Below are 54289 nucleotides of genomic sequence, written 5' to 3'. Positions count from 1 at the left end.
GGGGCCCCCGGCTCACCCGCGAGGACGATTAGCCGTTCGCGGCGCTCGCGGTCAAGCTCACTGGGGAGCACATGCCGGTTGGTGAGCACGGCGCGGCCGTCCTCGAGGATGAAACCGGTGCCGCGGAAATCCACTCGCGGCGCTCGTGAGGGCTGATAAGTACCCACGCCGACCACGGAGGGTGTGAGCTGCTCGATGGTATCGGCCAGTTGCGCCGTCTGGCCCGGTGTGGCGAACAGCGTTGCAGTCAGCAGGAATACCGCTGCCCAGACCGTGCTGCGCGCCCAGCGCCGGGCAGCGGAGAAGCCTTTATTGATGTTCATGGCGTGTCCCTCGATGACTCCGCGCGACCGACCCAGCGCAGCTTCACTAAGCGTAGTTGCCTGATGCGCCGCCGGCGCCAGGAGGCCTGCTATCTTGAAGTAGTTCCCGCTCTGTTCCCCAACTCCATCGTTGAGGTCGCCCGCCGTGAACAAACTGACTGGACTGCGTCTCGGCCTCCTCTTCGGGGACCCGCGTCTGCCCTACGCCTACGGCCCCTACGGACGGATCGGCCCCGAGGAGCTGGCGGCGGCGGAGGAGGCCAAGCGAGTGCTGGCGGCCCTGCCCGGAGTGAGCCTGCGCGTTTTCGATGACCACGAGCGGCTGATCGATGATCTGCGTGATCATACGCCGGAACTGGCGGTGAACTTCTGCGACAACGGTTACCGCAACCGCCTGGAACTCGAGGCCAGCATCCCGGCACTGCTGGAGATGCTCGCCATCCCCTACACCGGGACCACGGCTACGGCCATGGGGCTGGGGCGGGACAAGGGGGCGGTGCGCGCCCTAGCCGCCGGACTGGGGGTGGCTGTGCCCGAGGAGTGGCTCATCGATCTGCGCGACCCGTGCCCGGTGGTGCCGCAGCGCTACCCGGTGCTGATCAAGCCGAACGACAGCTGCGGCAGCATCGGCATGGAGCCCGATTGCGTGGTGCGGGACGCCCGTCAGGCGCGGGCCTATCTGGGTCGTCTGGCTGGATCTGGGGTGGTCTGGGCGCTGGCCCAGGAGTTCCTCCCCGGGGCGGAGTACACGGTAGGGCTGGTCGGCAACCCGGCCACCGGGCTGTCGGTCCTGCCGCCGCTGGTCGTCGACTATTCGGCGCTGCCCCCGGAACTGCCGCCGATCCTCTCCTACGGCTCCAAGACCGACCCCGAATCCGCCTACTACCGGTCGCTGCGCTTTGCCCCGGCGCAACTCGACGAGGCGAAACGGGTCGGGCTCGAGCAGGCCGCGCGGCAGCTGTTCGCGCGGCTGGGGGCGCGGGACTATGCGCGGGTGGATTTCCGTGAGGATGCCCAGGGCATGCCGCGGCTACTCGATTTCAACAACCACCCCGCCTGGGGGCCGGAGGGGAAACTGGCGATGATGGCCGGATATGCCGGCTTCACCTACGCCGAACTCCTCGGGCAGATCGTCCAGGCCGCTGTGGAGCGCTACGCCTCCGGGGGGCGGCCGCTTGGTAGCCCGGTCTAGAGCAGCTGGCGCGGGATCCACTCGTCGTAGTCGCGGTGGAAGATGCGTGCCCCGTTCTCGAAGACCTCTAGCTCGGCGCTGACCCGGAAGTGTTCGGCGGTAGCATTCATGCGGGTCTGGCAGGTCACCCGCACGTCCCATTCCTCGCGGTGTAGGCGGGCATCGAGGTCGATCAGGGCCTGGGCCGACAGGGGATCGGTCTCGTTGATGCGGAAGGTGCGCCGGATGGTGTGGCCGACGGTGAGATCGATCTCCTCGAGCCGCGCCAGGGCAGCACCCTCCAGATCGGCGGCGTCGCCGAAGGTGCTGTAGATCGTCTCGTTGGTGGTCAGATCGTGCGCTACCGTGCGGTGCGGATCGACCCACTCGAGTGCCGTGGGTTCGGCGCCGGGGCCGCGCTCAGGCGGTGCGAAGGGGGCCAGGGATCGATCCAGGGCGCTGGGCGGGCGTTCCGGGAGCTCGAGGGTGCTGGCCCCGGTATGGACCGTCAGGGCCACGGGCTCGGGCGACGGCCAGATCAAGGGCCAGTAGGTGGTGGAGATGCTGAGCCGCAGGGTGTGGCCGGCCGGGAAGGCGTAGGCGATGTCGTTCAGGGTGATCCGCACCCGGTATCGCTCGCCGGGCTCGAGCGGTCGCGGCTGCTCGTGGCCGTCGCGATGGCAGAGGTTCAGCGCCCCGTAGCTTACTCGGGATGAGGTGCCGTCCGGGGCGACGTCATTGAGCCGAATCACCGCCATCGCCACCGGGCGGTCCACGGACAAGACCAGGTCTACCCGGGGCGCACCAAGGATCTCCAGCCGCCGGGGGAGCGGGTCCGAGTCGAAGACCAGGGACTTGCCGTCATCCTCGCGTTGATCCAGAGGGCCCTCGCCCTCGGCCCCGTAGCCGTAGAACTCGCCGCCCTTGAGCCCGGTGGTCTGCGGCGAGCGCACGCGCACCGCGTCCTCGGGATCGTCCGGCGTCTCACCCAGAGCGCCGACGTTCAGGTGCCACCGGTGGGCCTGGATGCGCGGCGAGGGCCATTCGGTCTCGGCCACCCAGCGTCCCGGCCGGTACTCCAGGTAGGGCGAGGGCGGCACCCACTCCTCCAGCCAGACCCGGAGCATGGGCTCGTCCATGATCCCCGTCTCGATGCCCTTGAGCCAGTGATCCCACCAGCGCACGGCCTCCTGGAACATGCCGATCCGTGGCCCGGGCACCGCGGCATGGGGGAAAGCGTGGGGCCAGGGGCCGATCAACCCTTTGCGCGGTGCGCTCAGGCCGGCCATCAGCCGAGGGATGGCGTTGACATAGCCATCCGACCAGCCGCCCACCGCGTAGACGGCGCATTCGATGGCAGCGTAGTCCTCGCAGACCGAGCCGTGGCGCCAGTAGTCGTCGCGATGGGGGTGCTGGAGCCAGACCGCCGGGAACAGGCGCAGGCTGTCGAGTCGCTGCTGCCACTGTTCGCGCCAGTCGGCGCCGGCGATGGCCGGGTCCGGCGGCCAGGCCGCCAAGCTGAAGAAACTCGAGCCCCAGGTCAGGTTCTCGTTAAGCAGGCAGCCGCCCTTGTAGTGCGCGTCATCGGCGTAGCGGTCGTCGGTGGAGCACATGGTGAGGATCGCGCGCAGGCCGGGTGGGCGCCGGGCGGCGACCTGCAGGGCGTTGAACCCCCCCCAGGAGAGGCCCATCATGCCGATGCTGCCATCGCACCATGGCTGTTCTCGGATCCAGGCGATGGCGTCCACCGCATCGTCCTGTTCCTGCTCCAGGTACTCGTCGAGCAGCACCCCCTCGGAATCACCGGTCCCGCGCAGATCCAACCGGATGGAGGCGTAGCCGTGGCCGGCGAAGTAGTGGTGCAGCGGCTCGTCGCGCAGACGGGTGAAGTCGCGCTTGCGGTAGGGCATGTACTCGAGCACCGCGGGGACCGGGGAGCGCTCCGCGTCCTCGGGCAACCACACCCGCGCCGCCAGGCGGACCCCGTCGCGCATCGGGATCCAAAGGTTCTCGATGACTCGGATGTTCTGCGGGAACGCCTCGACGATGCGCATGGTTCAGTCGTGGCCCCGGTTGTGCCCGGCGAAAGCCGGTTCCATCCGCCCCGCTGCCGGACGCAGGCCATCCAGGCCTGCCTCAAGCAACCGTTCGGTGGTGCGCACCAGGGTTCGCGCCACCCGGCAGGTGGTCTCGAGGGAGACGGATTCATTGGGTGCGTGGGCCTGGTCGATGTCCCCGGGGCCGTAGATGACGGTCGGCACCCCGGCCAGGCGAACCCAGCCGGACATGTCGCAGCCGTAGGGGGCGGCACTGATCCGCGGCTCCTGGCGGAACTCGTCGCCGGCGCACTCGGCCAGGGTGCGTACCAGCGGGTGGTCGGCGTCGGTCTCGGCCGAGCCGAACCCCGAGGCCAGACGCCGAATCTCCGGCGGGTTGCGGGATAGCCAGGGGTCGTCGTGGATCGCCTCGGCGATGGCGTGGCGAAACCGGGCCTCGGCCTCGTCGATGGTCATGCCCAGGGGGACCCCGACGCGGACCTGGGCCTCCAGCGAGTCCATCACCGAGGACGACCACAGCCCGCCGCGGATGACCCCGACACTGGTGGCGTAGGGCAGCGGGTGGACGGTCATCAGCGGGTGCTGCTCGGCGGCGTTCAGGGCCTGCTCGTCGGCCCGCATGGCCTGGTACAGGGTGATGAAGTGATCCAGGGCGCTCTCGCCTTGCAGGCGTTTGCTGGCGTGGGCCGATTTGCCGGGTACGCGGATGCGCAGGGACATGGCCCCGGCGTGGGCGATGACCAACTCCGGGATGCCGTGCTGCACCGTCGGTTCGGGGATGATGCAGGCATCGGCGCGCCAATTGCCGCGGATGGCCGCCAGCGTGCCGAGCCCGCTGTCCTCTTCAGCCGGGACCGCGGCGAAGATCACCCGCCCCGGGAAGTTGCGCCCCCCTTCGGCGAAGGCCTCGAAGGCGGCCAGTGCGGCCACGAGGCCGGCTTTCATATCCGACGCGCCGCAGCCGAAGACCCGGTCGCCCCGGGTGACCCCGGAGAAGGGCTCGTCCTGCCAAAGGCCGTAGTCGCCTGGCGGTACCACATCCACATGCCCGGTGAGCAGCACGCTGGGACCGGGCTGATCGCCCCGGACCACGCCTACCACCACCGGCGCCCAGGCCCGCTCGACCTCGTGGCCGGGGTAGCGGGGGTCGCGCTGCAGTGAGGCGATGCCATCGTTCCAGTAGTCGATCTCAGCGTCGTACTGTTGCAGCCAGTTGGCGATGCGAGCGACCGCCCCATCCTCCTCGCCAGTGATCGAGGGGATGCGGATCAGGGAGACCAGTCGCTCGTGGATGCGCGCTTCGTCGAGGTAGGCGGTACGGCGGACCATGCGTGCTCCGCGGTTTCGGGGGCTACCATGGAGTATATGCACCTGAGACCGACCTTACCCGACGATCTTGCTTTCGTGCGCACCGTGGAGGGCGCCACGGAGAACGCCGCATTCGTCGAGCAGTGGACCGTGGCCGAGCACCAGGCCTGCATCCACGCCCCGGGCTGCGCGCACTGGATCCTGGAGGCCGGGCGGCCGCGGCGGGCGGTTGGGTATGCCATCCTGCAAGACGTGGATCACCCCGACGGCGTAGTGATGCTGCGCCGGATTGCCATTGCTGGTAAGGGCCGCGGTTACGGCCGCCGGGCGGTGCGGGCCTTGATTACGCACGTCTTCGCCGAGCTGGGGGCGCAGCGCCTGTGGCTCAGTGTGCTGCGCAGCAATCGCCGGGCGCTGCGCCTGTACCGCGACCTGGGGTTCGTCGATGACCCGCAGGCCGTGCCGGCTCCCGGCTCGCGCATCCTGATCCTGGAGCGCCCGGCGGCCCGTCAGTAGTTGGTTTCTAAAGGCTCCGAGAAGCGAAAATCGAGCTGCTCCATGATGGACCGGAACTTGTCGTGGAGGTGCTGTTCGTCCTCGCCGCCGATGAACAGCTCGGCGATCTCGTAGCTGTAGCTGTCCTGCCCGCGCAGCTCGGAGAGCTGCGTCCCCTCGGCGACCTGGATGTGGATGGACAACTCCGGGTGGGTGCGTTGCAGGGCGCGGATCTGCTCGGCATCGGGCACCCGCAGCACGCGGGCGTCCCCGTAGACCCGCGGCATGAACTTGGCCGCCATCGGGAAGCGACCCTCCGGCCGCGGGAATCGCGGGCGTCGGCCCAGGCTGATGTCGATAGCCACCTCATGGTGGGAGGTGCCGGTGGCGATCTCGAAGATCGGACAGTGGGACTTGGAGATCCGTGGATTGACCTCGAGCAGCCAGATCTTGTCCACGTCTTCGTCCCAGAAGAACTCCATGTTGAAGGGCGTTTGGTCGAGTCCGATGTGTTCGAGCAGCCGCCGGGCGTATCCCTTCATGCGCTCTTGGACGGGGACGGGGAGGCTGGAGGGGTACTGGTAGCTGATGAAGCTGACCTGGTTCGAGCCGCGCAGGGAGTCGAGGATGGCGTAGGTCACCACCTCGCCGTTGAAGACGTACCCCTCCAGGGTGCAGAGCCGGCCCTGGATGATCCCCTCGGCCAGGGCTGTGGCTCCACTCCCGGTGCCCGGCAGACGCTCCGGGTGATCAACGCGCTCGGTGAAGGCCCGGAACGGCTCAGAGAAGACCGGGATCCCCCGGGCGATCGCGTCGATGGCTGCGCGGAACTGGTCGTCATCCTCGACACGGAAGCCGAGCATCGACGAGAAGGCCACGGCCGGCTTGAGCCAGAACGGGTAGGGCAGTTTGAGGGTGGCCAAGGGGTCCTCGGCATACGGGTCGATGCCCTGAAACGCCGGCGTGCACTCCGGGACGGCTGCCTCGCAGGCCAGCCGATTCCAGTACTTGTTCTCGCAGAGCAGGATGCTCTCCAGGGACGGGGTGGGTAGTCCGTACTCGCGGCGCAGCACGGGGAGCAGCGAGGTGGTCGGGAAGTCCCAGTGGCCGATGATCGCATCCACCCGCGGGGCCTGCGCCAGGGTCTGGCGGGCCTCGTCGAGGATGGCCGGGATGTCGTAGCGCTCGGGGAGGATGATGGTGTCGTAGTCGATCAGCGGGTGAAAGGCGTACTGGTCGCTGTCGCGTACGGTCTTGAGCTGTTGGAGGTGAAAGTAGCCCAACCCGATGACGAAGATCTGCTTGCGATCGTCCATGGTTCCCTCGAACGGGCGCGCCCTACTGCACGGTTGCCTACGAGGGAGCGTAGTCCAGGTGGACGGAGTTGCAGTGCTCAGCCGTCGCCGGTGGCCTCGATGCGCTCGAGCCGGGTGCGCTGGGCGTGGCGTTCGCTGCGGCGATCGACGGTACGCACGGGCAGGCCGGCCCAGCCCTCCGCCATGTACCAGCGCACCGCCCGTTGCTGGCCCGGCTGCTGGCGGGTGAGACGCACCGTGCGAAAGGTGCCCGGGTGTGCGCGCACGGTCTGCCGGCCCTCCACCCGGAAAACGACCTCTTCCACCTCACCCTGCTCATCGACCACCTGGTGGCTGATCTGCGTATGGCGCGTCCCCTCCAGGGCCTCTTCCATGACCTGCCAGCGGTGGGTCAGCGGGTCGAGTGCATCCGGGGGCACGGCGATCTCGCCCGCCTCGACAGCGGCCTCGTCATCGGTGAAGCGCGCCGCCAGGGTGACCTCCTCCTCCGCGTCCTCGAAGGCGGTCTCGGGGTCATACGCCTCGTCGGTCTGGAAGACGGTCGCGGTGCGGACCTCGTAGGTCTCTGGGCGGGCGACATCGCCCTCGAGGGTGCCCTCGCTGATCTCCCGGGTGCGGCGGATGCGCCGATCCCCCGGGTGGTCGGCCTGGGCCGGGTGCTGGCGGTGTTCGCGGATGCGCTCCAGGCGGAAGGTGTCGTCCGCTTCGAAGTCCCAGGTCAGGGTTTCGTAGCCGCGCCACTGCCCACCGTCCTGGATCCAGTAGCGCGCGCTCCCGCTCTCGGGCAGTTCACCGGCGGCGGCGATGGTGGAGCCGAAGCCGACCAGTACGGCGGCTGTAACACCGAGGCGGTGAGGTAACCGGGCGGGCTTGATAGCAAGCATGGGCTGCGTCGTGTCGGTTTGCCTGTCCCTGTTGTCGGCAGGTGGAGGGTGGGGATGAGGGTGCGAGTTGACGCCGGGATCAGGAGTGCGCACAGTCAGTCGGGATGTTGCACCGCGGCGCGCGGGTGCGCGCGACGCCAATAGAGGGGTAGGCATGAAGATCCTGGTCACAGCCAAGCGGGTGATCGATTCCACCGTCCGGGTGCGTGTGCGCCCAGACGGCTCCGGCGTGGACACGGCCAACGCCAAGATGGCTATGAATCCGTTCGACGAGACGGCGGTCGAGCAGGCGGTCCGGTTCCGGGAAGCGGGTGCGGCCAGCGAGGTGCTGGCGGTCACGCTGGGGGATGCGGGCAGCGAGGAGGTGTTGCGCACTGCCCTGGCCTTCGGCGCCGACCGCGCGCTGCGGGTGGAGAGCGACAACCCCTTGGAGCCCCTGGCGGTCAGCCGGGCGCTGGCGGGGCTGGTCGAGCGTGAGCAGCCCGATCTGGTGCTCATGGGCAAGCAGGCCATCGACGACGACAGCAACCAGGTGGGGCAGATGCTGGCGCAGCACCTGGGCTGGGGGCAGGCCACCTTCGCTTGCGCCATCCACCCCGAGGGTGAGGAGTTGCAGGTGACCCGCGAAGTCGACGGCGGGCGGCGCACCGTCGCGGTGCGGCTGCCGGCGGTGGTGACCACCGAGCTGGATCTCAATCAGCCGCGCTACATCAAGCTGCCGAACATCATGAAGGCCAAGAAGAAGCCGATTGACCGGATATCGCTCGACGACCTGGGAGTGGACGGGGCCTCGCGCTTGGAGTTGCTCGGGGTCGAGGAGCCGCCGCCGCGGGCAGCGGGTGAGCGCGTGGCGAGTGTGGCCGAGCTGGTCGACCGCCTCAAGAACGACGCACAGGTGATCTGAGATGGGTGTGCTGGTCTTTGCGGAGCACGACGGTGCCGGTGTCACCGAGGCGACACGGCGGGCGATCACTGCCGCTGCCAACCTGGGGGCGCCGGTGGATGTGGTGGTGACCGGCGGCGAGGATGCGGCCGGGGTCGCCGACTCGCTGGCTATCCAGGGGGTCGGCCGGGTCTGGCTGTGCCTCGGGGCGGCCTGTGCCGATCAGCTCGCCGAGCCGGTTTCGGGGCAGCTCGCGAACCTGGTGCGTGACGAGGGCTACCAGGCGCTGGTGGCGGCCACCAGTACCCAGTCCCGGGACCTGTTGCCCCGTGTGGCGGCGGCGCTGGATGTGCAGATGCTTTCGGACGTCGTCGCTATCGAGGACGCCGAGACATTCGTCCGGCCGATCCACGGGGGCAGTGTGCTGGCGCGGATGCGCTGCCGGGAGCCGGTCCGTGTGCTCACGGTGCGGGCCACCCGGTTCGATCGGTCGGAGGCCGGTGATCCGCCGGCCGTAGAGCGTCTCGAAGCGCCAACGGAGCCAGGACCGACGCGCCTGCTCGAGGAACACGGCTCGGCCTCGGACCGTCCCGAGCTAACCTCCGCTCGCGTGGTGGTGGCCGGCGGCCGTGGCGTGGCCGATATCGGCATCGAGGCGCTGGAGGCACTGGCCGATCAGCTCGGTGCCGCCATCGGGGCCTCACGGGGGGCTGTGGAGGCCGGCCTGCTGCCCAATGAGGCGCAGGTCGGGTTGACCGCCAAGGTGGTGGCGCCGCAGCTGTACATCGCCGCTGGGATCTCCGGGGCGATCTACCACGTCTCCGGGATGAAGGATAGCGGTGTGATCGTGGCGATCAATCACGACCCGGAGGCCCCCATCTTCGAGGTGGCCGACTACGGGCTGGTCGCCGATCTGCGGGAAGCGTTACCCGCGCTGCGCGAGGCGCTGGAGCAGTCATGAGCATCTACCGTGCACCGACGCGCGATCTGCGCTTTGTCATCGAGGAACTGATCGGCCTGGAGCGCCTGTCCGGCCTGGAGGATCTGGAGGAGGTGACCCCGGATCTGCTCGAGGCGGTCCTCGAGGAGGCCGATCGGCTGGCCAGCGAGGTGTGGGCCCCGCTGAACCGTGTCGGCGACCGTCAGGGGTGCCGGATGGATGGGGGGAGCGTGCAGCTGCCCGAGGGCTTCACCGAGGCCTACCAGGCCTTCGTTGAGGGCGGCTGGAACGGTATCAACGCTCATCCGGACCACGGGGGTCAGGGGCTGCCGGAGCTGGTGGCCACGGCGACCCAGGAGATGTGGCATGGCGCCAACATGGCCTTGGCCCTGGCGCCCATGCTCTCGGCGGGGGCGACCGAGTTGCTCCACCGCCATGGCGACGAGACCCTGCGCGGGCTTTACCTCGACAAGCTGGTCAGTGGTGAGTGGAGCGGCACCATGGATCTCAGCGAGCCCCGGGCCGGGTCCGACCTGGGGCAGGTCCAGTGCCGTGCCGTGCCGGACGGGGAGGCCTACCGCCTCTACGGTCAAAAGATCTACATCACCTGGGGGGAGCACGAAGCCGCCGAGAACATCATCCACCTGGTGCTGGCCCGTACGCCGGACGCGCCCGAGGGCCATCGGGGGATCTCGCTGTTCCTGGTGCCCAAGTACCGGGTGGAGGCCGACGGCTCGCTCGGGGCGCGCAACGATGTGCACTGCACGGCGCTGGAGCACAAGCTCGGCATCCACGGCTCGCCGACCTGCACCATCAGCTACGGGGACGGCGAGGGGGCCGTCGGCTACCTAGTCGGCGAGCCGTGTCGCGGCCTCAACCACATGTTTACGATGATGAATGAGGCCCGCCACAAGGTCGGGGTGCAGAGCGTCGGGGTCTCGGAGCGCGCCTACCAGCAGGCGCTGGCGTTTGCCCGGGAGCGGATCCAGGGGCGCCGGCCCGGGGGCAAGGCGTCGGTGCCCATCCTTCACCACCCGGATGTGCGCCGCAGCCTCATGGCCATGCGGGCGCAGACCGAGGCCATGCGTGCGTTGGCCCTGCTGACCGCGGCGGAGATGGATGTCGCCGGTCACGGGGCGGACGAAACGAGCCGTCAGAGCGCTCAGCGCCGGGTGGATCTGTTCACTCCTTTGGTCAAGGCCGTGGCCAGCGAGCAAGCCGTGGAGATCACCTCTCTGGGCATCCAGGTCCACGGTGGCATGGGCTATGTGGAGGAGGTCGAGGCCCCGCAGTTGCTCCGGGACGTGCGGGTGGCGGCGATCTACGAGGGCACCAATGGGATCCAGGCCCAGGATTTCACCCTGCGCAAAGTGCTCAAGGACGGCGGCGAGACCCTGGAGTCGTTGCTCCGCGAGGCGGATGAGATCGTCGAGGCGCTGCGCCGTGAGGCCGAACTCGAGGCCTTGGCCGGCCCGCTGGACGATGCGCTGGCCACGCTACGCGAGAGCACGGCGCGGTTGCTGCGGGACGGACAAGACGATCCGTTGGTGCCCCTGACTGCGGCCACCCCCTACCTGATGCAGGCCGGTCTGGTGCTGGGCGGCTGGCTGATGGCGCGGGCGGCCGTGGTTGCGCAGGCCCGTATCCGGGAGGGAAGCGGTGACACCGGCTTCTATACCGGCAAGGTGCATACCGCGCGTTTCTATATGCGTCACATCCTGCCACGGCTCCACGGCTACACCCCGGCGATTCGGGGTGGCAGCGACGAGCTCGAGGCGATCGGCGACGGCGACTGGTGAGGAGGAAGCGGCTTGGAGCAGGAGGAACTCGAGCGCGAGACGCTGGCCTACGATGTTGTTGTCGTGGGCGCCGGTCCGGCCGGGTTGGCGGCGGCCCTGGAGCTGGCCCGCGGTACCGGTAACGGCCCGGCGCCTTCGGTCTGCGTTCTGGAGAAGGGGTCTGCGGTTGGCGCGCACCTCCTATCCGGTGCCGCCATCGATCCGCGCGGCCTGGATGAGCTGCTGCCCGACTGGGCGGAGCGCGGCGCGCCGCTGCGCCTGCGCGCCGCTGAGGACACCTTCCACTGCCTGACACCACGGTACGCGCTGAGACTGCCCACGCCACCGCAGATGGACAACCGCGGGAGCTACGTCGGCAGCCTCGGTGAGCTCGGGCAATGGCTGGCGGACCAGGCCGAAGCGGCCGGGGTGGAGATCTACCCCGGGTTTCCGGCCGCCGAGGTGCTCTACGACGCGCAAGGTGCGGTCTGCGGCGTGGCCACCCCGGATATGGGGCGCCAGCCGGACGGTACGCCGGGCCCGGGTTTTGAGCCGGGCGTGGAGGTGCGCGCGCGGCAGACGGTGTTTGCCGAGGGAGGGCACGGGTCACTGACCCAGCAGGTGATCGGGCGTTTCGACTTGCGCCGGGATGCGCAGCCGCAGACCTACGGCCTCGGTTTCAAAGAGATCTGGGAAGTTAGCCCCGAGCGGCATGTACCGGGGCGGGTCGCGCACACCATCGGCTGGCCCCTGGATCAGTTCACTTACGGCGGCAGTTTTCTCTACCACCTGGACGATCGGCGTGTGGCGATCGGGCTGGTGGTGGGGTTGGACTTCGAGAACCCTTATCTGTCGCCCTTCGGGGAGTTCCAGCGCTTCAAGACTCACCCGTCGATCCGGCCGCTGCTCGAAGGCGGTCGGCGCATCGGTTACGGGGCACGGGTGTTACCGGAGGGCGGCTGGCAGAGTCTGCCGCGGTTGAGCTTCCCCGGTGGGGTCCTGGCCGGTGATGCGGCAGGGTTCGTCAATGTACCGCGCATCAAGGGCATCCACACCGCGATCAAGTCTGGCATGCTCGCCGCCGAGGCGGTGCGCGCCGCCCTGGAGGCGGATCGGGTGCAGGCCGATGATCTCGATCGCCGGGTCGGCGACAGCTGGGTGAGCGACGAGCTCCGCGCCGTGCGCAATATCCGTCCGGCATTCCGCTGGGGGCTGCTGCCCGGGTTGGCTTATTCAGCCCTGGATACCTACCTCCTGCGGGGACGGGCGCCCTGGACGCTGGGGCACGAGCCGGATCACCAGGCCCTGCGGCCCGCCGCGCGGTCGAGGCGCAAGGAGTATCCCCGGCCCGACGGGCGGCTGACCTTCGATCGGACCGCCTCGGTGTTCTTCTCCGGTACCCATCACGAGGAGGGGCAGCCCTGCCACCTGGTGCTGCGTGACCCTGCGCTGGCGTTGCGCGTCAACTGGGCGGTCTACGCCGGGCCGGAGGTCCGCTACTGTCCGGCGGCCGTCTACGACTACGACACGGATGCGGCCGGCCAGCCGCGACTGCGTATCGATGCCATCAACTGCCTGCACTGCAAGGCGTGCGATATCAAGGACCCGCCCCAGAACATCCGCTGGGTGGTCCCGCAGGGCGGGGACGGACCGAACTACCAGGGGATGTGACACGGGGCGAGGGTCCTGGGTGCGCGACAGTCCGTGTGGATGGCGCCGGGGCCCTCTATACTCCTGAGGCTGAGGTTATCCGCGGGCGCCGGCCGGCGCCTGATCTCTCCCGCTCAGGATGCCCTCCATGACCAAAGACCCCAGTCCGTCGCGCCAGGATGAAGCGGCCCGGCTGTTGCGAGAGCGGGCCAGGAAGCGCATGGAGACCACCCCCGGAGCAGTCGACATCGATCGGACGCTGCCGGCCACCCCGGAGGCGTGGCGTGAGGAGTTGCTGCTGCTGCAGATTGAGCGCGATATCCAGGCCGAGGAGCTCCACCGCACCAGCGGCGAACTGGCGCGGGTCCGCGCCGGCTACCGCGATCTCTTCGAGCACGCCCCGGTGGCTTATCTGTTGCTGGATGAGGACGGAGTGATCCGTGATGCCAACCCCCCGGCCGCGGGACTGCTGGGAGCGACCTCGGCACCGGAACTCGAGGGGCAGGCGTTTGCCGAGTTTCTGGCCCCTTCGGCGCTCGAGCAGTGGGCCCGGTGTCGAGCGGCCCGGAATGCGGGCGGGGCGGCGCGGGCGGCGACCGAGCTGGGGCTTCATTGCGATCAGTGCCCCCTGCGCCGGCTTGTGCGTATGGAGTGCGTCACGGAGGTGGCGTGCACCGAAGGGGGTGGCGTCCACGGCCTGTTCGCTCTGATCGATTTGACCGAGCAACGTCAGGCTGAGGAGGATCGCGAGGCCCTGATCGATCTGGTCGAGGCGTCCCCGCAACTCCTCGCGGGGCGTCTGGGCGTCAAGCCGGTGGATGATGCGGAGGGCGAGCCGACGCCCTGAGCGGCCGCCGAGCCCCGGCTTGCTCGATTGCTACAAAAATCATCTGCGCACGGCGCGGCGGTGCTATTCCGGCCGCGTCCGAGCAGATAGACTGCGGGGTAGCTCGCCCGGGCGGTCCCACGAAGGCATGACGTCTGCCGGCCGCTCCGCAAGGCGGGCTGACCCATGATCCGCAACCGGAGCATCCCGTCGCATGAGTACTGAGAAGGACCCGACCAAGGGCTACGTCGCCATTCTGGGCTGGAGCATCAACTGCATCGATGCCCTCGACCGGTTCGACCGCCGTTACGTCATTGTCGCCCCGGAGTGGGCCGAGGAGTATGCCCGGGAGCACGGGATCCCCTTCATCGCCTGGGATTTCGAGCGACTCAATGATCGGTCCATCGAGATCGCCGAACGGCTGCGTGACGAAGGCGTGGATGTCGCCATCCCGCTGTTTGAGGAGACCGTCGAGTGGGCCGGTGCCATCAACGCCGTGCTCATGGGGGACCCGCGGCTGCACGGTCAGGCGGTGCTGTTCCGGGACAAGGCGCTGATGAAGCGCCGTGCTCAGCTCGGCGGGATCCGCGTCGGCATCTTCGAGGAGGCCCACGATCGCGACGACGTGATCCGCTTCCTCAAGCGCGTGAACCAGACCTTGCTCAAGCTCGACGGCGACCCCAACGACCCGATCCACCTCAAGGCCTTCGACAAGGCGGGTTGCCTCGGGCACCGCGTCATCCGCACGCCGGACGAGGTCGACCTGATCCCCGAGGAGGAGTTCCCGGTGCTCATGGAGAGCCACCTGGACGGCTGGGAGTTCGCCGTCGAGGCCTGGATCCACGACGGCAAGATCCGCTTCCTGAACATCTCCGAGTACGTCACCCTCGGCTACTCGGTCTTTGTTCCGGCCACCCCGGAGCTGGAGAGCTGGCGGGATCTGATCACCCACGAGATCGAGAAGCTGATCAAGACCTTCGACATCCGCTTCGGCTTTATCCATCCGGAGTACTTCGTGACCAGCGATGGGACGATGTACTTCGGCGAGGTGGCCTACCGCCCGCCGGGGTTCAAGGTCTTCGAGCTGCTCGAGCGCGCTTACGGGTTCAACGCCTACCAGGGGATGGTGCTGGCCTTCGATCCGAAGACCACGGAGGAGGAGATCACCGACTTCTTCCCCCGCGAGGTGGTGGATGCCAAGGGCTATGCGGGCTGCTTCGGCGTCTATCCGCGCCGTCGGGTGGTCAGCCGCCTGGAGATCCCGGAAGAGACCGAGCAGCATGAGTACTTCGAGTACCACGAGCTGACGCCGCCCCCGCAGGAGGTGGTCACCAAGCGCACCGCCTTCGGGACTCACTGGGGGTTGGTCTACTTCTTCGGGGACAATCCCCACCGGCTCCGGGATCTGCTCAAGCACCAGGAGGAGCTGGACTTCTACGTCTGACATCGCATCGGACCGGGGCGCCCCGCCGCTCGGGCGGGGGCGCCCCGGGCGGCTCGTGGGCGACGGTGCCGGGTTCCGGGGTCAGTGGATCGCTCGCCCGGCGGCCCAGCTGTTGCGTGCGAGCGCGATGACCTCGCTGATCTCCGCTTCCGGCACCGGCGGGTCCAGGGCCTCCTCCCGCGGGTCGTAGTGGAAGATGTAGAGCCGGGACAGGAACTGCTCGAAGGGCAGGGACGATTCCCCGTGGCGTTCGCCGTTACCCTCGGTGGAGACCATCACCCCGTTGCCCCAGTCCTGGGTGCTGTCGTTGTTCGGGTTGAAGAAGTAGACGCGGACCACGCCGTCCGGGTCCGTGGAGACGCGCTCGATGGTGATGGCGTGCCAGCCGACGAAGGCACCGCTGCTGTCGGTGACCGCCACCCCGGCGGGCTGGGGGTGGATCACCGGGTTGTTGCCGTTGTAGCCGGGGTGGTAGCAGCCGTAGAAACGGCTTGCGAAGCCGCGCAGATCGGGGAGGGCGCCGGTGGCGACATCGACGGCGATCGAGAACCCCCGCCCGACCCACCAGCCGTGGAATTCGGGGTTCACCCAGCGGTGGGGGTCCTCGCCGCGTCCGGCGCAGCGCCGCCCCATCTCGTGGTAGATGGCGTCCAAGTGAGGTACGGCCACCGCCGAGACCGGGTCGATATCCTCCAGGGGCGCCTCCGGGTAGCGGGCGAGCAGCTCCGCGGAGGAGAGGGCCTGGCCCTCGAAGTGGGCCACGACATCGTCGTCGCGGGCGGCCCAGGCGACAATCTGCAGCAGATAGTCGGGGTCGTTGCTCGACCACATGGACAGCGCCCTTGCCGATTGACACGTGGGGCTGTTGCCCTGACCCAGGCCGCGCGGCTGGCCGAGGACGCTGATCGCCCCGGCGAGCAGGAAGGCCTCCGGCGCGGCCGAGGCGCCGGGGATGCGATCGACCAGCCGCTGCCGGGCGGCGGCGCAGAGCGGTAGATGGATCTGGCGCCAGAGGGCCGGCGCTACTGGGCCGCTGTAGAGGATGCCGCGCTCGAGCAGGCCCGCCAGGCCGTAGACCGCCTGCGCGGTCTCGGACCAGATGGCACGGCGGATGAGCGTGTGCACCAGTTCCGGGTAGCATCCGAGCGCATCGATCCCGGTGCTGCTCAGGCCCAGCGCGCTGGGGAGGAGTTCGGGCGACTGCTCCAGCGCAAAGTGCAGGAAGACCGGGTGGTAGGGTGAAACCAGGCCGGTGTCGTGCATGGCGCGCCCCAGGCCGAGTGCCTCGTTGCGCAGGGAGGTCTCGTCCATGCTGGCCAGCCGCTCCTGGTAGACGGCCAGACCCGGGTCCTCCTGGCAGCCACGTGTCGGCCCGTAGAGCGCGCTGATCAGGCGCTCCGCGCCTCGGGCGCGGGCTGCTGGCACCCCGGGTTCATCGCTGTCCAGGTACACCGCCACGCTGGTGATCATCTCCTTGACGTGCCCGACGACCACCGGCCGCTGGGCGAGGATGCGCCAGATCTCGCCGATCAGCTCCTCGATGACCTCGCCGAAGCCGACCTGCTCGGCGATGAAGCGCTGGTGGCGCTGCACCATGGGCAGATTGCGGCCCAGATGCACCCGCTCGGACTCGCCGACCGGCCCGAAGATCAGCCGCAGATTCAGCGCCAGGACCCGTGCCAGGAACCGTCGGGCCGTGTCGGCGTCGAGCGTTGGATGACTGGCGGTGCCCTCGGCGATGGCCACCAGGCGCAGTTCGCTAAGGCACTCCAGGATCAGCGTCTGGTCCCGGGCGAGCTTCAGGGTGTTGGCGGCCAGGGTTGGCTGGAGTTGCTCGGGGTGTTCCCAGTCGCTGCCGGCGAATACGCCGGCCTCGGTCAGCGCCCCGATCCGCTGGTAGAGCGCCGGGACGCCGTCGGGGTGGGCGAGCAGGCGGCGGGTCGCCTCGAGAACCTGCGCAGCGTGAGTGAACTTGGCGAAGCTCGCAGTCCGGGCCAGGCGCTCGCAGGCGTCATCCACCCGTTGAGTCAGGCGCTCCAGCGCCTGCCCGGTGTCGTCGGGGGTATCATCCATGCGGGAATAGTGGACCGGCCGCCACGGTTTGTCCAACACCGTTTGGCCCGGGGTGAGGTCTCGGGCTAGCCCGGCCATGCGCGCCAGGCGTGGGCCGGGCCTAGGGCTGGCCTGCGATCAGTGCGCGATGCGCAGCTCCTCGCGGCTGCCGCCGTCCTGTTCCCACTCCTGGATCCAGCGCGGGGTGCGTCCACGGCCGGACCAGGTCTTGGCCGGGTCCCGCGGGTGGCGGTATTTGGCAGGGACACGGCGGCGAGGTTTTGTGGAGTGCCCATTGATGTCGCCGAGCGCCTCTTCGAGTTTGACGCCGTATTTCGCCGCTACCAGGCGGATCTCTTTTTCGGCCTGTACAACGCGGTTGCGATCCCGCTGCTCGCGTTCCCTGGCAATGCGTTTTTCGAGGGTGTCGAGTTCTTCGTCCGTGAACCCCTCCAGGTTGATGGCTTCAAGCTGTTTGCTGGTCATCGGGTATCGGCTCCTTACAAATGAGTGCCCGGGGGCTTTTCGGGTCCGTCCCTTGACCGGGTGCTTGAGTCCTGAGGCGTCGTTTCGTTGAGAGCGATTCAAGCCTGTAAATAAGATACCAGATCCTTTTCAGGAATCAATTCGTCGCTCTTCTTCGGATGGCATCCCTACCTTTTCCGTGTAAACCCGATGAGTCAAAATCGGATAAGCGCTGGCATCTGCCCCGTTGGTTTCGGGTTGGATCGCGCCGTTAAGAGGCGTAGGGTGGAATCGCCGATCCATACCGAAAATAATGAGGTGGCTGGCATGAGTGGAATCGACAAGAGTCGTCGCACGTTCCTCAAGGGCAGTGCCGTGGCGCTGGCGGCGCTGCCGCTATCAACCCTGCTGCATCAGCGCAGCGCCCGAGCGGAACCGAGGGCCGAGGATGGCCACGCCCACGACTACGTCAACGAGGCCGCGGACGCCTCGGGCCATCCGCGCTACGAGGAAGGGCAGCTTTGCGAGAACTGCGCCTTCTGGGGCGAGGCCGTCGAGGATGGTTGGGGGCGGTGCACCCACCCGGACTTTGACGAGGTGCTCGTCAAGGCGGAAGGCTGGTGCTCCGTCTACGCACCAGCCTCCTGATCCGGGGTCGCCGTCACGTGGGGGTAAGCCCGGCCACCGGCGGCTGCCACGCGCCCGCCCGGGAGGGTATGGCAGCCGCGCCGGGCGCCCCTGCGGCGATACGCAGGGGGCGGCGATGTGGCGAGGCGTGCTGACAACTGCGGCATAAAAAATGCCCGCGGTGCGGGCATTCAGGGAAGCGGGGGTATCGGGAATCTAGAGATTGGTGGAGGCGGCGGGAATCGAACCCGCGTCCGCAGGAGCTACACCGTCGGTCCTACATGCTTAGCCGATCTATTCTTTTTAACGGTTGAACGCCCGACCGGCAGGGCGGCTCAACCGCGAGCCCGTTGGGTTTCACGATGCCGGACCGGACCTATCCGGGCATCGCTATCCTGCGTCTATGACTGCTCGTCAGCCGGCACAGGCACCGACTGGGAGCAGCTGGCGGGTGTTACGCCGCCAGGGCGTAGTTGTCGTCGTTGGCAACTATCTTTAAGTACAGCCTGTTTTACGAGGTTGACTGTCACCTCGGCATGCACCTCGGGTTTCGCGACCTGCGTCGAAGCCATGTCGCCCCCGTTGCAACTGAGTAGACAGTGTACGGCTCGTGGAGTTCCCTCGGCAAGCGCGATTATCGCGCCGGCAGAGACCGGTCGACGGGCCGGCCCCCGCGCTAGCTGACCTTGTGCTTGAGCAGGCGCTCCCGCTGGCGCTGCCAGTCCTGCTCCTTCTTATCCGCCCGCTTGTCCTGCTTCTTCTTGCCCTTGGCTACACCGATCTCGATCTTGGCGCGCCCCTTCTTCCAGTAGAGCTTGAGCGGCACCACGGTGTAGCCTTCGCGGTCCACGGCGCCGATCAGACGGCTGATCTCGCGACGGTGGAGCAGCAGCTTGCGCGTGCGCGTCGGATCCGGCCGGACGTGGGTGGAGGCAGTGCTCAGCGGCGTGATGTTGCAGCCGATCAGCCAAGCCTCGCCGCGACGGACGAGGACGTGGCTTTCGGTGAGGTTCACGCGCTTGGCACGCAGCGATTTGACCTCCCAGCCCTCCAGCGCCAGCCCGGCCTCAAGGCGCTCCTCGATGAAGAAATCGAAGCCCGCCTTGCGGTTGACGGCGATGACGTTGCCTTCGGTCTTTTTGCTTTTTCCGGCTTTCTTGCTCACGGGGCGCATTGTATAGACGCCGGACCGCTGCGCAAAGCGCTGCGGCCGCCTGGTGGTTGGTGGTTGTCGGGGAGGACGCGGATCGTGACAATGGCCGGTCAAGGTCCGGAACGCTGGAGAACGGGAAGCCCCATGCCGAGTATCAGCCGCAGTGAGCTGGTCCCCTACACCGCCATCGAGATCTACGACCTGGTCAACGATGTCGCCCGCTACCCGGAGTTCATTCCGTGGTGCAAGGAGTGCGAGATCCTCGAGACCAGCGAGGACACCACCCGTGCCCGCATGACCTTTGCCAAGGGCGGCATGGAGAAGTCGTTCGTGACCGCGAATCGACACCAGCGCGGCAAGATGATCGATATCCGGCTCGTGGAGGGACCGTTCCAGCGCCTGGAGGGTTACTGGCGCTTTCGAGACCTGGGCGAGAGCGCCTCGAAGGTGACCCTGGACATGGAGTTCGAGTTCTCCAATCGGATCGTGGCCTACGCCTTCGGCAAGGTCTTTACCCAGGTGGCCAATACGCTGGTGGACAGTTTCGCCCGGCGGGCCCGCGAGGTCTACGGAGAGCGCGATGTCCTCTGACGGGGGATTGCAGATCGAGGTCGCCTACGCCCTACCGGAGCAGCAGACCGTGCTTCGGCTGGAACTGCCGGCTGGCAGTACGGTGGGGGACGCCCTGAACGCCTCGGGGCTCCTCGAGCGCCATCCGGAGATCAACCTGACGCAGCAGTCGGTGGGCGTGTTCGGGCAGATCGTCGGCCTCGATACCCCGCTGCACGATGGTGACCGGGTGGAGGTCTACCGGCCGCTGCAGGTCGATCCGAAGGAGGCCCGCAAGCGGCGGGCCGCTCGCAAGGCCTCCTAAATGGACGCAGGCTAGCGGGACGTCCAGTGATCCTCGATCTCGACGAGGGTGTCGTCGTCGAAGTGGAGCGTCAGCCGCTTGCGCGCCTGCTCGCTGCCGCTGCGCTCGTACAGGTAGTCCCAGCGATCATCCTCGAAGGCGTGCTCGAGCACCGGCGTGCCGAGCCGCTGCCGGACTTCGGCACGGCTCATGCCGACGGCGATCCGCTCGATGTCCTCTTCCTCAAGCAGGTTCCCCTGCTCGATCTCCAGCGGCTGGGCCAGCGGGAACTGACCGCCGCACCCGCTGGCGAATGAGGCGCCGAGAACGCATAATAAGAATAACTTGCATTTGGATGGTGTCATCATAGAGGAAATGGTAGCCTAATGACCGAATCGACGAACAGTAGGCGAGGGGAAGCTGTGGACGCTGGTGGCTTGCGCAAGGCAGGGCTGAAGGTCACGCTGCCGCGGATGAAGATCCTGGAGGTGCTGCAGCAGAGTCAGCAGCGCCACGTCTCCGCGGAGGAGGTCTACCGGGCCCTGCTGGATGCTGGGGAGGACATCGGGCTGGCCACGGTCTACCGGGTCCTGACCCAGTTCGAGACGGCGGATATTCTGGTCCGGCACAACTTCCAGGGCAGTCATTCCGTCTTCGAACTCAACGATACGGCGCATCACGATCACATCGTCTGCGTGGAGTGCGGTCGCGTGGAGGAGTTCGTGGACGACACCATCGAGCAGCGCCAGCGCGAGACGGCTCGGGACCACGCCTTCCGCATGACCGGGCACTCACTGGTACTCTACGGCGTTTGCGCCGATTGCGCCGGGGCCAGCGAAGAGGGCAGTTGACCCCTCCGCGCCTGTCATGCCCTTAGCCAGCGCCGCGGGCCAGCATACGCTGCGCCGCGGCACGCTCGTGATCGGTGATCTCCAGTCCTCCGAGCATGCGCGCGATCTCCTCGATTCGCTCGGCCTCCGCGAGGGGATCCACCTCGGTGCGTGTGCGTCCGTCGCCCTCGGACTTGCTGACACGAAAGTGGGCGCCGCCCTGGGCAGCCACCTGCGGGAGATGCGTCACGCACAGGACCTGGTAGCGCTGCCCGAGGGTGCGCAGCAGGCGCCCGACCACCTCGGCCACCGCGCCGCCGATGCCGGTGTCGGCCTCGTCGAACACCAGCGTCGGCACCCCGCTGGCGCGTTCGACCGTGGCTACTTGGATCGCCAGACCGATTCGGGAGAGCTCGCCGCCCGAGGCGACCTTGGCCAGGGGGCCGGCAGACTGGCCGGCGTTCGTGCGCACCAGCAGCTCGATACGGTCGAGGCCGTGACTGCTCGGAGTGGCCTCCGCCTCAAACTCGATCGCCGGGATGAGTTCAGCGCCGGCCATGCCCAGTTCCCCAAGCAATTGATGGACCTCGGTGGCCAGCTGGTCGGCGGCGTTCTGGCGCAGCCGGGACAGCCGCCGGGCGGCGTCCTGGTAGCGCTCCACGGCCGCCGCCCGGTTCTGACGTAGTGTCTCCAGGCGCTGCCCGGCGTTCTCCAGACGTTCGAGCTGGGCCTGCAGCGTCTCGAGGGTTTCCGGTAACTGCTCGACCTCGACACGATGCTTGCGGGCGAGATCCCGCAATTCGCTGATGCGCTGGTCGAGTTCGGCCAGGCGCTGCGGATCGATCTCGAGCCCGTCGGCAAAGTTGCGTAGGGTCTGGCAGCCCTCTTCCAGGTGTGCCAGGGCGTTCTGGAGCAGGTCGGCTGACTCGCCCAGGGCGGGGTCGATCTCCCGCCGCTCTTCCAGCTCACGGACCGCGCGGCCGATGAGCGCCTGAGCGGCGAGGTCATCGTCCGACAGGGCCTGGAGCTGGGTCTGGGCCAGCGCGATGAGGGATTCGGCGTGGGCCAGCCGCTGGTGCTCCGTCTCCAGCTCGTTCAGTCCGTCCCGGGAGGGGGCTGCGCTTTCAAGCTCTTCGACCTGATGCCGCAGCAGGGCGAGGCGATCCTCGTAGTCGTGGTCCCGGTCCTCGAGTTCGGCCAGCTCGCGGTCGATCTCGCGCAATTCGCGGAAGCGCTCGGTGACCGCACGACGTAGCTCGCCGGCCTCGGCGTAGGCGTCGAGGAGTTCGCGCTGAATGGCCGGGCGCAGCAGCGATTGGTGGGCGTGCTGGCCGTGGATGTCGACCAGCTGCTCGCCGAGTTCGCGGAGCACCTGCAGGGCCACCGGCGTGCCGTTGACGAACCCCCGCGAGCGCCCGTTGCTCTGGATAACCCGGCGGACGATGATCTCGTCATCCCCGTCGAGTTCGCGATCAGCCAGCCACTGAGTCACCTCGGGGCCGGGCGGGTCGAACACGGCGCTGACCTCCGCGCGCTCCGCCCCGGGGCGGATGATCTCGGACCGGGCGCGGTCGCCGAGGCAGAGGCCAAGGGCGTCGAGGAGGATGGACTTGCCGGCACCGGTTTCGCCGGTCAGCACATGCATGCCCGCGCCGAACTCCAGATCGAGCTGATCGACGATGGCGAAGTCGCGGATGTGGATCTCCCTGAGCACAGCGCTTCTCCCTATGCGCCGAAGGGTTCGATGTTGCACAGCGGCCCGCCCCAGCCGAGCTTGGCGCGGAGCAGGTTGAAGTAGCTGTAGCCCGGCGGATGGACCAGGCGGATCGGACTCGGGTGGGCCCGCACCACCAGCCGGCTGTCCTCCTGGAGGGTCAGGTCCCTCTGGCTGTCGCAGCTGACCCGGACGTGCTCGATGAACCGCGGGTGGACATCGATCTCGATCCGGCTGTCGCCATCGACCACGAGTGGCCGATTACTCAGCGTGTGCGGACAGACCGGCACTAGAACCATGGCGTGCAGGTTAGGGTGGGCGATGGGCCCGCCTCCGGCCATGGCGTAGGCCGTCGAGCCGGTCGGTGTGGCAATGATCAGTCCGTCGGAGCGGTGATCGCTGAGCGGCTCGCCGTCGATCCGCGTGACCAGTTCGATCATCCGCGCGGTGTTCCAGCGGTGCAGGACCACCTCGTTGATGGCCACGTCCTCGCGGAGCAGGGCGTCATCCTGGTTGGAGCGGATCTCGGCGCGCAGGATCAGCCGCTCGTCGACGACGTGCTGCCCGTCCAGGATCTGCGCGACCTCGTCCAGATGCTCGGGTGCGATGTCGACCAGGAACCCCAGCCGGCCGCGGTTGATGCCCATCAGGGCGACATCCCGCCGGCCGGCCACGGCCCGGGCGATGTGGATCAGGGTGCCGTCGCCCCCGATGGCGATGATCAGATCGCAGGCATCGAGCAGGGCTTCACGGGGCACGCGCTGCAGGTGGTGATCACCGGTCTCCGGCATGGACTGCTCATCGAGCAACGCCGTACAGCCGCGCGCTTCCAGCATGGGCAGCAAGCGCTCGACCAGCCCGGTGATGGCCGGATCGCCGGGTTTGCCGGTGATGCCGACGGTGGGGAAGGGCGGTGGTGGATGTACGTCCATGGTCGGGAACGGTATCACGTCGCCCAGGGGGCGCCAATTGGCGGTACCGGGTCGAGGGGTTGGCTGGTTGCACCGGGGCGGATATCCTTGGTCGCGGTCGGTAAAAGGGTAGACATGACGCTCAAGGAGCAGATGAAGACGGCGCAATCCAGGGTGCTGGTGGTTTGCTATTCGCAGACGGGGCAGCTGGATGGCGTATTAGCGAAACTGGTTGAGCCGCTGGAAGCGGATCCCGCGATCGAGGTGGAATGGCTCCGTCTGAATCCGCGCGAGCCGTATCCGTTCCCGTGGCCGTTTTTCCGTTTTCTGGAAGAGTTCCCGGAAGCGGTGCAGCTTGATCCGCCCGAGCTGGAGCCATTGAACCCGGCTCCGAAGCCGGGTTATGACTTGGTGATACTGGGGTACACGGTCTGGTTCCTGGCGCCAGCCCCCCCGGTTACGGCCTTCCTCCAGTCCCCCGAGGCCCGTTCCGTGCTGAAGGACACTCCGGTGGTCACGGTGACCGCCTGCCGGAACATGTGGATGACGGCCCACGAGACGGTGGGGGCCATGGTTCGGGAAGTGGGAGGGCGGCACTGTGATCACGCCGCCTTTACGGATGCGGGGTCGTCACTGGCATCGTTGATCACGACGCCCCGCTGGCTTCTGACCGGACGAAAGGAGGCCTGGCTGGGGCTTCCGCCGCCTGGCGTGAGCGAGTCGGACGTGGGGGAACGCGCGCCACGGCTTGGCCGGGCCCTGCGGCAGGCTCTGCTCGACGAGAGCCTGGATGGTCGCGCGGCGGTGCTGCATGGACTCGCTGCCGTGGAGGTCGACGAGGGCCTGGTGATGAGCGAACGAATCGGCCATCGCAGTTTCCGGATTTGGAGCCGGCTGCTGCGCCGGGCAGGCCCGCGCGGCTCCAGGGGTCGGCGCGCGGCTATTATGGTGTATTTGGTCTTCCTGCTTCTGATGATCGTGACTGTGGTCCCCTTGTCCCTTCTTATGCGCCGACTTTTGCGGCCCTTGATGGGGGCACGGCTTGAGGCGCTGCGGGCTTATCATGAACAGCCGTCGGGATCCGGGCGGCAGCGGATTGGGGAAGTCTGACGCGATGGCATACGACGCCTACATCAACGCGATGGGTGCATGCCTGCCCAACGCGCCCATCGACAACGAACAGATGGAGGGCGTGCTCGGCGCCCTCGGGCGTCAGTCTTCCCGCACGCGGCGAGTCGTACTGCGCAACAACGGCATCCGCCTGCGTCACTACGCGCTTGACCCCGAGACCGGTGAGCTGACCCACACCAACGCGCAGATGACCGCCCAGGCGGTCCGCGAAGCGGCGGTGCACAGTGGTGGGACCGACCGGGTCGAACTGCTCTCTTGCGGCACCAGCAGCCCGGATCAGTTGATGCCCAACCACGCTTCGATGGTGCACGGCGAACTCGGGGACGCGCCGCGGGAACTTGTAGCCACCGCAGGGATTTGCCTGGCGGGGGTGACGGCCCTGAAGCACGCCTGGCAGGCGGTGCGCGGAGGCGATGTGAAGGTGGCGGTTAGCACCGGGTCCGAACTGGCCTCGACCTTCATGCGCTCGCGCTATCTGCAGCCGGCGGGCGGCGAAAGAACGCCGGAAGAGGTCGAGGCGCACCCGGAACTGGCTTTCGAGGCGGAGTTCCTGCGCTGGATGCTCTCCGACGGGGCGGGCGCGGCTCTGCTTGAGCGGGAGCCATCCGGTCCGGGGCCGTCGCTGCGCATCGACTGGATCGAGACGTGCTCTTTCGCGCACGAACTGGATCCCTGTATGTACGCCGGAGCGGTCAAGGACAGCCAGGGCCGTCTCAGAAGTTGGCGCGACTATCCTGATGCCCCGTCCATGCAGACGGATGATGCCCTGGCGGTCAAGCAGGACGTCCGCCTGCTCAATGAGTACATCGTCGAGTACACGCTCGGGCAGGGTCTTTCCCGGGTGCTGCGGCGTCGTCCATTGGCGGCTGGGGATGTCGACTGGTTCCTACCGCACTACTCATCGGCCTGGTTCCGCGAGCAGGTCGCGCAAAAGCTCGGCGAGCTGGACTTCGAGATTCCCGAGTCGCGCTGGTACACCAACCTTGCGACCCGGGGAAATACGGGGTCGGCGTCTATTTATTTGATGCTGGAAGAGCTGTTCAACAGTGGGCGGTTGTCCGCAGGGGACCGTCTGCTCTGCTTTATCCCGGAGAGTGGTCGTTTCTCCACGGGCTTTATCCATTTGACTGTCGTCGAGCCATGACGAGCGAAGATTCCGTCGTCTCCCCACCCAGCGGTGAGGAGCGCAAGGCTCACTATGTTCCCGATCGCAACGGACGGGTGCGGACGCAGGCGGAGGCGCGCCAGGCCGTAGAGCGTGTCGCGACCGAACAGGCAGTCGCCGAGCTGGAGCGCCTGGCGGCTGAAGCACTCGCGGATGCCCGTGCCGGTCGCTGCTCGGCTTTGGCCTATCACATGTACCGCCGGCGCATGGATCCGCTGACGCTGGCTCAGGCCAGCGGTATCTGGCGCCTGCGGGTTCGTCGCCATCTCCGCAGCCCGCGTGCCTTCCAGCGGTTGCCGTGGCGCATTGCGCGCCGGTATTGCCAGGCGCTGGGTCTGTCCTGGCGGGAGCTCTCGCGGTTGCCTCCCGGGGTGGATGGGGCCCCATGATCGAAGTTCGGGGAGTGGTCAAGCACCATCGGGGTGCCCCGTTGCCAGCACTCGACGGTATCGATCTCACAGTTCCGGAGGGTGCCTTGGTGGGGCTGCTCGGGCCGAACGGCGCCGGGAAGTCCACTCTTCTACTGACACTGATGGGGTTGGTGGAACGGGATCGTGGTGTTGTTGAGGTCGACGGACTCGATCTCGACCGGTACCCGCGCGCGGTGCGCGCCCGTTTCGGCTTGGTGCCACAGAAGCCGGCGTTCTACCCGCCCATGACAGTCCGCGAGAACTTACAGCTCTTCGCTGCCCTGCGTGGCATCAGAAGGTCTCGACGCGGGCAGGATATCCAGCGGGTTGTCGAGGTGGCCGATCTGTCCGGGTGGATGGGCCGGCGCGCCGGGACGCTCTCGGGCGGCGCGCAATGCCGGTTGAACCTGGCCATCGGTCTGCTCGGACGCCCGCCGATCCTGGCGCTGGACGAGCCCACCGCCGGCATCGATCCCCAATCCCGGCGTTTTATCCTGCAGGCGGTCAAGGAGATCCGTGACGAAGGGACGACCATCCTCTTCACCTCGCACTATCTGGAAGAGATCGCATCCCTGTGCACGCGGGTGGCGGTGCTGGATCAGGGCCGGATGGTGGCCAGCGGATCGATCGACGAGGTCACCGCGTTGCAGCCGACGGTGATCTCGCTCCGGTTTGGGGTGGGGCCGGGGGATCCGCGGATCGATGAGGTTGCGGAGGCGCTGGGTGGTCGCCGGGTCATGGAATCGGGGGTGGAAATCCCGTTCCGCGACCCTGGACACACCCTGGTGGCTCTCGGCCAGGTTCTGGCGCGGCTCGAGCTGCCGTTATGTGCGGTCCGTTACGGTAGCCGCGATCTGGAGGAACTCTTTTTCCATCTCACCGGACGCGGGCTTCACCGGTGAGGTGTCGGCGGGGCGACCAGGGATAGGTCGATCTAGAGGGGGCTTCGATGCAGCAATTGCCAGCGCTGATCCGCAAGGAGATCATCCTGCTGACCCGGGATTGGCAGGGGCTGCTGCTTCTGTTCGTCATGCCGGTGGTCTTTATCCTGATCATGTCCCTCGCGATGCAGGGAGCTTACGAGCTAGGCGGCGAGCGCAGCGAACGGGTCGCCATCGTGGATGAGGATGACAGCTACGCCTCCCGTCAGCTGGTCTCCGGTCTGGCGGGGCGGCTCCAGGGCGTGGAAGTGCTTGTCCCCGAGGCATCCATGACGCCGGCGGCGTTGCGCGAGGGTATCCGGGATGGGCACTACCGCATCGCCATCTACATCCCGGACAGCTTTGAAGACGCGCTGCTCCGCGAGCGATCCGCCCCGGCAAGCCGCGAGGTGGCCATCTACCACGCCCCGGAGCTCCCCGCGCCCGTGCGCGAACTCTTTACCGCCAGCCTGGAGGGGGGACTGGTGCAGGCCGTCCTGCTCGCCGAACTTGAGGGTGCCCGGGCGCTGTGGGGCGGTTTCGATGCTCAGCAGCTGCTCGACGACCTGCCGGTGACCGCCTCCCTGGAACCGGTCTACAGAGGAGGTGGGGAAGCCCACGCGGTGCCGAACGCCGTGCAGCAGAGTGTCCCCGCCTGGCTGGTCTTTGCCATGTTTTTCGTGGTCGTTCCCCTGTCGGCCAGTCTTCTGGTCGAGCGCGGGCAGGGGGCGGCCTGGAGGTTGCGCCAGCTTAACGTCTCCCCGGGGGTGGTCCTCGGGGCGCGGTTCCCCGTGTATTACGGGGTCAACCTGTTGCAGCTCGTTCTGATGCTCGGCGTCGGCGTTGTTTTGGTGCCCTGGCTCGGTGGTGAGCGGCTGGATACCGGGGACGATCTGCTCGGGCTCTGGCTCATCGGTTCGGGTACGAGCATCGCAGCGATTGGCTTCGCGATGCTGGTGGCCAGCCTGGCGCGTACTGTGATTCAGGCCACTCTCATCGGTGGGGTAATGGTGCTGATCATGGCGGCCGTCGGCGGGGTGATGGTGCCCAAGGCCGTGATGCCCCCTGGGATGCAGGAGCTTGCGCACGTCTCGCCCATGTCCTGGGCGCTGGAGGGATTCTGGGATATGGTCCTGCGCTATCAGGACTGGCGGGCTGTGATCCCGGAGATGGGGATGCTGGCCGCATTCGGGGTGCTTTGTTGGTCAGGTGCGGCGCTTCTATACAATAGGCACATGGGGTAATGGATCCGTTCGATGGATGCAGAAGAGTCGGCGACACCCTCTAGAGAGGATCTGAAGGCCCTCATTCTGGAGGCAACCGGGAAGGATGCGCCGCCGGGGGGGATCCCCGACGACCAGCCCCTGTTCGGGGGCGGGACGCCGCTGGAGCTGGATTCCCTGGATGGGCTCCAGATTAGTATGGCGTTGCAGCGCCGCTGGGGTATTCGGGTCAACGATCCCAAGGAGCTCCGGAGGGTGCTGGAATCCGTTGCCACTCTGGAGGCGTTTATCCGCGAGCAGCTCCGGGCGTCTTCATGAGCGCGGCCACCGGGGCCGTGATACGCGGGTACGATGTGATCAGTGCCGCGGGCATCGGTCGGCGAGAGCATGCCGCAGCCCTCGGTGCAGGGCGGGTGTCGCCGGGGGAGGTGACGCTCGCTGATGGCTCCGCCGTTCGGCACTTGCCCTATCAGCGTATTCCGCAGGCGCGTCACAGCGCACTCGACGAGCTGGGATGGTTGGAGTTTGCCGCGTCACGGGCGCTGGCCGATGCCGGCCTCGGTGGTGAAGGGTTGGCGGCGTGTGGCCTGTTTGTCGGAAGCTCCGGGTCGAAACTCCCGGAGACGGAGCGGCAGTGGCTGGCCGAGTGCTCGGATCCGGATTTTCTCCCCATCGACGACGCGCGCGGTCACGGCGATCTCGCGGATCGCCTCGCCGGCCGTCTGGGTCTTGGCGGCCCCCGCTACTCCTTCGGTACGGCGTGTTCATCCAGTGCCAATGCCCTGCTTTACGGGATGCGGGCCGTCGCTCAGGGGCGTCTCGGAGCGGCTCTGATCGTCGGCTTCGATTTCTTCAACTTCCTCACCTTGCGCGGGTTCGAGTCGTTGATGCTTCTCGACCCTGAGCGTGCACGGCCTTTCGACGCCAGGCGGCAGGGGCTGGTCCTCGGAGAAGGGGTCGCTGCGCTAGTGTTGACCCCGTCCGGTTCGGCCGAGATCGCCGGATGGCGGTTGCTCGGCGGAGCCTCGATCGGGGATACGCAGAACCCCACGCAGACTTCGGCCGATGAGGTGGCAAGGGTTGTGCGGCGGGCACTGGAGGCGGTCCGGGTGGAGCCGGGGGATCTTGCGGGTGTCAAAGCGCATGGCACCGCCACCCCGGGGAATGATCGGGCCGAGGGGAGCGGCCTGGTGCGCGCACTGGGTGGGTGCCTCGCGCCAGTGAGCAGCCTCAAGGGAAGCCTCGGGCATACCCTCGGGGCGTGCGGTGCCGTCGAGACCGCGGCCCTGATGGCGTGTATCGATGCTGGGTTCTGGCCGGCCAGTGAAGGATTTGAAATCCCGGATCCGGATTGCGGAATCCAGCCGGTCCGCGATGCGGTCTCACTTCAAACCGGTCTGTTCCTGCTGAACTTTTTCGGTTTCGGCGGCAATAACTGTGCGCTGCTGCTGGAGTGTCGGCATGAGGCTTGACTGGCCGATCCGCGCCAGCTGGGGATGTGAATGGGCCCAGGGCGAGCGCCCGCAGCCGCTCGATGGGCGGTTATCGGAGATCGGAGAGGTGCCGCAGCGGCGCGCCAACCGTTTGATGCAATTGGCACACCTCGGGAGCGCGGGATGCGTTCGGCAGGCCGGCAGCCGGCCGCCGCAGGGGACGGGTGTGGTGCTCGGATCCCGCTACGGCAACCTGGCGGATACCATCCGTCTCTCCGCCGGCGTGCTGATGGAGCAGCAGCCACCTATGCCGTTCGACTTCATCAACGTCTCGACGAACCTGGCGGGGTTTCATGCGGCCCGTGCCGTGGGCGCCGAGCATGGGCCCAATCTCATGGTGGCGCACGAGCAGCACGCACTGGTGGCTGCCCTGGAAATCGCCGCCCTCGAGGTCGAGCGCGCCTGGCTGGTGGGGGTGGTCGAGGAGGGGGTGTGGCCGCTGGCCGAGCAGAGTCGCCGCCTGCGCCTGGAGGGGTGTGCTATGCCCGCCGAGGCGACCTACTGGTTTTGGATGGACTCTTGCTGCAAGGATCCGGTCGGCTGGCTGCGGGCGCTGCAAAGGATGCCGGATCGCCAAGCGCTGGCCGACGCCTGCAGACAGGCGCTGGCGGATGCCCCCGGGCCCGTGGCAGTGGCCTCGGCCTCGGATGGTGCACCTGCGGGGCTCCTGCCGACGTCGTTGCGGCGCCGACTGACTCCGTGGAGTGCACCGGCCGCGGGCTGGCATGCGGCGAGCCTGGGGCGCGTGGTGGAACGCTTCCTGGCGGCAGGGGCGTGCCCCCGTCTCGTGGTCCTCGAGGAGGATCCGGTGACCGGGCACTATCTCGTGCTGATTATCGACCGGAGCGGCGTGCCCACTGCTTGAGTTCGTTGACCGCCGCAGCTTCCGCGTCGGCGCACTGCTCCAGGCGGGCCGCAACGTCTGTCAGGGAAGCGCCGTGGCGGTCCTGGCAGAAATGGGCGGCAGACAACGCGAAGTCCCGCCAGCGATCGCCAACCTCGATCATACGCCCGGCGATGCGCTCAAGCCCCTCATCCTGAAGATGCTCCGCCGCCTCCTGGAGGAACGAAGCGTACATAAAGCGGAAGCCGCCGCCTCCGGTGCCGATCTCCTCCTGCATGCGGATGATCTGCCCGACATAGAGGCGCTGTCCGCCGATATCCGGCCGGCGTTGCGGAAGTTGGCGGATGCGGCGGGCGAGCAGGCGCACAGCCCGGAGGCCCACCCACGGCACCGGGGCCTGTCCGTGCAGCCGGATGGTCGTCCGGATCGCTGCCGGGATGGCTTGCGCAACGGGACGGGAACGTTCCACGGACTCGACCCAGTACATCAGACCCCGGGGGGCGAAGGCCCCGCGCACGAATCGAGCCTGCTCCAGGCTGGCACCGTCGCAGCGTTGCGGGGTTTCGAAGACCGGGTCGCTGACCTGATAGGACCCGTCCGTGTCCCGTCCGACTACGACGAGATTGTGGGCGTTGAAGTGGAAACGCATCTCCGGCGGGAAATAGGGAAGCCAGAACACCGACGCCTGGATTCCCACTGGCGTGCCCTGGCTTAGCGCTGTATCGAGAGCCTCACGCGCTTTGTCGGGATCGCGGAAGCGGCGTCGGCCGAGGCGAACGGACAGGCGCCGCTCCAACTGCCGGAGGACATGCCCCGGCAGGGCGCGGTAGGCCGTCAGCGGCTGGCCACCGATCCGTATGAACGGGAAATGCGCAAAGATCAGCGACGAGGAGAGGCCAAAGGCCATGGGTTCGGTCAGCGGCAGTCCGTGATGGGTGAGCAGGTTGGCCGCAACCCCGCTTTCGCAATGGCCGGAGTGTCGGTGTTGCCAGCCCGGGACATGGAGTGCCTCGAGCGGGCCTGGAGCGGTGGAGGGCTGTGCTGTCACTCGCTGCTGCTTCCATTGACGTGAGTGGGCCGCAAAGGGGTTCGCATTCGCGCGGGGGTGAGGGTAGCATTGAAAGTGCCCAAAATGCTCGGCCCTGCTGCCTGCTGGTGCAGCCGAGTAGGGGGGGTGATTTGATTCATGGCAGAGGCAGGATTCAGGGAGGGGCCGTAAATGCTGCATACAAGGATTCATTCAAGTGGGGCACTGGCTGCGGTGCTGTTGGTCGGGTTGGTTCTGGCAGCCTGTGCACGAACCGCGGCGCTGGAGGAGCCCACGGGGGTGCCCATCGAGGGTGACTGGAGCCTGGAGGAGATCGCCGACGTCATCCGCGATGCAGGCCGGGAGCGTGGCTGGGCGATTCGTGAAGAGGCCGACGGGCACATGGTGGGTGTGCTCAACGTCCGGGACCACCGTGCGGAGGTGGACATCCACTTCGACGAGACCAGCCTGGACATTGAGTATCGGGACTCCGTGAATCTGCGTTACGACGAGGAGCGGCAGACGATTCACCGAAATTACAATCGGTGGGTCGATCATCTGGAACAGGATCTGCGCGTCCTTCTCACCCGATAGGGGGCGATCTCCGCCCCCTATCGGGGCGGGATCACGTCAGCCCGCCGTCGATCCCGATCACCTGGCCGTTGATGTAGCCCGCCGGCTCGGAAGCCAGAAAGCCGACCAGGGATGCGACCTCCCCGGGTGAACCCATGCGTCCGGCGGGTACCAGGCTGTCCACGTGCTCCGCGCTGAACTGCTCGCGCGTCGCCTCGGACTCGATCACCCCGGGTGCCACGGCATTGGCAGTAATACCCCGGGAGCCCATCTCCTTGGCCAGCGATTTGATTGCGCCGTGCAGGCCGGCCTTGGCTGCGGCGTAGTTGGCCTGGCCGCGATTGCCGAGTACCCCGGACACCGAGGAGACGGCAATGATCCGGCCCCATCGTTGCCGCGCCATGGGCAGCAGCAATGGCTGGACGACATGGTGGAAACCGTTGAGCGAGATCTCGATCGGGGATCGCCACTGCTCGGCGTCCATGCCGGCCATCGGGGCGTCGGCGTAGCGCCCGGCATTGCTGACCACGATCTCGATGGGCCCCTCGCCGAGTATCTCCGATACGCCTTCGGCGGCGGCCTGCGGATCGGTCACATCGAAGGTGATGGCCTTGCACCGGCCGCTGCCGTGGCGCCCCTGGATCGCCGCGACGGTTTCCTCCAGTGCGGCCCGGTTCCGATGGCCGTGCAGATAAACGAAATGACCTTCGGCAGCAAGGCGTTCGGCGATCGCTCTGCCGATGGCACCGCTGGCACCGGTGACCAGGGCTCTTCTCATGGTGCAGCTCCGATTGATAGGTTTAGAGAGTGGTCGTTCCAGGACAGCTCGATGCCCCCCTTCGCGGCGGGGCCTCCGGCGAGCGCCTCGAGCAGGGGTAGGCTCCGGGCGGCTGGGCTCTGGTGCCGGAGTGTTTCCAGCTCAGGGGTGCGACAAGCTGTGGGTGCCCGTCGCGCACCGACGCTGAGCGTAACGGCTGCGCCCCGTTGCCCTGGCTGCCCCAGGAGCAGCGCCACGGAGAAGGAGAAAGGCAGCGGGCGGCTCTGCTCGAGCAGGGGTGGCGAGGCCTCCTCGTACGCCACAAGCAGGGCGTGCTCCTCCCCGGACGCGAGGAAGGTCAAGGCCTCGACGAGCCCCGCCGCAAAGCTCTCCTCCCCGGCGGCAAGCGCCGTGGCCGGGCCGCGGCAGCCGCTGGCGATGGACCAGTAGCCTGCGGGCGCATTGTGGACGGAGTTCTGGAACTGATGCGGCGAGATCCACGGTGGGTCTTCCGCCAGTGTGCGCATGTTCTTCTCCAGCCCCTGGAGGTCGCTGTCCGCGGCGGCCCAGACGCTGGCCAGGTGCTCCGTGGCGTGGTTCGGAGCCGTGGAGAGCGCTTCACTGGCCGTGCTCAGGGCCAGATGGGTCGCTCGCGTGGCACGCCTCGCTTCCGTCCGCGGCAGGCCGGGAGCGTTCAGGCGGCCAACGGGCTCGTTCTGCCAGGGCCGGTTTCCGGCAAGGATCTCGCGGCTCGCCGGCCAGCCGGCGAGGCCGGGACCCAGCAGGCCGACCCCTTGGATGCTCGCTTCCATCACGGATACCCCAGGATCAGTGAGCAATTGTTGCCGCCGAACCCGAACGACTGACTCATGACCCGACGCAGCGGGTGGTGCGCGGGCTCGACCTGCAGTTTGGTGCGTAGCTCCGGATCCGGTTTGCGGGTGTTGAGCGTCCCCGGGATGAGCCCTTCCTCGAGGCAGAGGGCGCTGATCAGCGCCTCCACCATTCCGGCTGCCCCCAGGGTGTGACCCGTCCATCCCTTGGTGGAGCTCGCCGGGATGTGATCGCCGAGTTCTGCCACAAGGGCCTGGTCCTCCATCCGGTCGTTGAGGGGGGTGGCCGTGCCGTGGAGGTTGATGTAGTCAATGGCGCCGCTACCGAGCCCGGCAGAGGCCAGGGCACGCCGGATGGCGAGTCGCGCACCCGCCCCCTCCGGGTGCGGGGTGGACAGATGGTGGGCGTCGGTGCTCTCGCCGTAACCGAGCAGTGCGGTGTCATCCGGAGTTTGCTGGCGGGGTTCCAAAAGGGCCAGGGCGCCTGCCTCACCCAGGCAGAGCCCGTCGCGTTCCGGATCGAAAGGCCGGCACAGCCCCTGGGAGGTGAGTTCAAGCGCGTTGAAGCCGTACAGCGTGGTCCGACACAGGGTATCAACGCCGCCAACCAGTGCTGCATCGCAGAGGCCGGCGTCAATGTGCCGTGCCGCGCTCGCCAGTGCTTTCGCGCTGGAGGAGCAAGCCGTCGAGATGGATTGCACCGGTCCCCGCAGCCCGCAACGGGTCCGGAGGTAGTCGGCCGTCGCCGACAACCGGTGGGTGGTGGCGAGGGTGAATGTCGCCGGCAACGGCTGACCGGCAGGAAGTGCCCGACAGGCGGCTTCAGTCTCGCGCATGCCGCCGGTGCTGGTGGCCAGGAACACGCCGATCCGCCCGGGGCCGTAATGGGCCACGGCCGCCTCCAGACGTTGCGCGAAGTCGTCCGTCCGCAGCGTCATCTCCGCCAGCCGGTTGTTGCGGCAGTCGTAAGCGGCGTGCTCGGCGGCCAACTCCACGCCCTCGAGGCCCTCCACGTGGCCGGCGTAGAGGGTCAGTCCGGCCTCGTCCACGGGTTTTAGACCGCCGCGCTGGTTACGCAACGCCTCGACGGTATTGTCGCGGCCGGCGCCCACGGCGGTTACCAGTGCCGAAGCGGTCAGGTATTTGACGGCCATGAGGACACACTCGGTTGTTCGGTTGTCGACGGGCGATTGGCAAAGAGTATGGCCAGCAGCCAGGCAAGTGTGGCGCCGCAGGCCACGGTCAGCCCCATCGCCTGGAGCAGCGGGATCTTCGCCGTGGCGAGGATGGTGAAAGCCACCACGGAGGAGACGGCGCAGACCGTCACTGACCCCATCCCGGACGGATCTCCGGGGCGGGCGAAGAGCCCATAGTCGATGCTGAGTCCGACCACCAGAAGCATGGCAATGATGTGGAACACGCCCAGGGGGATCCCGAGGAGACTCAGCAGCGCGATGGTGCCGCCGACCGCTGCGGCAGCACTCAGTGCCACCTCGAGCCCCCGCGCAGCGCTTCTCAGGCCCAGTAGCAGCACCATCACGATCAACCCCGCGCCGAGGCCGAAGTGTATCATCGCCTGGTGCTGGTAGTCTGTAGCAAGGGCGCTGGCCTGCCGGCGCAGGTCGATCAGCCGCCCCGTTGACAGATCCCGCTCGAGGCCAGCCGGGTCCTGAACGCCGCCCAGGTAGAGCAGGGCGCTCCACGACCCGTCCGGGTGCTGGTGCAATCGGGCCTGGACCCAGTCGCGGATCGGTCCCGGTTGCAGGTCATGCGGTTGCAGGGGGGGGAGTTCGCTGCTGTCCGACACCGCCTCAATGAACGGCGCAAACCCTTCGGCGCGGAGCCCCAGTTCGGCGGTCGCTTCGGTTACGGAGCGACGCAGCGCCTCAGGGTCCGGCAACGCTTCGGCGCGACGGCTCTGCGTCGCTGCACTGGGGAGGATCTGTGTGGGTGCATCAAAGCGCTCCAGCCGCCCCCTTGCAACCTGTTCATCGAGCTCATCGGCGGCTTTCTCGCTAGCCTGCAACGTCTCCTCGCGGCTCGCCGCATGCACCACGACCAGATAACGAGGTTCCGCCAGGCCGATGGCAGAGCGCAGTGTGCCGTCGCGCTCGGCCAGATCCTGGGGCACCGGGGATGCACCCGCCAGGTCGGTTTCGAAACGGGCCAGGGTGAGCGCGCTCGCCACGCCTGCGCTCACCAGCAGCCAGGCCAGCACGACGGTTGCGGTCCGGGGAACGCGCGGGAGGCGCCCCAGCGAGCGCCGCCACCGCCGGAGATGCCGGGCTGGCGGTATGGGAGCGTGCTGCAGTGCCGGCAGGACCCACGAGGTGGTCGCCGCCGCGGCCAAGAGGCCGGTTACCGAGAAGAGCGCTAGCTGCTGTAGGCCGACGACCCCAGCAAGGCCGAGGGCGGTAAACCCGAGCGCCGTGGACAGTGCCCCCACCAGCAGGCGCCGCCGGACGGCGGATGCGGCGGTTTTGCCGTCCCGGTCCCGGCTGTGCCAGAGGTGGTGGAGCGGGTAATCCAGCGTGACCCCGAGGAGGGTGGCTCCGAAGGCCAAAGTGATACCGTGGACGCCGCCGAAAGCCAGGTGGACCGACGCCGCCCCGGTGGCGATACCGGTGAGCACCGGCAGCGCCGCGAGCAACACCGCGCGCAGCGACTGCAGGGCGAGCACCAGCACGGTCAGGGCGGCGAGGCCGGCCAGGGTGGAGATGCGCAGCACCTCGGCGCGGATGGTCTCCCGGGACTCGACGGCGATGGCCGGTGCACCGGTGATCGCCGCGCGGAGCGGAGGAGTGGCCGCGCCGGCCGTCTTCCGGATGTGCTCGATGGCCGCCTGCTGGGCATCCAGATCCTCGCTGCTCGCCGCCGTCCAGGCGACGATAACGGCGTGTCCATCGGCGCTTCGCCACCCGTCGGTCGTCTGCGGTTCACGGCTGTCGCCCAGCCACTGGCCCAGGAGGTGGCGCTGCTCACCGGTGGGGTCGCGGGCCAGCCGCCAGGAGTCGCCGTACGCACCGCCCCTTTGGACTTCCTCCGCCAGTGCTTCGAAGTGGTCACGCAGCCCTTCGGCTGTCAGGTCTTCGGGGCGCCAGCCATCACTGAGCAGGTAGCGGTAGGTATCGAGCTGCTCGCGTCCGGGGAGATGCCCTGGCTCCGGGCGGTGCGCGACGAGCCGGAAGGCGCCGCTGTGCTCCAGCTGCTGAACCAGCCGTTCCACCTCGGCGGGGCGTGCCGGATCACCGTCGGCGCGTCGCAGGGTGACCAGAAGCAGACGCCCGGTGGCACCTTGGTGGAGCTGCCCGACGACCAGCGACTGCTCCGGATCCGTCGCGTCCGGGAGGAATGCGCCGAGGTCCACCTCCATCCGCGGCGGAATCAGTACGGCGGCGCAGATGGTCAGGCACAAGAGCCAGGCGGCGATCGGCCACCCTCGACTCATTCAAGCGCCTCGATCAGGCGCAGGCGGATCCGGCCCTGCCGTGGTGCGTCCAGCTCGATTTCGTCGATCCACGCCGCCTGACCGCTGAGGGTCAGGTGCAACGGGGCCTCGTCGGAGCGGCGGGAGCCCCCGCCCCGCCCCGGTGCGGGGCGGGGGGCGGCCTCCAGGGCCAACTGCCAGTCCTCTGCATCCCCGTCGAGCTCGACACGCTGGAAATGCGCTTCAAGCGTATCGGCATCGCCCCCGCCGATGGCGTCAAGCACCGCCATCAGGGGCTCTAGCCCCGGGACCTGGTTTAGCCGCGTGGTCCGCTCGCCACGCTGGTCACGCAAGTGCACCAGGTCGTCGGCGATGCGGATCTCCCGTTCCTCCCCGTCGGGGAGGCGCTCGGTCTTGCGCAGCTGCCCGGGGTGCCGGTAGTGGAGTTCTCCGCGGAGGTGGATCGGTTCCTCGGCGAGCGGGTCGTGGCGGGTCTCCTCGTAGCTTGCCGCCAGGCCGCCCTGCTCCGGGGCGAGTCGATCGAGCAGCGCCGCCAGGGACAGTTCGCCGGCCAAGGCCGCGGTAGGGGCCGCGCTGCCGAGCAGGGCCGCCGCCATCCAGTACGACAGCCGCCGCATCACCCGGCCTCCGCTGTCTCCGGGCGCACCCCCGTGTACTCACTGAAGATGCCCATCACCACGTGGCGTCGAACCTCCCGGAAGCCGGCTGCCTCCATCGCCTGCACGATGGTATCCGGTGGTACGCAGTGATCCACCGTGTCCCAGTAGTACTGCATGAGGGTCTGCGAGTCCTGCGAGCGGCGGAACCAGCCCGCCACCCGCGGCACCAGGTCGCGCAGATAGAGCCGCAGCAGCCGGTAGCCCAGCCGGGTTCGCGGCGGGGTGATCTCGAGGATCAGCACGCGACCGCTCGGCCCCAGCACCCGGAAGTACTCGTCGAAGGTGCTCCGCAGGTCGCCGACGTGGCGCAGGGCGTAGCCCATGGTCAGCATGTCGAAACTCTGCTCGGGGAAGGGCAGATCCTCGGCGGTGGCCTGCACGGTGCGCTGCACGCCGCGCCTCTCGGCGGCATCCAGCATACCGCGGCTCGGATCCAGTGCGACCACGCTGCCCGCCTCGCCCACCATCCCCTGGGCCGCCTTGGCGATCACGCCGGTGCCGGCGCCGGCATCGAGCAGGTGCATGCCGGCGCGCAGGCCGTGGCGCTGCAGGGCCCAGCGCCGGTACCAGCGGCCGCTGCCCAAGGACATGAAATCGGTGATCCAGTCGTAGTGCTCGGCCGTGGCGTCGAACATGGCATCGACCCACTGCTGCCGCTGTGCGGCATCGCCGTAGTAGTCCGACATGACCGGGTGGGGGGCGGTGCCCCCCACCCCGGTGTCGTCCCGCGTGAAGGTGGCCCGTTCGGGGTTGGTCGGTGCACGGTTCATCGCGGGGTGCGGTCCTTAAAAGAGCAGGGCGGTGTTGAAGGTCATGGTCTGGTGGTTGCCCGAGAAGTCTCCGCCCCTGTCGTCTTGCCAGTCGGTGACGACATCGTCGGAGCCGGCGAAGCCGTGGCTGCGCCAGGCAACCGAGGGGGAGAGGATGACCCCACCGAGGTCGATGTTCACCCCGGTCGCCGCGCCGAGGGCGAACTCATGGTAGAGGAGATCCTCCCCATCAATCCAGTCGTGATCAGCGTCGTACTCGCCGAAGTAGAGGCCGACCCGCACCGACGGTCCGGCCCACCAGCGCACGCGGTCGTTGCTGACGATCCGGAAGCCGAAGGTGTTGTCTACCTGGATGCCGCCCACATCGGCCTCCGCGTCGAAATCAGCGTCGAAGTCAAGGTTCTGCAAGGCGAGGCCGACGTTGAGGCGGTAGTTGAAGACCCCCGGCCCCAGGGGGGCGGTGTCCAGGGCGTAGCCAGTCGAAGCCAGCGCGGCATCGACGTCCTTGCTATCGTCTCGATCATCCCACTCGAACTCTCCGGAGCCACCCCCGATTTCAAAATAAAAGCCGTGTCCAGTGCCGGCGGCGAAAAGAGGCGCGGGGGCGAGCAGGGCGGCGGCGACCCCGGCACAGAGCCACTGGTTGCGTCGATGCATGTGAACCTCCTTGGAATAGGGCCGGTGTGGTTGATTGCCGAAGCGGCACTAGTGGGAAGGGCGCCGGACGGCATCATAGCGCGCCGCCGACATCAGGTGTAGTCCTCCCGGGCTGGGCATGTGGGCCCCGGGTGTCGCGAGGCGTCACCCTCGCTGGAAAGCCTCGATCTCCAGGGTCAGCTCGGCGCGGCAGATATCGGCCTGCACGCCGAGCAAACGGGCATCGGGCCACTCCCGCCGCAGGCGTGCCTCAACCCGCGGCCACTCCGCCGGATCGCGGACATAGACGCGCAGGGCGCTGGACGGGCCGAAGCGGGCCAGGCCGGGCCGGCCGAGACGCTGCGCCGCCTCACCCAGCAGGGCATGGAGATTGAGCAGGGTCTCCTCGAGCTGGGCCGGGGTGTCGTGGGGGTGCCGCGTGGCATGACCGACGATGCTGGCCGTCCCCGATACAAACAGCCCCTGTTCGCCGCCGCGCATCGGGATCGCCAGGGCGCGCGCGAACGAGGGGCTGCGCGGCCCGTACTGGCGGGGGTAGCGGTAGGCGGCCACTTGGCGGGGGTTCTCCAGCGGTGTCCCCGGATTACGGCCAGCCAGGCAGTGGACGAACAGGTGCCGGCCGGCGCTGCCCACGGCGGAGGCCGCGCACAGCTGGTCCTCGTCGATCCCCTCCCGCTCGAGCCCGCGGGCCCGCCCCAGGCAGAATCGGCGGTAGCGCTCAGCGTCGCCGCTGCCCTGGTTGATGGCCGGCACCACGTGCCAGGCGCGCAGCAGGTGGGGGTAGCCCAGATCGCGGGCGTGCTGGAGCAATTGTCGGTAGGCCGCTTCGGCCGGCGGTGCCGGATCGGTCTCCGGCCCGCACGCGCGGGCCCAGCTGAGCATGAGCAGGTGGTCGTCGGCTACCCAGCCCGCCTCGCCGTCGCTTCCGTACCGGACGGATGCCCCGGCGCGCCACCCCTCGGCGGCCAGATCGCCGCCAAGCCAGGGCAGCTCCGTGGCCAGGGCCGGCGGCTGCGCCGTGGCGTCACCGGCGAAATCGAAACGGCCAAGCTCGCTGCGCGCATCCGAGCCCCCGGTTACGGTGAGCTGCGGCGAGCGACCCGCGGTCGGTGTCCAGTCATCGGCTTGAACCCGCATGGTGATGGGCGCTAACTTCCGTCGCCTGCGTTAACAGGGCCAAGGTTTTTTGGCTAGTCTTGAACCGGGACAGGGTAACACTGAAGGCCCGCGCCGACGACGGCGGGGCCGTCGTGGATGGAGATCGATGACCCGACTGCCGCTGCTCGAACGGGGTCTGGATGAGGTTCTGGCACGCCGGGGCGGGGAGCCCGTGGCGGTCCGGAGCTTCCTGGGCGAGGTGGAACGGCTGGCAGCGGAGCTGCCGGCACGCCGCTATGCGGTCAACCTGTGCCGCGACCGGTATCGGTTCAGTGTCGCGTTTGCGGCCGTGATGCTAGCCGGGCAGACCAACCTGCTGCCCGCAAACCGTCTCGATACCACCATCCGGGAGGTTCTTAGCCGTTACCCGGATGCCTACGTGCTCAGCGACGACCCGGAGGACCGCGACTGGCCGGGGGCGGTTATCGTGGGGCCAGATCGGCAGACGCGGGCTGCCACCGCCATCCCGCAGCTGGATGCGCGTCACCTGGCGGCGGTGGTGTTCACCTCGGGCAGCACGGGGGCATCGAAGGCCGTCGAGAAGCCGTGGTCCACCTTCTATGAAAGTACTCGGATCAATGCCCGGGAAATGGGGCTGGTCGGGCGAGATGAGCCGATCAGCGTCATCGCCACGGTTCCGCCCCAGCATATGTATGGGCTGGAGACGTCGGTGCTGATGGCGCTTTTCGGTGACGTTGCCATCAGCAACGAGCGGCCGTTCATGCCCGCGGATGTGGCAAGCGCGTTGACTTCGGTACCCTCGCCGCGGGTGCTGGTCAGCACCCCGGCCCATCTGCGCGCCCTGGCCGATCCGCAGCTTACGTTGCCCGCCATTGAACGGATCTGGTCGGCCACGGCACCGCTGGACCCGCACTTGGCCGGCAGCATCGAGCGGCTGCATGGCACCCGGGTGGGCGAGATCTACGGCTGTTCCGAGCTCGGGAGCCTGGCCAGGCGGTTGCCGGCGCGGGATCCCACCTGGGCGTTGTTCCCTGAGTTCGAGTTGCACACCGAGCCCGCCGGGACGCGGGTGGGCGCAGCGCACCTGCCGTGCTCGTTCCTGCTGCAGGATCGGCTCGAGCTGGACGGCCCAGGGCGTTTCCGGATCATCGGGCGCGACGAGGATCTGGTTAACGTCGCCGGTAAGCGCGCGTCGCTCGCGGAGCTGAATCAGGCACTGCTGCGGACCCCGGGCGTGGAGGACGGTGTTCTGTTCGAGCCGCCCGAGGCCGAGGCGAATGGCGCGCAGCGCCTCGCTGCACTGGTGGTGGCGCCGGGGGTCGACGCCCCAGCGATTCGAAGGTCGCTGCGCCAGGAGATCGACGAGGCGTTCCTGCCACGTCCGATCCGCCGGGTGGAGGCGCTGCCGCGCAACGAGACGGGTAAGTTGACGCGCCAGGCCCTGCTCGACCTATTTGCCCGCTCGGCCTCCCCGGAGGAGAAGAGCTGAGCGCCCGGCCGGCGTTCTCAGAGGGTCTCTCCCGGGGCGAGGGATCGCATCTCGTGCCGGTAGTGCCAGCCGCCGGCGCCGTGAATCGGCGTAACCGAGAAGATCACTTCGCTGTCTGGCCCTTCCCCGCCGCGCAGCGCTGCCGTGTCTCCTTTGAGTCGCGTCCCGGCGATATCCAGTTCACTGCCGCTGGCCTCGATGGCGACGTCACCGGTCAGGCTCCCGGCGGTGAGCATGACCTCGCTGTCCTCGGCGCGCAGCGCAGTGCTGCCGCCGTTAAGCTGCGGATTCGTCAGCGCGACCTGGGATCCGCGGATGTGCACCTCGCGCGCAGTGATGTCCTCCAGGGTGACCCGTTGGCAATTGTCGATCCGGATGGTGTCGTAGCGGCCAGCGATACGCTTACCGTGCTCGTCCTGACAACTGAACGTCGCCTCTCCGGGGGTGTTGTCCGGCGGCTCCCGCGGGGTTGAGCGACGGTCCTGCTTTAGGCGTTGCTGTACCGCCTTCAGGAAGGCCTCGGGAGCGTCGAGCATGGGTGCATGACCAGCCTCCGGGAAGACCTCCAGATCGCCGCCCGATGGCAGCCCGGCGAGCAACTGACCGGTTCGCACGGGCGTAATCCGATCACGCGCTCCCCAAAACACGCTGGTCGGGACCGCATGCTCGTGCAGCGTGCGGCTGAAGTCCGTCTCCACCAGGGCGAGGGCGGCAATGCGCGTGGGGTCACTGCGCAGGGCCACCCGGCGGCCGGGCGCCGAGAGTAGGATCTCACCGGCGTCCGGAATCTGCCTCATCAGTTGCCGGATCACCTGTCCGCCGGTACGGTCGAGCCAGCGGTCGGTGCCCCAACCGTCGTTCTCACTCCACGGGGTGCGGGCCAGAAAACTGGTGTAGGCCGCCTTGTGCAGGATCCCGGCGGCACTGGAGATCAGCAGGTGCTCCACGTTGTCCGGGTGCCTGGCGGCGTAGCGCAGGGCGATGGCGCCGCCCAGGGAGTGGCCGAGCAGGAAGACCGGCGGGTCCGCTAGCTCCGAGATGACATGGTCGAGCACCCGGACGTACTGATCCGGCCCATACAGGTGATTACCCCGGGTGGAGGCGCCAAAACCTGGTAGATCAAAAGCGATCAGACGGTAATCCTGGCTGAGTCCTTCACTGATCTCCTTCCAGGCAGCCCCGCCGCGCTTATCAATGCCGTGCACGAGGACAAGGGTGGGCGCGTCCTCCGGGCCGCCCTGATAGGTCTGGAGTGTGCCGTCGAAGACGGGGTCCTCGATCGGCTGGCCCTTAAGACCCGGCAGGGTGAGGGGGTCGCCGGGCGCGTTTCGTGCGTCTGCCGGTGCGTTCAGCAGGAGAGCGACGGCAAGCACGCCGAGCAGGTCAATCAGTCCCCGCGGGATGTTCCTTGGCATCAGAGGCCTCCTCGTGTGCATCCCGGGCCGGTGATCACTCGTCCACCGGCTCACTGCGGCGGACGCGGTCAAGCATGGCCCGGTTCCGGGTTAGACGCGCGTAGAGGGCACCCGTCTCATACCAGTGCAGTAGGTAGGCCTCGGCCAGGAGTTTGCCCGGTGCGGTGTCCTGGCGGCCCCAGTGCGGTGCGGCAGGGCAGGGGGTTACCGGTAGTCCCAGATTGCGTGCCATCGCGCTGGCACGGGCCAGATGGTAGCGGTTCGTCACGATCAGGCAGCGCTGCTGCCCCGGGTACGGGCGGATCAACTCCCGGGCACGTTGAAAGTTCTCCAATGTGTGGCGGGAATCCTCCTCCTGCACGATGCGCCAGGCGGGGATATGGTGCTGTCGGTGGAGGAATTCGGCGCCTGCCGCGGCCTCGGAGCGTTGCGCGGGGTCGGTGATGCCGCCGAGTAGCAGCAGGCGCGCCTCGGGGAACTGATTCGCCAGTCGTGCGGCCCGATCGAGACGCGTCTTGAAATCCGCCGACAGGGCGATCCCCTCACGGCTGTGGCCGGGAACGATGATCCAGGCGCAGCGGTCTGGAAGCGCGGGGCGACCGCTCCCGATGATCAGGACGCGGATCAGCTGCACCACGAGCAACAGGCCGGCGGAGAGGAGCAGCAGGAGATTGGCGAGGGCGAAGGTCTGCAGGGCGCTGCGGTCCCACTCGACTCGGTGCGGCATCCTTCACCTCGGTTGTTGGCTCAGGCTGCGCAGCAGACCCGCCGGATTCAGCCCGCTGCGGACCAAGTGGCCGGCAACCATTCGGATGATGCGCAGGGTGTCGACCGCCGGCCGGTAGTGGCTCGGGCGTGCGTCGGCGCGATAGATTGCGCGGATGGGCACGGAGCGCACACTGTATCCCAGCTTAGCGGCGCGGATCAGGGCTTCGCTCTCGAACACGAAACTGCGGTGGGGGTCGCAGGGGAGATCCAGCTGGCGGAGCAGCGTGGCCGGATAGACCCGGAATCCGGATTGCGTATCCAGGATCGGGTAGCCAGCGGCCCACGAGATCCAGAAGTTCGCATTGCGGTGGGCGAACAGGCGCAGCGGTGGAATCTGCTCGCGGTCCAGCACCCGTGCGGCCATGATCACGCTGCCCGGTTCCTCCCGGGCGGCGTCGAGCAGTCGGGGGAGTTCCGCGACCGGGTGCTGACCATCGGCGTCGAGGGTGACGACGGCGTCCGCGCCCCTGCGCAGGGCTTCCTGGAACCCTCGGTGCAGGCTCCAGGCCTTACCCTGGTTGCGGGGGTTGCGCAGGACGGTGACCGGCACGGAAGCGAGCGCCTCCGGTGTCCGGTCCGAGGAGCCGTCGTCCACCACGATGACCGGGCACTGGCGGGCGGTCTCCGCGGCGATCTCTGCGACGGTGTCGCCATCGTTGAATGCGGGTATCAGAGCGAAAAAGCGCATGGCTGCTGCTGCTCTCCCGGAGTCATGGTCTGCCGACCACGGTCGCCGTCCCGGTTGCCAGGCAGTGACCCTGAGTCTCGATGCGAAAATCGTAGATGAGACTGCCCATCTGGGCGAACTGTTGGGTGACCTCGATCTCCAGATCACCGGCGAGGTCGCTCAGGGTCGCCCGGGTGAAAATCAGGTCGCGGGCCCCGGCAAGCAGTCCCTGACCGAGCTGCTGACCTTGCCGTGCCGCGAGCAGGCCGCCGTGAATGGCCATGGCCTGAGCGCCGTATTCCAGAGCGTGCCAGATGCTTAGCCGACCGTCGCGCGCCAGTGGATGGTCCGCTTGCCGGTGCGACCAGCAGCGTGCCTGTAGCCTTGTCTCGTCCCAGGTCTCGACGCGATCGATCAGGCACATGTCCCCGGCATGCGGCATCAGTCTCTCGACGTCGGATCGCTCCAGCGGGAGGGGGTGATCAGTCATGGTCCAGCTCGTCGTTCCGCCAGTAGTCGTAGAAATTGAACCAGTTGTAGGGCGCATTGCGCGCATGCGCTTCGAGTCGATCCGCGTACCGCTGGATCACCCGCTGTACGGTTTCCGGCGCATCGATCCGGTCGACCTCGTCCTGCCCGACCAGCCATTCAAGGTGTATGTCGTACCGATTCCCGCCGCGATAGATGCCAAAAAACAGGATGATGGGTTTACGGGTCCGGGCAGCCAGGTGAAGCGGGCCCGTGGGCATGCGGGTGGGGTGGCCCATAAAGTGGCAGTTGACTGTACGCCGGCGCGAGGGATCGTCGGTTTGAAGCAGGCGGTCTCCGAGCAGCGCTACCGTGCCCCCGTCGTCCAGCCACTCCTTGGTGCGCAGCAGGGTCTGCGGTGTCCCCAGGGGGATGACGGTCTGCGCCATCTGCGGATTGAGCGCATCCAGCAGGCGCACGATCAGCTGCCCGGAGTCGTAATGCATCAGTACGCGCAGTCGCAGGTCGCCGTACTGCAGGCCAACGGCTCGCAGCGCATCAAAACTCCCGAAGTGGGCCCCAAGCATCAGCGCGCCGTGCCCGCCGTCCAGGTGGTCGCGTACACCGGGGTCTATGTGTAGGCGCAGATCGAATCGCTGGAGATCCCCCCGGGTAAAATAGACACGGTCCAGGATCACGGCGGCGAAGGTGTAGAAATGCCGAAAGACGTGGCCGAGGTGCGGTCGTTCAAAGCCCGCTCTGCGCAAAAACTGACGTGAGGCCTGGCGGGCGTGCCCGGCAGTGAGCAGGAAATACAGGGTGATCGCCGGTAGCAGCGAGCGTGCAAAGGGGCGCCCGACGCGCAGTGCGATCCAGCGGATGGTACGCAGCGCCAGCGGGGATCCGCGCTCCTGCAGGTTTTGCCACTGCCCGGTCATGGGCGAGCGGGCGCCGCCCGGGAAGAGGGAGCGTCGGCTGCGGGATCGAGGTCGATCTGACCGTCGACGACCGCGTGCCCCCCCGCGAGGCAGCGGAAACGGATCTGGTGTCCCTTTCGCGCCCCGTGGATCTGAACCTCCTGGCCGGGGCGGACCATCGCCGAGAACTTCAGGCGGCGTATGCGGGCGGTGTGGAGTGGCCCGGTGCCGAATTCCGCCAGGTACGACATGGCGTGATCGATCAAGACCGAGCCGGGCACGATCGGTTCGCCCGGGAAGTGTCCCGGGAGCGATGGGTGCTCCGGCGGGATTGAGAACGTCCCGAGCAGTTGGAGATCAGCGGTTTGCAAGGGTGGCTCCTTACCTCCGGCGGCAGCGCAAGAGCGTGTGCCCGACCCCGATCGGCTCCTCTTCGTGGTCGATCATCAATCCGGCTTCGTCGATCAGGCGACCGAGCGTATCCCGCGGGTAGAAGCGGCTGGTTCCGTTGACCATGCACGTGAAGTAGAGGGATACGGCGTTGAGGCTGAATCGGGCCGCTTCATGGATCTGCCGATCGGGGCAGAGTTCGACGATGTAAAGGCGGGTTTCGGGATCCATCGCACGGGCGGTCCGGCGCAGCAGTGCCACGATCTCCTCCGGCGGGAAACAGGCCAGGAGCTGGCTCATGACGATGGCATCGGCGCCTCCGGGCAGCTCCCGGCTGTTGTCTCGCAGGTCCGTCGGGTGCAGGTGGGCCCGGTCCGCCTGGCCGGCCGCTTCGAGAGCCTCACGGGCCATCTGCAGTGGACCGGGTAGGTCGAGCAGCGTCATGCAGGCTTCCGGGTCGCGATCGAGGTAGCGCAGCGCCAGGCGTCCGGTGTTTGCGCCGACGTCCATGACATGCCTTGGGGCATCCCGGGCGAGGCGTTCGACCAGATCGCGGAAGGCGTGCTCGGAGTAATAATGATCGAAGCGGAACCAGCTGCCGGCTGCAGGCTCTTCGAGTTCGTGCAGGCCCTCGTAGAGCGTCGACCAGTCGCCCAACGCCGTGAGTCCAGCCGGCCGGCCTTCGCGGATCGCTGTCTCCAGGGCGGGCAGTCCATGGCTGGCGAAGTCCCGCGTGAAATCCATGTTAACCCGGGTCATTGGGTCATGGAGCAGGATGTGCCCCAGGGGGGCCAGGGTGCAGGCCTCCTCCTGCTCGCTGAGGATCTCAAGATCCTGACCGAAGTCGACCAGTACCGCGACCGCGTACTCGCTAAGGCCGGTATCGCGGGCCAGCTCGGCCCGGGTGAGCCCCTCGGCACCGGCGTTCTCCAGACTGCTCAGCAGTCCCGTGTCGCGCATGGTCGTTGCCGCAAAGAAGGCAAATGGCGCAAAGGCGAGCATTTGCGCCCTGGACATGGCCTCTCCGGCCGGCAGACGGGTGTTCGACTTTCGTTTCATGGTAGTGGTCCGGCGCGGCTGGCCGGTTTCGGGGCCGGCCGTTGATGGTTCCGAAAAGCGTGTCAGCTTAGGCGTCGCCAGTCGATCCGTGCAACCGCCCGCCAGAAGGCGAGGGGGTCTTCGGGCCACCCGAAGCGAAGGCAGCGCACAAGGTATTCACCGACCATCGCGCCGGCGATCACGAGATAGTTGATGATATTGGCGAACAGGGACCAGGTCTGGGGGGAAGCCCCAAGCAGCAGCAGAAGGATAGTGTTCAGGGTCAGGGCGCTGCAGAGCAGGGTCCACAGCCAGGTAACGGTGCGCATGTAACGTCGTTCCGCACTGCTGTGGCGGTCGCCGACAATGGCCGTGGCAATCTGTTCGACCAGGGGCTGGCGCCCCGCGAGCAGTGTGCGGCCGAACATCCACGCAACAGTCATGGGGAGCAGTATGGGGGGCGCGTAGAGCGCGACGGGGTGGGCAAGTAGCAGGTCCGCCAATGCGGCGCCGAAGAGAAGCGCCACGGCCGCCAGACTACCGGGGGCTGGTCCCCCGCGCAGATAAAGCGTCAGTGCGGCCAGCACCGCCAGGCCGAGCAGGCTAGCGCTCTCGAAGCCTGCACGGATCATGGCGTGGGACCAGAGGGGGTAGAGGAGCAGGGGGAGCGCCGCTGCAACGGGGCGCTGCAGCGGCGGCCGGTTATCGGGTCCGGTGTTGATCGACATACTTGGCGAGCGAGCGCAGGGAAAAGAAGACCTGCTGATTGTCCGCGTCGTCGGCGCGCAGCTGCACCCCGTAGCGGCGGGAGACCTCCATGGCGATCTCGAGTGCGTCGATCGAATCCAGGCCGAGGCCGTCTCCGAACAAGGGCGCCTCCGGTTCGATGGCGTCTGCGTCGACATCGAGATTGAGGGCCTCCACGAGGGCCTCGGCAAGCTCCTGCTCTGTTTGCGTGCGCTCTGACATGGTGTTCCTAGGGTGTCCTGATGGGGGTTGTCGGGGTGGTTGCGGCCCGGGGGGCCGGGCCGGCCGGGAATGCCCGGCCGGCCCCGGGTCCACGGTAGCGCGCAAGCTTAGCGTCATGCGAGGCCCGCTTCAATGCGGGGGCAGCATCTCCCCGAGCGTTGGCGCAGGGGCGGGGGCGGTTGCGATACCCTCCCGCCCCGCGGCTTGAGCGGGACTGTCCGTCACGGCGGAGTTTGTATTAACCTTCCGCGGCCCCGTATTGGGACATTTTCTTGAATTGGAGGACGAGGATGGCTGGTCGACACAGGTTGTTCCATTGGGGTCTGCCCGGACTGCTCCTGCTGCTCAGCGGCTGCACCCACCATGTCGCCTTCGACGACATTGATTACACGGTGGATCAGGAGCCGCGGGAAGAGCCAACGGAGGTTGTCATCACGGAGGAGCAGCGGTCCGCCGAGGTGCCGGTGCGCTCCGGAATGGCCGGGTTCGCCCATTCGTGGGTTGCGTTTCCAGGGGAAATGCTCGTGCAGGTTGCCGAGGTTGAGGTGCCGCAGGTGTTCTCGGACTCGCAGCTTGTCACCGAGCCGAGCGGCGCGGAAGACAGATATCAGCTGTTTCTGGAGGTCCCGTATTACAGCTTTTCCAATCACCGCGCGACGGTTCGAATGCGGGCCGAGCTGCTCGATGCGGACAAGGAACAGCTTCTGGATCAGACCTACGAGAACCGGGGTGATACCTATGGCGCAAGGATGTTCTGGGGTGGCGCCTTTGGCATGAAGTCGGCCATGCGTAATTCGTCCCTTGAGGCTTATCAAGCGAATTTCGAGCAGCTCCGCGCGGATCTGGAAGAGGCCCTGGACGAGTGAGGTGGTGCGGCGGGCGCGTTGACGGTTGTACAGGGGGCTTGCTAGCCTCACCTCGCACTCAAGCGCCCTAAGTGCAACCCCCGCGAAATCGCGCAACCCGTGGTGCATGAGCCATGAGCCCGCCGCACGACCTGGAGCTGGGCGACCGCGCGCGCACCCTGCTCCGCACGCTGGTGCGTCGCTACATCGACAGCGGCAGGCCGGTCGGGTCGCGCAGCCTGGCCCGTGAAGCCGGGCTGTCCGTCAGCCCAGCCACGGTGCGCAACGTGATGGCCGACCTCGAGGAATTGGGCTATCTGGTCTCGCCGCACACCTCGGCCGGTCGGGTGCCGACCGATCGGGGCCTGCGCTTCTACGTCGACTGCCTGCTCCAGGTCCAGCCCATCGAGGGCGACACCGTCGAACAGCTCCGCCGGCGTCTGGTTCGCGACCGGGAGGAGGGGGCGGAGGAGCTGGCCGACTCCGCCTCGGACCTGCTCTCGCAGTTGACCCGGCTGGCCGGTGTGGTGACCCTCCCGCGCTGCGACTGGGCGGTGCTGCGCCACGTGGAGTTCCTGCCGCTGTCCGACCGTCGCGTGCTAGCGATCCTGGTGATCAATGAGCGGGATGTGCAGAACCGCGTCATCCGCACCGAGCGCGACTTCTCCGAGGCTGAGCTTCAGCGCATCGCCAACTACCTCAATGCGGAGTTCGCCGGCGTAGAGCTGCCGCGCGTGCGCCAGCGCCTGCTCGCCGCCATGCAGGCCGATCAGCAGCGGCTCGACGAACTCATGCGCTCGGCGGTGGAGGTCGGCGAGAAGGCCCTGGCGGAGGAGCAGGACGACGAGGGGTACGTGGTCGCGGGTCAGACCAATCTGATGGAGTTCGAGGAACTCTCCGATGTGGACCGGCTGCGCCAGCTGTTCGAGGCCTTCACGCAGAAGCGTGACATCCTCCACCTGCTCGATCGCTGCGCGCGGGCCGATGGCGTCCAGATCTACATCGGCCAGGAGGCCGGTTACGAGGTCTTCGACGGTCTCTCGCTGGTGACGGCCCGTTACGGGGTCGCCGGTGAGGCGGCCGGGGTGCTCGGGGTGATCGGGCCGACCCGCATGGCCTACGACCGGATCATTCCGATCGTCGACATCACCGCCCGATTGGTCGGCTCGGCCTTGAATCCGCCGCGCTAGATCCCCACACCTGTGTCCAGGCAGGAGGCAGTGCACCCGGTGGCCGCGCTTGGGGCGCCCGGTGATGGGCTGCCAGTAACCGTTTTCCGGCTCAATCCAGCGGAGCAGCCATATGACTGATAACCAGCGACAGAGCACGACCGAGGAGCAGCCCGAGGTGCGCGGCGACGCGCAGGCAACCGCCGAGGCGTCGGAGCAGAAGCACACCCGTCAGGCCTCGGAGGCGCTCGAGGGCGAGCTCCAGAGCGGCGAGTCGGCGAGCGAGGGCGCCGCGGCGGACGAGGCCGGTACCAGCGCCGAGGACCTGGAGCAGCGTATCGAGGAACTCGAGAACGCCCTTGCTGACGCCGAGCGGAAGGCCCAAGAGAACTGGGATCAGGTGCTGCGCATGCGCGCCGAGCTGGAGAACGCGCAGCGCCGCGCGGAAAAGGATGTCGACCAGGCCCGGCGGCAGGGGCTCGAGAAGGTCTGCGGCGATCTCCTGCAGGTCAAGGACAGCCTGGAGATGGGCGTTCAGGCGGCCGAAGACGCCGAGGCCGATCGCGAGAAGCTCCTCGAGGGCTCGCAGTTGACCCTCAAGATGCTCAATAAGGTCTTCGAGCGCTTCGAGATCGAGGAGATCAACCCGCTGGGCGAGCGTTTCAACCCCGACTACCACGAAGCTATGGCGACGCAGCCCAGCGAAGAGCAGGAGCCGAACACCGTGCTCCACGTGGTGCAGAAGGGCTACCGCCTGCAGGATCGCCTGCTGCGCCCGGCACTGGTGGTGGTGGCCAAGAAGGCCGACGGCAGTGCGGGCAGCGGTGGCTCGGTGGACGAGACCGCCTAAAGGCACGCGATTCGGCGCGATTCAAACCGGGCCCTTGAAAAAGCCGATGGGGCACCGCACTTAAGGGGCAGAAGGCAATCAGGCCCGGACAGATTCAACGGTTAGCAGGAGCGAATTATGGGTAAGATCATCGGCATCGACCTGGGCACGACCAACTCGTGCGTGGCGGTCATGGAGGGCAATAAGACCCGCGTGATCGAGAACGCGGAGGGCGATCGGACCACCCCGTCGGTGGTGGCTTTCGCCGAGGATGGCGAGGTGCTCACCGGCGCCCCGGCCAAGCGGCAGTCGGTCACCAACCCGGAGAACACCATCCATGCGGTCAAGCGCCTGATCGGCCGGCGCTTCGACGAGGATGTCGTCCAGCGCGACATCAAGGAGATGCCGTACAAGATCGTCAAGGCGGACAATGGCGACGCCTGGGTCGAGGCGCAGGGTAAGAAGATGGCGCCGCCGGAGGTCTCGGCGCGCACCCTGCAGAAGATGAAGAGCACCGCCGAGGACTACCTGGGTGAGGAGGTCGCCGAGGCAGTGATCACCGTCCCGGCGTACTTCAACGACTCCCAGCGCCAGGCCACCAAGGATGCCGGCAAGATCGCCGGACTCGAGGTCAAGCGCATCATCAACGAGCCGACGGCGGCGGCGCTGGCCTACGGCCTGGACAAGGAGGGCGGCGACAAGAAGGTCGCGGTCTACGACCTGGGCGGCGGCACCTTCGACGTGTCGATCATCGAGATCGCCGAGGTCGACGGCGAGAAGCAGTTCGAGGTCCTCTCCACCTCCGGCGATACCTTCCTGGGGGGCGAGGATTTCGACAAGCGGATCATCGACTACCTGATCCAAGAGTTCAAGAAGGACCAGGGCATTGACCTCGGCCAGGATCACCTGGCGCTGCAGCGCCTGCGCGAGGCGGCCGAGAAGGCCAAGGTGGAGCTCTCCTCGAGCCAGCAGACCGAGATCAATCTGCCCTACATCACCGCGGATCAGAGCGGTCCGAAGCACATGGCCATCAAGCTCACCCGGGCCAAGCTCGAGTCGCTGGTCGAGGACCTGGTCGAGCGCACCATCGAGCCGTGCAAGACCGCGCTCAAGGACGCAGGCCTGGCGGCCAGCGACATCCAGGACGTGATCCTGGTCGGTGGCCAGACGCGGATGCCGAAGGTCCAGGAGAAGGTCAAGGATTACTTCGGCAAGGATCCGCGCAAGGACGTCAACCCGGACGAGGCCGTGGCCGTGGGTGCAGCGATCCAGGCCGGTGTGCTCGGCGGTGACGTCAAGGACGTTCTGCTGCTCGACGTCACGCCGCTGTCGCTGGGCATCGAGACCCTCGGTGGCGTGATGACCAAGATCATCGAGAAGAACACCACCATCCCCACCAAGGGGACGCAGACCTTCTCGACCGCCGAGGACAACCAGACCGCCGTGACCGTCCACGTCCTGCAGGGCGAGCGGGAGATGGCCAAGGACAACAAGTCCCTCGGTCGTTTCGATCTGACCGACATCCCCCCGTCGCCGCGCGGTGTGCCGCAGATCGAGGTCGCCTTCGACATCGACGCCAACGGCATCCTCAACGTCTCGGCCAAGGACAAGGCCACCGGCAAGGAGACCGGCATCGAGATCAAGGCCTCCTCCGGGCTGACCGAGGACGAGATCGAGCGTATGGTCAAGGAGGCCGAGGAGCACGCCGAAGAGGACCGCAAGCAGCGCGAGCTGGTCGAGGCGCGCAACCAGGCCGAGAACATGATCCACTCGACCCGCAAGACGCTTTCGGATCTCGGCGAGCAGGTCGGCGATGCCGAGAAGCAGGAGATCGAGAGCGCCATCAGTGAGCTCGAGCAGGTCAAGGACGGCGAGGACAAGGAGGCCATCGAGCAGAAGACCCAGGAGCTGGCGACCAAGGCCGGCGAGCTGGCGCAGAAGGCGTACCAGCAGTCCGGTGGCGGCGAAGAGGCCTCCGCGGGTGCGGGCTCCGGCGAGGCCGCGTCGGGCGAGCAAAAGGAGGACGTGGTCGACGCCGACTTTGAAGAGGTCAAGGACGAGGACGGCAACTCCCGCAAGTGAGCCGCAGCCGGGGGGGGGGGGGGGGGGGGGGGGGCCCCCCGGGCCCCCCCCCCGCCAGAGCGGAGGCGCAGGGTGGGACACCCTCCTGCGCCTTTGTCGTTACCGGGTGCTGAAACGCGGAGCAGCCTATGGCGAAGCGTGACTACTACGAGGTGTTGGGGGTCAACAAGAACGCCTCTGACGCCGAGATCAAGAAGGCCTACCGGCGCATGGCCCAGAAGTACCATCCGGACCGCAATCCGGGGGACGAGGAGTCGGCCGAGCGCTTCAAGGAGGTCAAGGAGGCCTACGAGGTCCTCTCGGACGCGCAGAAGCGCGCCGCCTACGACCAGTTCGGCCACGCCGGGGTGGATCCGTCCGCCGGCGGTGGCGGGCCGCGCGGCTACGGTGGTGGCGCCGGACCGGGCGGTCCCGATTTCTCGGATATCTTCTCCGACGTTTTCGGGGATATCTTCGGCTCCGGGGGTGGCCGCGGCGGCGGCCGCAGCCGGGCCTTCCGCGGTGCCGACCTGCGCTACACACTCGAGCTGAGCC

Annotated in this window: 56 protein-coding genes and 1 other RNA gene (2 of these 57 running past the window's edge); 27 read left to right on the top strand and 30 right to left on the bottom strand. The window is 67.7% G+C overall.

Annotated features, from left to right (window positions below; all coding sequences use genetic code 11):
• A protein-coding gene (locus tag LRA98_RS02440) for a S1C family serine protease (protein ID WP_238632973.1) crosses the window boundary here: on the bottom strand, positions 1–323 show its beginning. The gene continues 502 nt to the left of window position 1, outside the view; the window shows 323 of its 825 coding nt (coding positions 1–323); its start codon is at positions 321–323; the stop codon falls past the left edge of the window.
• 145 nt (positions 324–468) lie between these two features.
• On the opposite strand from LRA98_RS02440, the gene LRA98_RS02435 reads away from it, so the two are divergent.
• Positions 469–1515: a D-alanine--D-alanine ligase gene (locus LRA98_RS02435; RefSeq protein WP_238632974.1), complete on the top strand. Its 1047-nt coding sequence runs from the start codon at positions 469–471 to the stop codon at positions 1513–1515.
• Here LRA98_RS02435 and LRA98_RS02430 read toward each other — a convergent pair.
• Together LRA98_RS02430 and LRA98_RS02425 are read right to left on the bottom strand one after the other, a co-directional pair.
• Positions 1512–3548: a CocE/NonD family hydrolase gene (locus tag LRA98_RS02430; protein ID WP_238632975.1), complete on the bottom strand. Its 2037-nt coding sequence runs from the start codon at positions 3546–3548 to the stop codon at positions 1512–1514. The two genes, LRA98_RS02435 and LRA98_RS02430, sit on opposite strands and share 4 nt — an antisense overlap.
• A 3-nt stretch (positions 3549–3551) precedes the next feature.
• Positions 3552–4880, bottom strand: a complete 1329-nt coding sequence (locus LRA98_RS02425) for a M20 family metallopeptidase (protein ID WP_238632976.1) — start codon at positions 4878–4880, stop codon at positions 3552–3554.
• 36 nt (positions 4881–4916) lie between these two features.
• Here LRA98_RS02425 and LRA98_RS02420 point away from each other — a divergent pair, with 36 nt between their 5' ends.
• Positions 4917–5375 carry a GNAT family N-acetyltransferase gene (locus LRA98_RS02420; protein WP_238632977.1) on the top strand — a complete coding sequence of 153 codons (459 nt, stop codon included), beginning with the start codon at positions 4917–4919 and terminating at the stop codon, positions 5373–5375.
• Here LRA98_RS02420 and LRA98_RS02415 read toward each other — a convergent pair.
• Both LRA98_RS02415 and LRA98_RS02410 read right to left on the bottom strand, forming a co-directional pair.
• Positions 5369–6670: an ATP-grasp domain-containing protein gene (locus tag LRA98_RS02415; protein WP_238632978.1), complete on the bottom strand. Its 1302-nt coding sequence runs from the start codon at positions 6668–6670 to the stop codon at positions 5369–5371. The two genes, LRA98_RS02420 and LRA98_RS02415, sit on opposite strands and share 7 nt — an antisense overlap.
• Positions 6671–6747: 77 nt before the next feature.
• On the bottom strand, positions 6748–7554 hold the full coding sequence (locus tag LRA98_RS02410; RefSeq protein ID WP_238632979.1) for a hypothetical protein: 807 nt from the start codon (positions 7552–7554) through the stop codon (positions 6748–6750).
• Between the two features lie 154 nt (positions 7555–7708).
• Here LRA98_RS02410 and LRA98_RS02405 point away from each other — a divergent pair, with 154 nt between their 5' ends.
• The 6 genes from LRA98_RS02405 (at position 7709) to LRA98_RS02380 (ending at position 15075) form a co-directional block, all read left to right on the top strand.
• A complete protein-coding gene (locus tag LRA98_RS02405; RefSeq protein WP_238632980.1) occupies positions 7709–8458 on the top strand; it encodes an electron transfer flavoprotein subunit beta/FixA family protein in 750 nt (249 codons plus the stop codon).
• A gap of 1 nt (position 8459) precedes the next feature.
• Positions 8460–9398 carry an electron transfer flavoprotein subunit alpha/FixB family protein gene (locus tag LRA98_RS02400; RefSeq protein ID WP_238632981.1) on the top strand — a complete coding sequence of 313 codons (939 nt, stop codon included), beginning with the start codon at positions 8460–8462 and terminating at the stop codon, positions 9396–9398.
• A complete protein-coding gene (locus LRA98_RS02395; RefSeq protein ID WP_238632982.1) occupies positions 9395–11176 on the top strand; it encodes an acyl-CoA dehydrogenase in 1782 nt (593 codons plus the stop codon). The genes LRA98_RS02400 and LRA98_RS02395 overlap by 4 nt, the downstream gene beginning before the upstream one ends.
• Before the next feature lie 12 nt (positions 11177–11188).
• Positions 11189–12826, top strand: a complete 1638-nt coding sequence (locus LRA98_RS02390; RefSeq protein WP_238632983.1) for an electron transfer flavoprotein-ubiquinone oxidoreductase — start codon at positions 11189–11191, stop codon at positions 12824–12826.
• Positions 12827–12953: 127 nt separating this feature from the next.
• A complete protein-coding gene (locus tag LRA98_RS02385) occupies positions 12954–13652 on the top strand; it encodes a PAS domain S-box protein (RefSeq protein ID WP_238632984.1) in 699 nt (232 codons plus the stop codon).
• 193 nt (positions 13653–13845) lie between these two features.
• Positions 13846–15075 (top strand): ATP-grasp domain-containing protein, encoded by a 1230-nt coding sequence (locus LRA98_RS02380; protein ID WP_238632985.1) that lies wholly within the window; start codon positions 13846–13848, stop codon positions 15073–15075.
• Positions 15076–15156: 81 nt separating this feature from the next.
• Here the strand turns inward: LRA98_RS02380 and LRA98_RS02375 are convergent, their stop codons facing one another.
• Positions 15157–17148 carry a hypothetical protein gene (locus tag LRA98_RS02375; protein ID WP_238632986.1) on the bottom strand — a complete coding sequence of 664 codons (1992 nt, stop codon included), beginning with the start codon at positions 17146–17148 and terminating at the stop codon, positions 15157–15159.
• A gap of 117 nt (positions 17149–17265) precedes the next feature.
• Complete coding sequence (locus LRA98_RS02370) at positions 17266–17613, bottom strand: H-NS histone family protein (RefSeq protein WP_238632987.1); 348 nt, start codon at positions 17611–17613, stop codon at positions 17266–17268.
• Between the two features lie 306 nt (positions 17614–17919).
• Here LRA98_RS02370 and LRA98_RS02365 point away from each other — a divergent pair, with 306 nt between their 5' ends.
• Positions 17920–18240 (top strand): high-potential iron-sulfur protein, encoded by a 321-nt coding sequence (locus LRA98_RS02365; RefSeq protein ID WP_201170666.1) that lies wholly within the window; start codon positions 17920–17922, stop codon positions 18238–18240.
• Positions 18241–18443: 203 nt separating this feature from the next.
• Here the strand turns inward: LRA98_RS02365 and ssrA are convergent.
• Positions 18444–18800: a transfer-messenger RNA gene (gene ssrA / locus LRA98_RS02360) on the bottom strand.
• A 95-nt stretch (positions 18801–18895) separates the two neighbouring features.
• Positions 18896–19393, bottom strand: coding sequence for an SsrA-binding protein SmpB (gene smpB, locus LRA98_RS02355; protein ID WP_201170634.1), 498 nt, complete (start codon positions 19391–19393; stop codon positions 18896–18898).
• Between the two features lie 123 nt (positions 19394–19516).
• Between smpB and LRA98_RS02350 the strand changes: the two genes are divergently transcribed.
• Together LRA98_RS02350 and LRA98_RS02345 are read left to right on the top strand one after the other, a co-directional pair.
• The gene (locus tag LRA98_RS02350; protein ID WP_201170631.1) at positions 19517–19963 is read left to right on the top strand and encodes a type II toxin-antitoxin system RatA family toxin; all 447 of its coding nucleotides are present in this window, start codon (positions 19517–19519) and stop codon (positions 19961–19963) included.
• Positions 19953–20246: an RnfH family protein gene (locus tag LRA98_RS02345; protein ID WP_201170628.1), complete on the top strand. Its 294-nt coding sequence runs from the start codon at positions 19953–19955 to the stop codon at positions 20244–20246. Before LRA98_RS02350 ends, LRA98_RS02345 begins: the two co-directional genes overlap by 11 nt.
• Positions 20247–20257: 11 nt before the next feature.
• Here LRA98_RS02345 and LRA98_RS02340 read toward each other — a convergent pair whose 3' ends face one another.
• Complete coding sequence (locus LRA98_RS02340) at positions 20258–20593, bottom strand: outer membrane protein assembly factor BamE (RefSeq protein WP_238632988.1); 336 nt, start codon at positions 20591–20593, stop codon at positions 20258–20260.
• 54 nt (positions 20594–20647) lie between these two features.
• Here LRA98_RS02340 and fur point away from each other — a divergent pair, with 54 nt between their 5' ends.
• Positions 20648–21076, top strand: a complete 429-nt coding sequence (gene fur / locus LRA98_RS02335) for a ferric iron uptake transcriptional regulator (RefSeq protein ID WP_201242672.1) — start codon at positions 20648–20650, stop codon at positions 21074–21076.
• 22 nt (positions 21077–21098) lie between these two features.
• On the opposite strand, the gene recN is transcribed toward fur, so the two are convergent.
• Together recN and LRA98_RS02325 are read right to left on the bottom strand one after the other, a co-directional pair.
• Positions 21099–22769, bottom strand: a complete 1671-nt coding sequence (gene recN / locus LRA98_RS02330; RefSeq protein ID WP_201170620.1) for a DNA repair protein RecN — start codon at positions 22767–22769, stop codon at positions 21099–21101.
• Between the two features lie 11 nt (positions 22770–22780).
• Positions 22781–23701, bottom strand: a complete 921-nt coding sequence (locus tag LRA98_RS02325) for an NAD(+) kinase (RefSeq protein WP_238632989.1) — start codon at positions 23699–23701, stop codon at positions 22781–22783.
• Positions 23702–23815: 114 nt separating this feature from the next.
• On the opposite strand from LRA98_RS02325, the gene LRA98_RS02320 reads away from it, so the two are divergent.
• Genes LRA98_RS02320 through LRA98_RS02285 form a run of 8 tightly spaced genes read left to right on the top strand, consistent with a single transcriptional unit; the run spans position 23816 to position 30887 of the window.
• The gene (locus LRA98_RS02320; RefSeq protein WP_238632990.1) at positions 23816–24790 is read left to right on the top strand and encodes a dialkylrecorsinol condensing enzyme; all 975 of its coding nucleotides are present in this window, start codon (positions 23816–23818) and stop codon (positions 24788–24790) included.
• Positions 24791–24794: 4 nt separating this feature from the next.
• A complete protein-coding gene (locus LRA98_RS02315) occupies positions 24795–25955 on the top strand; it encodes a beta-ketoacyl-ACP synthase III (RefSeq protein ID WP_238632991.1) in 1161 nt (386 codons plus the stop codon).
• On the top strand, positions 25952–26365 hold the full coding sequence (locus LRA98_RS02310; RefSeq protein WP_238632992.1) for a hypothetical protein: 414 nt from the start codon (positions 25952–25954) through the stop codon (positions 26363–26365). The genes LRA98_RS02315 and LRA98_RS02310 overlap by 4 nt, the downstream gene beginning before the upstream one ends.
• Positions 26362–27288, top strand: a complete 927-nt coding sequence (locus LRA98_RS02305) for an ABC transporter ATP-binding protein (RefSeq protein WP_238632993.1) — start codon at positions 26362–26364, stop codon at positions 27286–27288. The genes LRA98_RS02310 and LRA98_RS02305 overlap by 4 nt, the downstream gene beginning before the upstream one ends.
• A gap of 47 nt (positions 27289–27335) precedes the next feature.
• Entirely contained in the window at positions 27336–28550 is a 1215-nt protein-coding gene (locus tag LRA98_RS02300; RefSeq protein ID WP_238632994.1) for an ABC transporter permease, read from the top strand.
• Positions 28551–28562: 12 nt separating this feature from the next.
• Positions 28563–28847 (top strand): hypothetical protein, encoded by a 285-nt coding sequence (locus LRA98_RS02295; protein ID WP_238632995.1) that lies wholly within the window; start codon positions 28563–28565, stop codon positions 28845–28847.
• Positions 28844–30001, top strand: a complete 1158-nt coding sequence (locus LRA98_RS02290) for a beta-ketoacyl synthase N-terminal-like domain-containing protein (RefSeq protein ID WP_238632996.1) — start codon at positions 28844–28846, stop codon at positions 29999–30001. Before LRA98_RS02295 ends, LRA98_RS02290 begins: the two co-directional genes overlap by 4 nt.
• On the top strand, positions 29991–30887 hold the full coding sequence (locus LRA98_RS02285) for a hypothetical protein (protein ID WP_238632997.1): 897 nt from the start codon (positions 29991–29993) through the stop codon (positions 30885–30887). The genes LRA98_RS02290 and LRA98_RS02285 overlap by 11 nt, the downstream gene beginning before the upstream one ends.
• On the opposite strand, the gene LRA98_RS02280 is transcribed toward LRA98_RS02285, so the two are convergent.
• A complete protein-coding gene (locus LRA98_RS02280; protein WP_238632998.1) occupies positions 30856–31914 on the bottom strand; it encodes a DUF4872 domain-containing protein in 1059 nt (352 codons plus the stop codon). The two genes, LRA98_RS02285 and LRA98_RS02280, sit on opposite strands and share 32 nt — an antisense overlap.
• 171 nt (positions 31915–32085) lie before the next feature.
• Here LRA98_RS02280 and LRA98_RS02275 point away from each other — a divergent pair, with 171 nt between their 5' ends.
• Positions 32086–32487, top strand: a complete 402-nt coding sequence (locus tag LRA98_RS02275) for a hypothetical protein (protein ID WP_238632999.1) — start codon at positions 32086–32088, stop codon at positions 32485–32487.
• 31 nt (positions 32488–32518) lie between these two features.
• On the opposite strand, the gene fabG is transcribed toward LRA98_RS02275, so the two are convergent.
• From fabG to LRA98_RS02235, 8 genes are all read right to left on the bottom strand, one after another.
• Complete coding sequence (gene fabG, locus LRA98_RS02270; RefSeq protein ID WP_238633000.1) at positions 32519–33244, bottom strand: 3-oxoacyl-ACP reductase FabG; 726 nt, start codon at positions 33242–33244, stop codon at positions 32519–32521.
• Positions 33241–34035: a beta-ketoacyl synthase chain length factor gene (locus LRA98_RS02265; protein WP_238633001.1), complete on the bottom strand. Its 795-nt coding sequence runs from the start codon at positions 34033–34035 to the stop codon at positions 33241–33243. Before LRA98_RS02265 ends, fabG begins: the two co-directional genes overlap by 4 nt.
• The gene (locus LRA98_RS02260) at positions 34035–35210 is read right to left on the bottom strand and encodes a beta-ketoacyl-ACP synthase (RefSeq protein ID WP_238633002.1); all 1176 of its coding nucleotides are present in this window, start codon (positions 35208–35210) and stop codon (positions 34035–34037) included. Before LRA98_RS02260 ends, LRA98_RS02265 begins: the two co-directional genes overlap by 1 nt.
• Positions 35192–37504, bottom strand: a complete 2313-nt coding sequence (locus LRA98_RS02255) for an MMPL family transporter (protein WP_238633003.1) — start codon at positions 37502–37504, stop codon at positions 35192–35194. The genes LRA98_RS02260 and LRA98_RS02255 overlap by 19 nt, the downstream gene beginning before the upstream one ends.
• On the bottom strand, positions 37501–38121 hold the full coding sequence (locus tag LRA98_RS02250) for a LolA-related protein (protein ID WP_238633004.1): 621 nt from the start codon (positions 38119–38121) through the stop codon (positions 37501–37503). Before LRA98_RS02250 ends, LRA98_RS02255 begins: the two co-directional genes overlap by 4 nt.
• On the bottom strand, positions 38121–38933 hold the full coding sequence (locus tag LRA98_RS02245) for a class I SAM-dependent methyltransferase (RefSeq protein WP_238633005.1): 813 nt from the start codon (positions 38931–38933) through the stop codon (positions 38121–38123). Before LRA98_RS02245 ends, LRA98_RS02250 begins: the two co-directional genes overlap by 1 nt.
• A gap of 15 nt (positions 38934–38948) precedes the next feature.
• Entirely contained in the window at positions 38949–39590 is a 642-nt protein-coding gene (locus LRA98_RS02240) for a hypothetical protein (protein ID WP_238633006.1), read from the bottom strand.
• A 144-nt stretch (positions 39591–39734) separates the two neighbouring features.
• Positions 39735–40727: a chorismate transformation enzyme, FkbO/Hyg5 family gene (locus LRA98_RS02235; RefSeq protein WP_238633007.1), complete on the bottom strand. Its 993-nt coding sequence runs from the start codon at positions 40725–40727 to the stop codon at positions 39735–39737.
• Between the two features lie 127 nt (positions 40728–40854).
• Between LRA98_RS02235 and LRA98_RS02230 the strand changes: the two genes are divergently transcribed.
• Positions 40855–42198: an AMP-binding protein gene (locus LRA98_RS02230; protein ID WP_238633008.1), complete on the top strand. Its 1344-nt coding sequence runs from the start codon at positions 40855–40857 to the stop codon at positions 42196–42198.
• A gap of 17 nt (positions 42199–42215) precedes the next feature.
• On the opposite strand, the gene LRA98_RS02225 is transcribed toward LRA98_RS02230, so the two are convergent.
• The 9 genes from LRA98_RS02225 to LRA98_RS02190 form a co-directional block, all read right to left on the bottom strand.
• Positions 42216–43613, bottom strand: a complete 1398-nt coding sequence (locus LRA98_RS02225) for an alpha/beta fold hydrolase (RefSeq protein WP_238633009.1) — start codon at positions 43611–43613, stop codon at positions 42216–42218.
• Positions 43614–43647: 34 nt separating this feature from the next.
• Positions 43648–44340: a YdcF family protein gene (locus tag LRA98_RS02220; RefSeq protein ID WP_238633010.1), complete on the bottom strand. Its 693-nt coding sequence runs from the start codon at positions 44338–44340 to the stop codon at positions 43648–43650.
• Between the two features lie 3 nt (positions 44341–44343).
• Entirely contained in the window at positions 44344–45069 is a 726-nt protein-coding gene (locus LRA98_RS02215; RefSeq protein ID WP_238633011.1) for a glycosyltransferase family 2 protein, read from the bottom strand.
• Positions 45070–45091: 22 nt separating this feature from the next.
• Complete coding sequence (locus tag LRA98_RS02210; RefSeq protein WP_238633012.1) at positions 45092–45538, bottom strand: hypothetical protein; 447 nt, start codon at positions 45536–45538, stop codon at positions 45092–45094.
• Positions 45531–46454 carry an LpxL/LpxP family acyltransferase gene (locus LRA98_RS02205; protein WP_238633013.1) on the bottom strand — a complete coding sequence of 308 codons (924 nt, stop codon included), beginning with the start codon at positions 46452–46454 and terminating at the stop codon, positions 45531–45533. The genes LRA98_RS02210 and LRA98_RS02205 overlap by 8 nt, the downstream gene beginning before the upstream one ends.
• Complete coding sequence (locus tag LRA98_RS13205) at positions 46451–46804, bottom strand: hypothetical protein (protein WP_238633014.1); 354 nt, start codon at positions 46802–46804, stop codon at positions 46451–46453. The genes LRA98_RS02205 and LRA98_RS13205 overlap by 4 nt, the downstream gene beginning before the upstream one ends.
• Before the next feature lie 10 nt (positions 46805–46814).
• Positions 46815–47840 carry an SAM-dependent methyltransferase gene (locus LRA98_RS02200; protein ID WP_238633015.1) on the bottom strand — a complete coding sequence of 342 codons (1026 nt, stop codon included), beginning with the start codon at positions 47838–47840 and terminating at the stop codon, positions 46815–46817.
• Positions 47841–47944: 104 nt separating this feature from the next.
• Positions 47945–48589, bottom strand: coding sequence for a hypothetical protein (locus LRA98_RS02195; RefSeq protein WP_238633016.1), 645 nt, complete (start codon positions 48587–48589; stop codon positions 47945–47947).
• The gene (locus tag LRA98_RS02190; protein ID WP_238633017.1) at positions 48564–48830 is read right to left on the bottom strand and encodes a phosphopantetheine-binding protein; all 267 of its coding nucleotides are present in this window, start codon (positions 48828–48830) and stop codon (positions 48564–48566) included. Before LRA98_RS02190 ends, LRA98_RS02195 begins: the two co-directional genes overlap by 26 nt.
• Positions 48831–49120: 290 nt before the next feature.
• On the opposite strand from LRA98_RS02190, the gene LRA98_RS02185 reads away from it, so the two are divergent.
• The 5 genes from LRA98_RS02185 to dnaJ form a co-directional block, all read left to right on the top strand.
• Positions 49121–49696 (top strand): hypothetical protein, encoded by a 576-nt coding sequence (locus LRA98_RS02185; RefSeq protein WP_238633018.1) that lies wholly within the window; start codon positions 49121–49123, stop codon positions 49694–49696.
• Positions 49697–49809: 113 nt separating this feature from the next.
• Positions 49810–50865 (top strand): heat-inducible transcriptional repressor HrcA, encoded by a 1056-nt coding sequence (gene hrcA, locus LRA98_RS02180; RefSeq protein WP_201170617.1) that lies wholly within the window; start codon positions 49810–49812, stop codon positions 50863–50865.
• A 112-nt stretch (positions 50866–50977) separates the two neighbouring features.
• Positions 50978–51694: a nucleotide exchange factor GrpE gene (gene grpE, locus LRA98_RS02175; RefSeq protein WP_238633019.1), complete on the top strand. Its 717-nt coding sequence runs from the start codon at positions 50978–50980 to the stop codon at positions 51692–51694.
• Positions 51695–51811: 117 nt separating this feature from the next.
• Positions 51812–53755 carry a molecular chaperone DnaK gene (gene dnaK / locus LRA98_RS02170; RefSeq protein ID WP_238633020.1) on the top strand — a complete coding sequence of 648 codons (1944 nt, stop codon included), beginning with the start codon at positions 51812–51814 and terminating at the stop codon, positions 53753–53755.
• A 128-nt stretch (positions 53756–53883) separates the two neighbouring features.
• On the top strand, positions 53884–54289 hold the 5' portion of the coding sequence (gene dnaJ, locus LRA98_RS02165; RefSeq protein ID WP_201170613.1) for a molecular chaperone DnaJ. It continues 755 nt past the right edge of the window; 406 of the gene's 1161 nt are visible here — the first part of the coding sequence; the start codon lies at positions 53884–53886; the stop codon falls past the right edge of the window.

Origin of the sequence: Halorhodospira sp. M38 (assembly GCF_022227985.1) — a bacterium.
Classification (GTDB): Bacteria; Pseudomonadota; Gammaproteobacteria; order Nitrococcales; family Halorhodospiraceae; genus Halorhodospira; species Halorhodospira halophila_A.
This window is presented reverse-complemented; position numbering and strand designations above follow the sequence as displayed.

Excerpts from the sequence above, each read along its gene's own strand:
- LRA98_RS02245 (WP_238633005.1), bottom strand. The coding sequence starts at position 38,933 with ATGAACCGTGCACCGACCAACCCCGAACGGGCCACCTTCACGCGGGAC.
- LRA98_RS02235 (WP_238633007.1), bottom strand. The coding sequence starts at position 40,727 with ATGCGGGTTCAAGCCGATGACTGGACACCGACCGCGGGTCGCTCGCCG.
- LRA98_RS02425 (WP_238632976.1), bottom strand. The coding sequence starts at position 4,880 with ATGGTCCGCCGTACCGCCTACCTCGACGAAGCGCGCATCCACGAGCGA.
- LRA98_RS02185 (WP_238633018.1), top strand. The coding sequence starts at position 49,121 with ATGGCTGGTCGACACAGGTTGTTCCATTGGGGTCTGCCCGGACTGCTC.
- LRA98_RS02290 (WP_238632996.1), top strand. The coding sequence starts at position 28,844 with ATGAGCGCGGCCACCGGGGCCGTGATACGCGGGTACGATGTGATCAGT.
- LRA98_RS02190 (WP_238633017.1), bottom strand. The coding sequence starts at position 48,830 with ATGTCAGAGCGCACGCAAACAGAGCAGGAGCTTGCCGAGGCCCTCGTG.
- LRA98_RS02365 (WP_201170666.1), top strand. The coding sequence starts at position 17,920 with ATGAGTGGAATCGACAAGAGTCGTCGCACGTTCCTCAAGGGCAGTGCC.
- LRA98_RS02225 (WP_238633009.1), bottom strand. The coding sequence starts at position 43,613 with ATGCCAAGGAACATCCCGCGGGGACTGATTGACCTGCTCGGCGTGCTT.
- LRA98_RS02380 (WP_238632985.1), top strand. The coding sequence starts at position 13,846 with ATGAGTACTGAGAAGGACCCGACCAAGGGCTACGTCGCCATTCTGGGC.
- LRA98_RS02195 (WP_238633016.1), bottom strand. The coding sequence starts at position 48,589 with ATGTCGATCAACACCGGACCCGATAACCGGCCGCCGCTGCAGCGCCCC.
- LRA98_RS02205 (WP_238633013.1), bottom strand. The coding sequence starts at position 46,454 with ATGACCGGGCAGTGGCAAAACCTGCAGGAGCGCGGATCCCCGCTGGCG.
- fabG (WP_238633000.1), bottom strand. The coding sequence starts at position 33,244 with ATGAGAAGAGCCCTGGTCACCGGTGCCAGCGGTGCCATCGGCAGAGCG.
- LRA98_RS02400 (WP_238632981.1), top strand. The coding sequence starts at position 8,460 with ATGGGTGTGCTGGTCTTTGCGGAGCACGACGGTGCCGGTGTCACCGAG.
- LRA98_RS02325 (WP_238632989.1), bottom strand. The coding sequence starts at position 23,701 with ATGGACGTACATCCACCACCGCCCTTCCCCACCGTCGGCATCACCGGC.
- smpB (WP_201170634.1), bottom strand. The coding sequence starts at position 19,393 with ATGCGCCCCGTGAGCAAGAAAGCCGGAAAAAGCAAAAAGACCGAAGGC.
- LRA98_RS02410 (WP_238632979.1), bottom strand. The coding sequence starts at position 7,554 with ATGCTTGCTATCAAGCCCGCCCGGTTACCTCACCGCCTCGGTGTTACA.
- LRA98_RS02340 (WP_238632988.1), bottom strand. The coding sequence starts at position 20,593 with ATGATGACACCATCCAAATGCAAGTTATTCTTATTATGCGTTCTCGGC.
- dnaK (WP_238633020.1), top strand. The coding sequence starts at position 51,812 with ATGGGTAAGATCATCGGCATCGACCTGGGCACGACCAACTCGTGCGTG.
- LRA98_RS02405 (WP_238632980.1), top strand. The coding sequence starts at position 7,709 with ATGAAGATCCTGGTCACAGCCAAGCGGGTGATCGATTCCACCGTCCGG.
- LRA98_RS02300 (WP_238632994.1), top strand. The coding sequence starts at position 27,336 with ATGCAGCAATTGCCAGCGCTGATCCGCAAGGAGATCATCCTGCTGACC.
- LRA98_RS02200 (WP_238633015.1), bottom strand. The coding sequence starts at position 47,840 with ATGTCCAGGGCGCAAATGCTCGCCTTTGCGCCATTTGCCTTCTTTGCG.
- grpE (WP_238633019.1), top strand. The coding sequence starts at position 50,978 with ATGACTGATAACCAGCGACAGAGCACGACCGAGGAGCAGCCCGAGGTG.
- LRA98_RS02250 (WP_238633004.1), bottom strand. The coding sequence starts at position 38,121 with ATGCGGCGGCTGTCGTACTGGATGGCGGCGGCCCTGCTCGGCAGCGCG.
- LRA98_RS02320 (WP_238632990.1), top strand. The coding sequence starts at position 23,816 with ATGACGCTCAAGGAGCAGATGAAGACGGCGCAATCCAGGGTGCTGGTG.
- LRA98_RS02345 (WP_201170628.1), top strand. The coding sequence starts at position 19,953 with ATGTCCTCTGACGGGGGATTGCAGATCGAGGTCGCCTACGCCCTACCG.
- LRA98_RS02315 (WP_238632991.1), top strand. The coding sequence starts at position 24,795 with ATGGCATACGACGCCTACATCAACGCGATGGGTGCATGCCTGCCCAAC.
- LRA98_RS02285 (WP_238632997.1), top strand. The coding sequence starts at position 29,991 with ATGAGGCTTGACTGGCCGATCCGCGCCAGCTGGGGATGTGAATGGGCC.
- LRA98_RS02385 (WP_238632984.1), top strand. The coding sequence starts at position 12,954 with ATGACCAAAGACCCCAGTCCGTCGCGCCAGGATGAAGCGGCCCGGCTG.
- LRA98_RS02370 (WP_238632987.1), bottom strand. The coding sequence starts at position 17,613 with ATGACCAGCAAACAGCTTGAAGCCATCAACCTGGAGGGGTTCACGGAC.
- LRA98_RS02240 (WP_238633006.1), bottom strand. The coding sequence starts at position 39,590 with ATGCATCGACGCAACCAGTGGCTCTGTGCCGGGGTCGCCGCCGCCCTG.
- LRA98_RS02210 (WP_238633012.1), bottom strand. The coding sequence starts at position 45,538 with ATGACTGATCACCCCCTCCCGCTGGAGCGATCCGACGTCGAGAGACTG.
- LRA98_RS02265 (WP_238633001.1), bottom strand. The coding sequence starts at position 34,035 with ATGGAAGCGAGCATCCAAGGGGTCGGCCTGCTGGGTCCCGGCCTCGCC.
- LRA98_RS02430 (WP_238632975.1), bottom strand. The coding sequence starts at position 3,548 with ATGCGCATCGTCGAGGCGTTCCCGCAGAACATCCGAGTCATCGAGAAC.
- LRA98_RS02375 (WP_238632986.1), bottom strand. The coding sequence starts at position 17,148 with ATGGATGATACCCCCGACGACACCGGGCAGGCGCTGGAGCGCCTGACT.
- LRA98_RS02415 (WP_238632978.1), bottom strand. The coding sequence starts at position 6,670 with ATGGACGATCGCAAGCAGATCTTCGTCATCGGGTTGGGCTACTTTCAC.
- LRA98_RS02230 (WP_238633008.1), top strand. The coding sequence starts at position 40,855 with ATGACCCGACTGCCGCTGCTCGAACGGGGTCTGGATGAGGTTCTGGCA.
- LRA98_RS02295 (WP_238632995.1), top strand. The coding sequence starts at position 28,563 with ATGGATGCAGAAGAGTCGGCGACACCCTCTAGAGAGGATCTGAAGGCC.
- LRA98_RS02305 (WP_238632993.1), top strand. The coding sequence starts at position 26,362 with ATGATCGAAGTTCGGGGAGTGGTCAAGCACCATCGGGGTGCCCCGTTG.
- hrcA (WP_201170617.1), top strand. The coding sequence starts at position 49,810 with ATGAGCCCGCCGCACGACCTGGAGCTGGGCGACCGCGCGCGCACCCTG.
- LRA98_RS02220 (WP_238633010.1), bottom strand. The coding sequence starts at position 44,340 with ATGCCGCACCGAGTCGAGTGGGACCGCAGCGCCCTGCAGACCTTCGCC.
- LRA98_RS02395 (WP_238632982.1), top strand. The coding sequence starts at position 9,395 with ATGAGCATCTACCGTGCACCGACGCGCGATCTGCGCTTTGTCATCGAG.
- LRA98_RS02350 (WP_201170631.1), top strand. The coding sequence starts at position 19,517 with ATGCCGAGTATCAGCCGCAGTGAGCTGGTCCCCTACACCGCCATCGAG.
- LRA98_RS02255 (WP_238633003.1), bottom strand. The coding sequence starts at position 37,504 with ATGAGTCGAGGGTGGCCGATCGCCGCCTGGCTCTTGTGCCTGACCATC.
- LRA98_RS02260 (WP_238633002.1), bottom strand. The coding sequence starts at position 35,210 with ATGGCCGTCAAATACCTGACCGCTTCGGCACTGGTAACCGCCGTGGGC.
- LRA98_RS02310 (WP_238632992.1), top strand. The coding sequence starts at position 25,952 with ATGACGAGCGAAGATTCCGTCGTCTCCCCACCCAGCGGTGAGGAGCGC.
- LRA98_RS02420 (WP_238632977.1), top strand. The coding sequence starts at position 4,917 with ATGCACCTGAGACCGACCTTACCCGACGATCTTGCTTTCGTGCGCACC.
- LRA98_RS02215 (WP_238633011.1), bottom strand. The coding sequence starts at position 45,069 with ATGCGCTTTTTCGCTCTGATACCCGCATTCAACGATGGCGACACCGTC.
- LRA98_RS02275 (WP_238632999.1), top strand. The coding sequence starts at position 32,086 with ATGCTGCATACAAGGATTCATTCAAGTGGGGCACTGGCTGCGGTGCTG.